This window comes from Hymenobacter sp. ISL-91 (genome assembly GCF_018613725.1).
Lineage (GTDB): Bacteria > Bacteroidota > Bacteroidia > Cytophagales > Hymenobacteraceae > Hymenobacter.
Genome location: NZ_JAGGPS010000040.1, coordinates 1 through 44,267, shown reverse-complemented (window position 1 = coordinate 44,267; position 44,267 = coordinate 1). Strand labels below are relative to the sequence as shown.

Annotated in this window: 38 protein-coding genes, 2 tRNA genes, 1 other RNA gene, 1 pseudogene and 1 riboswitch; of the genes and pseudogenes, 27 read left to right on the top strand and 15 right to left on the bottom strand. The window is 61.5% G+C overall.

Translation table 11 applies throughout. The features are described from left to right. Window positions 1-23 precede the first annotated feature (23 nt). On the top strand, window positions 24-410 hold the full coding sequence (locus J7E24_RS15650; protein WP_317195627.1) for a transposase: 387 nt from the start codon (window positions 24-26) through the stop codon (window positions 408-410). A 23-nt stretch (window positions 411-433) separates the two neighbouring features. On the opposite strand, the gene J7E24_RS15645 is transcribed toward J7E24_RS15650, so the two are convergent. Together J7E24_RS15645 and J7E24_RS15640 are read right to left on the bottom strand one after the other, a co-directional pair. Further along, window positions 434-2,152: a hypothetical protein gene (locus J7E24_RS15645; protein WP_215139064.1), complete on the bottom strand. Its 1,719-nt coding sequence runs from the start codon at window positions 2,150-2,152 to the stop codon at window positions 434-436. Between the two features lie 81 nt (window positions 2,153-2,233). Next, window positions 2,234-2,707, bottom strand: coding sequence for a hypothetical protein (locus J7E24_RS15640; protein WP_215139063.1), 474 nt, complete (start codon window positions 2,705-2,707; stop codon window positions 2,234-2,236). A gap of 234 nt (window positions 2,708-2,941) precedes the next feature. On the opposite strand from J7E24_RS15640, the gene J7E24_RS15635 reads away from it, so the two are divergent. The 3 genes from J7E24_RS15635 to J7E24_RS15625 all read left to right on the top strand — a co-directional run bounded on the left by J7E24_RS15635 (window position 2,942) and on the right by J7E24_RS15625 (window position 5,620). Continuing rightward, the gene (locus J7E24_RS15635; protein WP_215139062.1) at window positions 2,942-3,841 is read left to right on the top strand and encodes an alpha/beta fold hydrolase; all 900 of its coding nucleotides are present in this window, start codon (window positions 2,942-2,944) and stop codon (window positions 3,839-3,841) included. A gap of 189 nt (window positions 3,842-4,030) precedes the next feature. Continuing rightward, window positions 4,031-4,837, top strand: a complete 807-nt coding sequence (locus tag J7E24_RS17930) for a phosphatase PAP2 family protein (RefSeq protein WP_215139061.1) — start codon at window positions 4,031-4,033, stop codon at window positions 4,835-4,837. Between the two features lie 60 nt (window positions 4,838-4,897). After that, complete coding sequence (locus tag J7E24_RS15625; RefSeq protein ID WP_215139060.1) at window positions 4,898-5,620, top strand: phosphatase PAP2 family protein; 723 nt, start codon at window positions 4,898-4,900, stop codon at window positions 5,618-5,620. A gap of 23 nt (window positions 5,621-5,643) precedes the next feature. Here J7E24_RS15625 and J7E24_RS15620 read toward each other — a convergent pair whose 3' ends face one another. The 5 genes from J7E24_RS15620 to J7E24_RS15600 all read right to left on the bottom strand — a co-directional run bounded on the left by J7E24_RS15620 (window position 5,644) and on the right by J7E24_RS15600 (window position 11,078). Beyond that, window positions 5,644-6,600: an alpha/beta fold hydrolase gene (locus J7E24_RS15620; RefSeq protein ID WP_215139059.1), complete on the bottom strand. Its 957-nt coding sequence runs from the start codon at window positions 6,598-6,600 to the stop codon at window positions 5,644-5,646. Between the two features lie 108 nt (window positions 6,601-6,708). Beyond that, complete coding sequence (locus tag J7E24_RS15615) at window positions 6,709-8,181, bottom strand: flavin-containing monooxygenase (protein ID WP_215139058.1); 1,473 nt, start codon at window positions 8,179-8,181, stop codon at window positions 6,709-6,711. Between the two features lie 271 nt (window positions 8,182-8,452). After that, window positions 8,453-9,475, bottom strand: coding sequence for a J domain-containing protein (locus tag J7E24_RS15610; protein WP_215139057.1), 1,023 nt, complete (start codon window positions 9,473-9,475; stop codon window positions 8,453-8,455). 156 nt (window positions 9,476-9,631) lie between these two features. Further along, window positions 9,632-10,531 (bottom strand): histone deacetylase, encoded by a 900-nt coding sequence (locus J7E24_RS15605; RefSeq protein WP_215139056.1) that lies wholly within the window; start codon window positions 10,529-10,531, stop codon window positions 9,632-9,634. 25 nt (window positions 10,532-10,556) lie between these two features. Beyond that, a complete protein-coding gene (locus J7E24_RS15600) occupies window positions 10,557-11,078 on the bottom strand; it encodes an MOSC domain-containing protein (RefSeq protein ID WP_215139055.1) in 522 nt (173 codons plus the stop codon). 385 nt (window positions 11,079-11,463) lie between these two features. On the opposite strand from J7E24_RS15600, the gene J7E24_RS15595 reads away from it, so the two are divergent. Further along, complete coding sequence (locus J7E24_RS15595; protein WP_215139054.1) at window positions 11,464-12,090, top strand: Dps family protein; 627 nt, start codon at window positions 11,464-11,466, stop codon at window positions 12,088-12,090. Between the two features lie 147 nt (window positions 12,091-12,237). On the opposite strand, the gene J7E24_RS15590 is transcribed toward J7E24_RS15595, so the two are convergent. Then, window positions 12,238-12,744 carry a low affinity iron permease family protein gene (locus tag J7E24_RS15590; RefSeq protein WP_215139053.1) on the bottom strand — a complete coding sequence of 169 codons (507 nt, stop codon included), beginning with the start codon at window positions 12,742-12,744 and terminating at the stop codon, window positions 12,238-12,240. 246 nt (window positions 12,745-12,990) lie between these two features. On the opposite strand from J7E24_RS15590, the gene J7E24_RS15585 reads away from it, so the two are divergent. From J7E24_RS15585 to J7E24_RS15575, 3 genes are all read left to right on the top strand, one after another. Then, window positions 12,991-13,072, top strand: a tRNA-Leu gene (locus J7E24_RS15585). A 132-nt stretch (window positions 13,073-13,204) separates the two neighbouring features. Continuing rightward, window positions 13,205-15,127 carry a DUF4153 domain-containing protein gene (locus tag J7E24_RS15580; protein WP_215139052.1) on the top strand — a complete coding sequence of 641 codons (1,923 nt, stop codon included), beginning with the start codon at window positions 13,205-13,207 and terminating at the stop codon, window positions 15,125-15,127. A gap of 347 nt (window positions 15,128-15,474) precedes the next feature. Beyond that, entirely contained in the window at window positions 15,475-16,527 is a 1,053-nt protein-coding gene (locus tag J7E24_RS15575; protein ID WP_215139051.1) for a methyltransferase domain-containing protein, read from the top strand. A gap of 79 nt (window positions 16,528-16,606) precedes the next feature. Here the strand turns inward: J7E24_RS15575 and J7E24_RS15570 are convergent, their stop codons facing one another. From J7E24_RS15570 to guaA, 3 genes and pseudogenes are all read right to left on the bottom strand, one after another. Further along, on the bottom strand, window positions 16,607-19,750 hold the full coding sequence (locus J7E24_RS15570; protein ID WP_215139050.1) for a carboxypeptidase regulatory-like domain-containing protein: 3,144 nt from the start codon (window positions 19,748-19,750) through the stop codon (window positions 16,607-16,609). Window positions 19,751-19,908: 158 nt separating this feature from the next. Next, window positions 19,909-21,024 (bottom strand): annotated as a pseudogene (locus J7E24_RS17675) (anion permease). A 204-nt stretch (window positions 21,025-21,228) separates the two neighbouring features. After that, window positions 21,229-22,761, bottom strand: coding sequence for a glutamine-hydrolyzing GMP synthase (guaA, locus tag J7E24_RS15555; protein ID WP_215139048.1), 1,533 nt, complete (start codon window positions 22,759-22,761; stop codon window positions 21,229-21,231). Between the two features lie 248 nt (window positions 22,762-23,009). On the opposite strand from guaA, the gene ffs reads away from it, so the two are divergent. From ffs to J7E24_RS15530, 5 genes are all read left to right on the top strand, one after another. Beyond that, window positions 23,010-23,106, top strand: an RNA gene (ffs, locus tag J7E24_RS15550) — signal recognition particle sRNA small type. 237 nt (window positions 23,107-23,343) lie between these two features. Beyond that, window positions 23,344-24,000, top strand: coding sequence for a fructose-6-phosphate aldolase (gene fsa / locus J7E24_RS15545; protein ID WP_215139047.1), 657 nt, complete (start codon window positions 23,344-23,346; stop codon window positions 23,998-24,000). A gap of 101 nt (window positions 24,001-24,101) precedes the next feature. Beyond that, the gene (locus tag J7E24_RS15540) at window positions 24,102-24,305 is read left to right on the top strand and encodes a fructose-6-phosphate aldolase (protein WP_215139046.1); all 204 of its coding nucleotides are present in this window, start codon (window positions 24,102-24,104) and stop codon (window positions 24,303-24,305) included. A 42-nt stretch (window positions 24,306-24,347) separates the two neighbouring features. Further along, window positions 24,348-25,046: a cell division ATP-binding protein FtsE gene (locus J7E24_RS15535; RefSeq protein WP_215139045.1), complete on the top strand. Its 699-nt coding sequence runs from the start codon at window positions 24,348-24,350 to the stop codon at window positions 25,044-25,046. A gap of 122 nt (window positions 25,047-25,168) precedes the next feature. Beyond that, window positions 25,169-26,059, top strand: a complete 891-nt coding sequence (locus J7E24_RS15530; RefSeq protein ID WP_215139044.1) for a glycosyltransferase family 2 protein — start codon at window positions 25,169-25,171, stop codon at window positions 26,057-26,059. Window positions 26,060-26,171: 112 nt separating this feature from the next. Here the strand turns inward: J7E24_RS15530 and J7E24_RS15525 are convergent, their stop codons facing one another. After that, the gene (locus J7E24_RS15525) at window positions 26,172-27,053 is read right to left on the bottom strand and encodes a DUF6565 domain-containing protein (RefSeq protein WP_215139043.1); all 882 of its coding nucleotides are present in this window, start codon (window positions 27,051-27,053) and stop codon (window positions 26,172-26,174) included. Between the two features lie 181 nt (window positions 27,054-27,234). Between J7E24_RS15525 and J7E24_RS15520 the strand changes: the two genes are divergently transcribed. The 5 genes from J7E24_RS15520 (at window position 27,235) to J7E24_RS15500 (ending at window position 32,177) form a co-directional block, all read left to right on the top strand. Continuing rightward, window positions 27,235-28,407, top strand: a complete 1,173-nt coding sequence (locus J7E24_RS15520; protein WP_317195666.1) for a DegT/DnrJ/EryC1/StrS family aminotransferase — start codon at window positions 27,235-27,237, stop codon at window positions 28,405-28,407. Between the two features lie 608 nt (window positions 28,408-29,015). Then, the gene (locus tag J7E24_RS15515) at window positions 29,016-29,354 is read left to right on the top strand and encodes a hypothetical protein (RefSeq protein WP_215139041.1); all 339 of its coding nucleotides are present in this window, start codon (window positions 29,016-29,018) and stop codon (window positions 29,352-29,354) included. A 253-nt stretch (window positions 29,355-29,607) separates the two neighbouring features. Continuing rightward, entirely contained in the window at window positions 29,608-30,318 is a 711-nt protein-coding gene (locus J7E24_RS15510) for a sigma-70 family RNA polymerase sigma factor (RefSeq protein ID WP_215139040.1), read from the top strand. A 62-nt stretch (window positions 30,319-30,380) separates the two neighbouring features. Continuing rightward, window positions 30,381-31,412 (top strand): catalase family peroxidase, encoded by a 1,032-nt coding sequence (locus tag J7E24_RS15505; RefSeq protein WP_215139039.1) that lies wholly within the window; start codon window positions 30,381-30,383, stop codon window positions 31,410-31,412. A gap of 168 nt (window positions 31,413-31,580) precedes the next feature. Further along, entirely contained in the window at window positions 31,581-32,177 is a 597-nt protein-coding gene (locus tag J7E24_RS15500; protein ID WP_215139038.1) for a carboxymuconolactone decarboxylase family protein, read from the top strand. Window positions 32,178-32,207: 30 nt separating this feature from the next. Here the strand turns inward: J7E24_RS15500 and J7E24_RS15495 are convergent, their stop codons facing one another. Further along, complete coding sequence (locus J7E24_RS15495; RefSeq protein ID WP_215139037.1) at window positions 32,208-32,921, bottom strand: M48 family metallopeptidase; 714 nt, start codon at window positions 32,919-32,921, stop codon at window positions 32,208-32,210. A 131-nt stretch (window positions 32,922-33,052) separates the two neighbouring features. On the opposite strand from J7E24_RS15495, the gene J7E24_RS15490 reads away from it, so the two are divergent. The 4 genes from J7E24_RS15490 to J7E24_RS15475 all read left to right on the top strand — a co-directional run bounded on the left by J7E24_RS15490 (window position 33,053) and on the right by J7E24_RS15475 (window position 37,617). Further along, on the top strand, window positions 33,053-34,069 hold the full coding sequence (locus J7E24_RS15490; RefSeq protein ID WP_215139036.1) for a Gfo/Idh/MocA family protein: 1,017 nt from the start codon (window positions 33,053-33,055) through the stop codon (window positions 34,067-34,069). A gap of 5 nt (window positions 34,070-34,074) precedes the next feature. After that, complete coding sequence (locus J7E24_RS15485; RefSeq protein WP_215139035.1) at window positions 34,075-34,602, top strand: hypothetical protein; 528 nt, start codon at window positions 34,075-34,077, stop codon at window positions 34,600-34,602. Window positions 34,603-34,605: 3 nt separating this feature from the next. Beyond that, window positions 34,606-35,367, top strand: a complete 762-nt coding sequence (locus J7E24_RS15480) for an EcsC family protein (RefSeq protein WP_215139034.1) — start codon at window positions 34,606-34,608, stop codon at window positions 35,365-35,367. 234 nt (window positions 35,368-35,601) lie between these two features. Continuing rightward, a riboswitch (SAM riboswitch) is annotated at window positions 35,602-35,694 on the top strand. A gap of 456 nt (window positions 35,695-36,150) precedes the next feature. Next, window positions 36,151-37,617 (top strand): amino acid permease, encoded by a 1,467-nt coding sequence (locus J7E24_RS15475; protein WP_215139033.1) that lies wholly within the window; start codon window positions 36,151-36,153, stop codon window positions 37,615-37,617. A gap of 139 nt (window positions 37,618-37,756) precedes the next feature. Here the strand turns inward: J7E24_RS15475 and J7E24_RS15470 are convergent, their stop codons facing one another. After that, window positions 37,757-38,182 (bottom strand): DUF4890 domain-containing protein, encoded by a 426-nt coding sequence (locus J7E24_RS15470; protein ID WP_215139032.1) that lies wholly within the window; start codon window positions 38,180-38,182, stop codon window positions 37,757-37,759. 244 nt (window positions 38,183-38,426) lie between these two features. Then, the gene (locus tag J7E24_RS15465) at window positions 38,427-39,143 is read right to left on the bottom strand and encodes an SH3 domain-containing protein (protein ID WP_215139031.1); all 717 of its coding nucleotides are present in this window, start codon (window positions 39,141-39,143) and stop codon (window positions 38,427-38,429) included. A gap of 80 nt (window positions 39,144-39,223) precedes the next feature. On the opposite strand from J7E24_RS15465, the gene J7E24_RS15460 reads away from it, so the two are divergent. From J7E24_RS15460 to J7E24_RS15440, 5 genes are all read left to right on the top strand, one after another. Continuing rightward, window positions 39,224-39,299, top strand: a tRNA-Lys gene (locus J7E24_RS15460). A gap of 183 nt (window positions 39,300-39,482) precedes the next feature. After that, window positions 39,483-42,041 carry a type IA DNA topoisomerase gene (locus J7E24_RS15455; protein WP_215139030.1) on the top strand — a complete coding sequence of 853 codons (2,559 nt, stop codon included), beginning with the start codon at window positions 39,483-39,485 and terminating at the stop codon, window positions 42,039-42,041. A gap of 10 nt (window positions 42,042-42,051) precedes the next feature. Further along, a complete protein-coding gene (locus tag J7E24_RS15450) occupies window positions 42,052-42,990 on the top strand; it encodes a hypothetical protein (protein ID WP_215139029.1) in 939 nt (312 codons plus the stop codon). Between the two features lie 11 nt (window positions 42,991-43,001). Continuing rightward, a complete protein-coding gene (locus J7E24_RS15445) occupies window positions 43,002-43,235 on the top strand; it encodes a DUF2905 domain-containing protein (RefSeq protein ID WP_215139028.1) in 234 nt (77 codons plus the stop codon). A gap of 131 nt (window positions 43,236-43,366) precedes the next feature. Beyond that, window positions 43,367-44,267 (top strand): aldehyde dehydrogenase family protein (locus tag J7E24_RS15440; RefSeq protein ID WP_215139027.1); only part of this gene is annotated, 901 nt, incomplete at its 3' end.

Below are 44,267 nucleotides of genomic sequence, written 5' to 3'. Positions count from 1 at the left end.
TGCGCGGACGGGGCGGGCACTCGGTGCTGGGCTTCTGGCAGGCGCATGTGCCAGGCCAGCCCGTGCAAGCCTATCTGCGCGAAGGCAGCCTGACAGCCGACTTGTTTGTGCTGGCTGTCCACGACTTCTGTCAAACGCTCAGCGGTCCTACGGTGCTGGTGCTTGACAACGCCTCCATTCACAAAGCCCACGTGGTGCAGGCCTGCCACAAACAGTGGGCAGCGGCAGGCCTGAGCCTGTTGTTTTTGCCCCCTTACAGTCCCGAACTCAACCACATCGAATTGCTCTGGCACCGCTGCAAGCATTACTGGATAAGGCCACAAGACTATGCCACCGACCAAACACTGCTCCAACGACTCGAAGACGTCTTAACCAACGTCGGCAAACAATACACGATTACTTTTGCATGACTACTTAGCAGCCAGCTGGCAAACTAGGCCAGCACCTGCTCCAGGCGCTTGAGGAGCTCGGCCAGGCCGGCCTCGGCGTTTCCGCCGCCTAGGTGCACCCGTAGCGTGCGGCGGCCGTAGTCCTGCAGGGCCTGTAGGTCGCCGGCGGCCTGGGCGTTCTGGAACGTGCCGAAGGTGTAGGGGCGGCCGGGCAGCGGCAGGTCGTGGGGGTGGTCGGTGGTGAGCTGCAGGAACAGGCCGGTATCGGGGCCGCCCTTGTGATACTGGCCCGTGGAGTGCAGGAAACGCGGCCCGTAGCCGGCCGCCGTGGCCAGCTGCAGGCGCTGTTGCACAAGGGCACGCAACGCATCTACCTCGGTATTCAGGGCCGGCGTTTCCATCAGGTAGGCCTGCACGCAGAGGTAGTCGCCGGGCTTGGCCTGGCCGAAAAAGTCCTTCAGCACGGTTTCGGCGCTGCTGCCGCTGCTGCTGGCATAGTAGTCGAGGTTGTTTTCGGAGGCTAGCGGGGCGCTGGTCTGGGGTAGCTGGCCCTGTTGCTCCACCACTTCCATGAGGCGGTTGGTGGCAGTTTTGGCGGCCTGCACATTGGGCTGGTCGAAGGGGTTGATGCCCAGCACTGCACTGGCCACGGCCGTGGCCACTTCCCAGCGGAAAAACTCGGCCCCCAGATCCAGCGCATCGCGCAGCAAAATGGTGATGATGGGGTGGCCGGCGGCTTGCAAAGCGGCTACCTGTTGGCGGTTTTCCTCATCGGGCTGGCCTTCGTAGCCCACATACACAAACACCCGGTCGGAGCCGTACACGGCCGGCGCGCTGAGCGGGTCGCCGGCCAGCGGCAGGATGCCGGTGCCCTGCTTGCCGGTGCTTTCGGCCACGAGCTGCTCCAGCCACAGCCCAAAGTCTGAGAGGTTTTCGGGCACCACCAGCGTGAGCTTGTCGCGGCCCTGCTGGGCCAGTACGCCCAGGGCCGCGCCCAGCTCCAGGCCAGGGTTGTGCTCCGTCGGGCCTTGGGCTCCGCAGGCCCGCATCATGGTTTGGGCGCGCTCCAGCAGGGTTTTAATATCGATGCCGAGCAGGGCGGCGGGTACCAGACCGAAGTAGGAGAGGGCCGAGAAGCGGCCGCCCACATCAGCAAAGTTGAGGAAGATGCGGCGGTACTTTTGGGTCGTAGCCTGGGTTACAAACTGCGAGCCGGGGTCGGTGATGGCCACAAATTTCTCGCCGGCCTTGTCGCCCTTCAGTTCCTGCATCCGGGCGTAGAAGTAGTCGCCAAACGCCAGCGGCTCGGCCGTGGTGCCCGATTTGGAGGCGACTACAAACAGGGTTTCGGCCAGCGGCACGGCTGCTTCAATCTCGCGCACCGAGCCGGGGTTGGTGGTGTCGAGCACCGACAGCGGCAGGCCACCAGCCAGCTCCCCGAATGCCTGACGCAGCACAATGGGCGTCATCGAGCTGCCGCCCATGCCCATTACCACCACGTGGCGGAAGCCGGCCTGCTTCACTTCCTGCACAAACTGCTCGATTTCGGGCACGGCCGGCAGCATGTCGTCTACTACCCGCAGCCAGCCCATGAAACTACGGATGCTGTGCTGGCCCTCGGTGTCGGAAACCCACAAATCGGCCTGCTTCTGCCAGAAGCCGGTGGTGAAGTTCTGCGTTTGAAACTTGGCCAGCTGGGCATCGGCGGCAGACTGATAGGAGCCGAGCTGCAGGGTTTGGGAGGCAAGAGCGGAAGAAGACATCAGCAAAAAACTAAACGAGCACAAACAAAAGCGGCCAACCAACCGGCTGGCCGTGGAACGGGCAAAGATATGGAAGCCCGCTTACCCGACACACTGGCCGCGGGCCGCCCAGGCCGCGTCCCATTCCTGCTCCAACGCGCGCTGGGCAGCAGGGTCCTGAAAGCTGAGCAGCCAGTCGAGGGCGGCGTGCGGCATATGAAAAAACTGCACCTCGCAACTAATGAAGTGCCGTGCGGCGCGGTGCAGCATTTCAACGGTCATCTGGTTGTAGAGGCCGTTTTCGGGGATGATAATTGCGGTGTGCTGGACCGCCGGTACCGCCATCCGCGGCAGCCAGTGCGTGGCTATCCACAGTTGCTGGGCAATAGTGAGGTCGGGCAGGCCGTGCAGGTCGATAAGGCCCTCGGCCACGGTGTTTTGCTCGATCAGCTGCGCAACGGCCTGCATACTGCGCTGAAACGCGGCCATATCGGCTGAGGGCCGATGGAACTGCAGCCGTACCAGCGCTGCCTCCGGAATGTATTGCAGGCAGACATCGTGCAGGTGAAGTAGCATAGTACTGGTAAGGCAGGTGCAGGCCGCCGCGGCCGGTATAGGTGTAGGTGTGGGCAGATATGGGCCGAGTAACGGCAAGAAACAGGCAGTCGTTCCACGGCCGGCCACGATATAGAACCGCGCTGGCCCTTACCCCTTGATACGCAATGGCCTTCCTGGTTTGCGAGAAATCAGCACTTCCCTCACGAAATACGTACCTGCTCCTGCCCGGCAAAATGCCGGATATTTGTTCCCATGACGTTGCCCACAACCACAGTCCGGTCCGCCGAAGCCGCCGTTATTCCGGCGCAGCCCTTTGCCCTGGTGCTGCTACGCCTGAAGTTCCGGCTGCAGGCCGCCCTTTCCACCGAGTGGGCCTTCCGCTCGGCCTGGCGGCTGTTTACCACGCCCCGCCGCCTGCCCGAAAAAACCTGGGAAGCCGCCGTGCTGGCCGAGGCCCACCCCTTTACGGTAGCTGGCCCCACCGGCGCGCTGGCTGCCTACGAGTGGAACCCGTCCGGCGCGCGTACGGTGCTACTAGTGCACGGCTGGGAGCACCGGGCCAGCTTCTGGGGGGTGATGGTCCGGGCATTGGTGGCCGACGGCTACCGGGTGGTGGCCTTCGATGCGCCGGGCCACGGGGCCTCGGCGGGCCGCCGCCTGACGCTGCCGGCTTACGTGGGAGCCGTGCAGGCTGTGGCCGACAGGCTTGGCCCGTTGCACGCCGTGGTGGCCCACTCGCTGGGTGGGGCTACAGTGGTGGGCGGCCCGGTTCGTTTTAATACTGACACCACCGCCATGTTGCCGCGGCTGGTGCTGCTGGCCGTGCCCGCCAGTACGCCCGCCGTGGCCCGCCGCTTCGCCGACCTGCTGGGCCTGCCGCCGGCCGTAATGGCCCGCATGAGCCGATACATCCGCGAGCAGCACGGCCGCGATGCCGAAAGCTTTAGCCTGCTGCAGGCCGGGCCGGTTTTCCGGGTGGGGCAGGCCCTGCTGCTGCACGACGAGCACGACGAAAGTATCCCGTTTGCCGAGGCCCGGGAGCTGGCCGCTGCCTGGCCCGATCTGGAGTTTGAAGCTACCAGCGGCCTGGGCCACAACCGCATCATGCGCGAACCGGTTGTGTTGGCCCGCATCGTAACGTTTTTGCGTTAAGATGGTATACCCGTCAGGCAGAGGCCAGCCAGCATAGGAGGCGTCAGATCTTCCACCGAATGAGTGGCTATCCTTTCTACGTGGCAGAGCGTTTTGGAAAGTGCCCGAAGGCATAAACGGCTGTTGCGTTTTCGGATAGCCTTGGTAGCTTCCTCCGGTTTTAATCATCTACTTAACTGTTCTTATCCGGTGCTTAAGTCTTTGTTATTCCGTCTGGTACTGGCCCTCTCGCTGGGTGGTGCTACACTACCGGCCGTGGCCCAGGTGCCGCTGGCTACCCCCGCCGATACCACTGGCAACAAGTACCAGACGCCGGCCGGAGCCCCCAAAAAAGCCTGGTACAAGGGCAAGCTGGTGCGGGCCAGCCTAGTGCCGGCGCTGCTCATCACCTACGGGGCCATTACGGCGCAGGGCAACGCGGGCATCAACCGCGAGGCCCGTACGTTTGTCCGGCAGCAGTTCCGGCCGGTGAGTACCCGGTTCGATGACGCGCTGCTGTTTGCGCCGTACGCCGAGCTAGGGCTGGTGGCGCTGGCAGGAGTGGAGTCGCGCTCCGACCGCATCAATACCCTGCTGGTGATTGCCAAAGCCGAGGCCATTATGCTGGCCAGCGTGTTTGCGGTGAAAAATCTGAGCGGCGAAACCCGGCCCAACGGAGAAGACAACCTCTCGTTCCCGTCGGGGCACACGGCACAGGCATTTCTGGCCGCCAGCATCGTACACACCGAGTTTCGCGACAAAAGCCAGTGGTACGGCGTGGGCGCTTACACCATTGCCACCAGCGTAGCGGCTCTGCGCATGATCAACGACAAGCACTGGCAGAGCGACGTGGTGGCCGGCGCCGGCTTCGGTATTCTGTCGGCCCACCTGGCTTATCTCACGCACCGCAACCGCTGGGGCCGCCAGCCCCGACTGCTGCGCGAAACCAGCTTTGCGCCCACCTACGTGCCCGGGGGCGGCATGGGCCTGGGGCTGGTGTGGCGGCCCCGCCGGTAGCGTCCGGCTGGTTTATTACCATTATCAGGTAGGATTTCAGCCGCCACCTAATTCGGTTACATGAAACAGCTGCTGGCAGCACTTTACCGGTTTACCCGCGCGTTAATGGCCGTGCTTTACCAGGCCCTGCGCCGCCACGGCCACCTGGTAGGGGTGTTGTTGCTGGGCGTTGCCATACCGTGGCTGGTATTCGTGAACGTGGCCGAAGACATCTGGGAGAGTGGCGGTTTCGACGGCGACCAGCTCGTGCTGGAGTGGCTGCACGCCCGCCAGTCCCCCGGCCTCGACCAGCTGGCGCTGCTGTTGTCCCGCGCCGGCGGAACCAGCATCATGAGCGGTGTGAGCTTGACTATTGGGGCGCTGCTGCTGTGGCGGCGGCAGTGGTCGGCGGCCTGGTTTTTTGCATTGGCGGTAGGTGGGGCAATGGCGCTCAACATAACGGCCAAGCTGCTGTTTGGGCGGACTCGCCCGGCCCTCTGGGAGTCGATTGCGCCGGAAGAGTTCTACAGTTTTCCGAGTGGGCATGCCATGGGCTCGGCGGCCCTGGCCACCGCCGTGGCCTTTCTGGTATGGCGCACCTCCTGGCGCTGGCCAGCCGTGGCGCTGGGCACCCTGTTTGCGCTGGGTGTAGGTATCTCGCGCTTGTACTTAGGCGTGCACTTCCCGTCCGATGTGCTGGCGGGCTGGTTTTGCTCGGTGGGCTGGGTGGCCAGCCTGCACGTACTTTTCTCGCCTTATCCGATGCAGTTGCGGGAGTGGTGGCGGAAGCTGCGCGGGAAGTGAAGCCGGCCACGCAGGTGCTGTGTTCAGCCCTTTACTTCTTCCCCCACCACTTCGCCCCGAATAAAACGGGCTACCAACTCGGGCTGGGTGATGGGCAGCATGTGGCCGCCTTTTACCAGCTGCAGGGTGGCCCCGCCTACGCGCTCAACCAGTGCCAGGCCGTTGGTAGTCCAGTCGAGCACGGCATCGTGGCGGCCGTAGAGCACGCGCACGGGCAGCCGTAGCTCGGGCAGGCGGGCCGTGAGGGTGGGCAGGTAGGTGGGCAGGGCTTCCAGGTCGGCAATGGTGGCCAGAAACTGGGCAGGCTGCAGGCTGAGCATACCACCCGCTTTGGTAGCGTAGTCGGGGGGTGGGGTTTCGGGACCGAATAGGGCTTTCATCACCTGGGGGCTGCGGCGCATGGAAAGCGGCGTGGCTACCGTCCAGGCAACGAGCTGGCGCTGCCAGCGCGACGGAATCAGGAGCCGCTGAAACATGGGCGGCACCGTTTCGGGCAGCGCCGACAGCGGCGCAATCAACGCCAGCCCTGCCACGCGGCTGGGGTGGTTGAGGGCCAGGGCCAGCGCCACGGCCCCACCCAGCGAGTGGCCCACCACCAGCGGCCGGCCGAGGTCCAGCTTGTCAATCAGGGCTGCCAGCGTGTCGGCCTGGCTAAGCAAATCGGCGCTGGCGGGCCGCTGCGAATAGCCCGAGCCCGGCCTGTCTACTACCACCACCCGGTAATCGGCTGCCAGCTTTTCCACCACCTGATAGGTGAACTGGCCCATCTGGCCGCCCAGCCCATGCACCAGCAGCAGCACCGGCCCCGTGCCCTGTTCGCGCACGTGCAGCCGTCCGCCGGGCAACTCCACAAACGAGCCGCTGGGGGGCAGCGCCGCCCGCACCTTGCGGGCCGTCCGGTGCGTGAACAGCACCAGCCCGCCCAGCGTTGCGCCACCCAGGGCCAGAATCGAGTAGGCAGTAGTTTTGAGGTACTTCATGTGCTTTAATTTGAAACCGTTTATAAAGTCGAAAAGAACGTCATGCTGAGCTTGTCGAAGCATCTCTACCGCTTCGGCAAGCTCAGCATGACGTTCTTTCTTTAATCCCTACTTGCCCGGCATTCGCCCGGCCGGCCCCAGTTGTAGTGTGCCGTCGTTGATGCGGGTGTAGCGGATGTTGAGCAGGTCTTTAAGGTAGTTCTGATGAACAAACCAGGGGCGGCGGGAGCCCTGCCGGGGCAACTCGCCGCCCGCCCGCTGCACGTAGCCCGACGAGAAATCGAGCAGGGGCCGGGCCTGCAGGTTGGTGGGGCAGCGCGGTACAGCAATGGCCAGCTGGTGGCGGTCGAGGTAGCGCAGCAGGCGGCAGAAGTAATTGGCCGTCAGGTCTACTTTCAGCGTCCAGGAGGCGTTGGTGTAGCCGAAAGCCAGCAGCAGGTTGGGTACGCCGCTCAGCATCATGCCCCGGTAGCTAAGCGTTTCCGATGGCTGCACCGGCTGGCCGTCAATTGTGAGCCTGATGCCACCCAGTAGCTTGATTTTTAGCCCGGTGGCTAGCACCACCAAATCGGCGGGCAGCTCCCGGCCCGATTTCAGCAGCAGGCCGCCGGGCGTAAACCGCTCAATTTCGTCGGTAACTACCGCGGCCCGGCCCTTGCGGATGGCCCGGAACAAGTCGCCGTCGGGTACCAGACAAATGCGCTGGTCCCAGGGGTTGTAGCGCGGCGTAAAATGGGTGGCTACGTCGTAGTCGGGGCCGAGCTGGCGGGCCGCCAGGCGTACGAGCTGCCGCTTTACCAGCGCGGGCCGGCCCCGGGCAATGGCATACTGCACAATACCCAGCAGCACGTTTTTCCAGCGCGTAAGCTGGTGGGCCAGGCCGCCGGGCAGCCACCGCCGGAGCCGGTTGGCCAGCGAATCTTCGGAGGGCTGGCTGACCACAAACGAAGGCGAGCGTTGCAGCATGGTAACGTGGGCGGCCAGTTTGGCCATGGTAGGAACCAGCGTAACGGCCGTGGCCCCGCTGCCCAGTACCACCACCTGCTGGCCGTCGTAGCTCAGGTTTTCGGGCCAGAACTGGGGTTGCACGATGCGGCCCCGAAAGTCGGATTCGCCGGAAAACTCGGGCCGGTGGGCCTGCTCGTAATCGTAGTAGCCGCTGCAAGCATACAGAAACCGCGCCTTCAAGGTATGCTGCTGCCCGTTGTGTGCTACCGCCACCGTCCAGCAGGCCTCCGTACTCGACCAGTCCGCACGCAGCACCTTGTGGCCGAACCGAATGTGCCGGGTAATACCGCTTTCCTCGGCCGTTTCGCGCAAATACTCGAGGATGGCTGGCCCGTCGGCAATGGCCTTGGGGTTGGTCCAGGGCCTGAATGAGTAGCCCAGCGTGTGCATATCGGAGTCGGAGCGCACTCCTGGGTAGCGGAACAGGTCCCAGGTGCCGCCCAACGCCTGGCGGGCCTCTAAAATCTGGTAGGTTTTGCCGGGGCAGCGCCGCTGCAGCACGTGCGCCGCCCCAATGCCCGAGAGGCCGGCCCCCACTATCAGCACATCAAGCAGTTCGTTTTCTGGTGTCATAAGGGCTGTGTCAACTCTTGTTCTGCTTCTTGGCAAGCAGCCGGGTAAACAGGCCGGCCCATCGTCGTGTTCGGACAAGCAAACGCGCTGAGTCGGCTCTTTGCCAGGTGCTGCTCAGCCGGCATTGGATGGTCAGCCAGCACCTATACGGAAGCGGTGTGTAGCTTGGCTTAGCTAATCCGAGTCTAGTGGCACGTCGTAGGGGCGGGGCTTGTCCCCNNAAGCCCCGCCCCTACACTGTGCCGACATCCTTACCGTAGCAGCCTGGGGGCTATATTGTGTCGTGGCCTTCGGTGGCCAGTTCGCGTAGCAGCTGGCGCAGGCCGGCCGGCTCCGCTAGCAGCCGTAGCACCTGGGCCAGGTACTCGGCTTCTGCCTTCAGGTGACGCTTCAGCTGCCTGATTTCCTGCTCGCGCTTTTTGCCGGTGGTAGCGCTCAGGCCGTTCTCGCCGTACTGCAACCCCTGAATCTGCTGTTTCAGCTCGGTTTGCTGCTGCTGCAGGGCCTGGGTGTAGCGCGCCAGTAGCGTGTCGTCGGTCTGGTCGGGCGGGGCAGTTTCGGCCAGCAGCTGCAGCAGCGTGTACAGGTCGTTGGCTTCGTAGGCCTCCGTGATGCGCTGCATAAGTTGGGTGCGCTGCCCGTGGGTGCTTTCGTCGCGGCTTAGGTCGGGATGATGGGCGCGGGCCAGCTGGCGGTACAGCGTTTTGGTATTGGCCAGCAGCGCCTGCTCCTGGGTGCGTGCGGCCTGGGCGGCGGCTTCCTCGGTACGCTGCTGCTTGGTTTTGCGCCGGGCCCGGGCGGCTTCGGCAGCCTGCTCGTGCGGAGCCTTCCCGGCGGCCGCGGCTGGCGCCGGTTCGGCCACTTCCGGGGGCTGCTGCTCGTCGTCCTGCTCCGTATCAATCGGTCGGCGGCGCGGGGCGTATTTGCGTAGTATTTCGGTGGCATCTTCCCCAAACCGGTCCTGCAGGGTACGGGCATTGCCCAGCAGCAGGGCCGTAATCTGCTGCTGCTCCAAGCGACTGAAATAACCCAGCAGCAAGGCCTCTTCCAGGGGCACAAACAGCGCCTGCCGGGCCTGCACCACGGTTTCGGCAGCCGGCCCTACCTGCTGCCAGTAGCGGCGGCGCGCCTCGGCCTGCGCTGCCTGCAGCTCTCGTAGCCGCTGCCGCAAACCCTCTACCCGTGCCACGGCCTCGGCAAAAGCCTGCTGCGCGGGCGTGCCAGGGGCCGCCGCCGCCGGAATGGGCAGCGAGTTGGCCGCGGGCAAATCGGTGTAGGGGTTGTGCAGGTGCATTCGATGAACGAGTGACTCGATTGGTAGAAAGGGGCAAAGATACTGTCATTCTGAGTGGAGCGAAGGACCTTATCATGCCTGAATATTGGCATAAACTGTTGCAATATGGTAGGGTGCTTCGCTTCGCTCAGGATGATAATTCACCCAGCCGCCCCGCTACCCCCACAGCGCATACGCCGCCCGAAACGTGTGGCAGTGCGCGTCCACGATATCGGCCAGCCGCTCGGAGTAGCCGCCGCCCATGCTTACGGCCACCGGCAGTCGGTGCTGGTAGCAAAGGCCGAGCACGTACTCGTCGCGCTGGCGGCAGCCGGTGGGAGTGAGGGCCAGCTTGCCGAGCTTGTCGGTGGCCAGCACATCCACGCCGGCCAGATAAAACACAAAGTCGGGCTGCACTTCGGCCAGCAGCCGGGGCAGCGTGGCCGCCAGCGTCTGGAGGTACTCGGTGTCGGTGGTGCCTAGCTCCAGCGCTACGTCGAGGTCCGACTGCTCCTTGCGCAGCGGGTAGTTGGCCTCGGCGTGCATCGAAAACGTAAATACCCGCGGCTCATCCCGAAAAATGCTGGCCGTGCCGTCGCCCTGGTGCACATCAAGGTCCACGACCAGCACCTGCCGGGCCAGGCCGTGGTAGAGTAGGTGGGCGGCGGCAATGGCCACGTCGTTGAGCACGCAAAACCCCTCGCCCCGGTCGCGGAAGGCGTGATGAGTGCCCCCGGCCAGGCTCAGCGCCACGCCTTCCTGCAGCGCCCACTGCGCCGAAGCCAGCGTGCCAGCGGCGCTGCTCAGCGAGCGGCGCGTCAGCTCGGGGCTTTGCGGCAGGCCCAGGCGGCGCACTTCGGCCGCACTTAGCTGCTGGTCGCGCACCTTATGCCAGTAGTCGGGCGAGTGGACACGTAAAATATCCTCTTCGGAGCAGAAGCCCGGGTCGTAAAAATCAGCTTCGGCGGCAATGCCCTGCCACAGCAATTGCTCCCGGATGAGGCCGTACTTGGCAATCGGGAAGCGGTGGCCGATCGGCAGGGGCAGCGTGTAGCGGTCGGAGGTGGCAAGGTGCATAGAGAGTAGGTGGCTCCGGCCGCAGTTAGTCCTTGGGCAACACAGTCACCACGTCGCCGACGTGGAGGAGGCCGCCCTGCACAATGCGGGCCGTGAGGCCGCCGTGGCCGCGCATGGCGTTGTAGCCGCCGGGCCCGAACTCCTCTTCCATGCGCGAGCAGGGGTGGCACTCCCCCGTAATTTCCAGCACCACCTCGGCCCCGATACGAATCTGCCGGTTTTTCAGGGCCAGCAGGTTCAGGCCGCTCACCACCAGGTTGCGGCGCAGCCGGGCCGGGTCGAGCGGCTCGGGCAGACCCAAAAAGCCCGCCACGGCGGCCAGGTGCTCGTGCTGAATAAGCGTGATTTGCCGCTTGCCGCCGGGGCGGGGGCGGGCATGGTCGCCCAGCAGGTGGCGGTCGGTTTCCGCCTCGGCCTCAGCTACCACCCGCATGGCCTCGCGCCGAACCGGGCGCAGGCCAATCCACTCGATGCGGCCTTGTTGGGGCAGGGTGCCCAGCAGCCGGGCAATGGTCGATTTATCGTCGCCGAAGAAAGGAAATGGCATTTTATAAACGCAGAAATTGAAAACTCAGAACCACGGGCGGATTCACTTACTAACCCAATCTACAACCCTAAAAAATTCCAGCCCGCAAGCACCCTGGCTACCCCGTAGGCGGCCCCGGCGTTCAGCGAACCAACGCCGGCCTTTGATGCGCAAACGGCACCGTCAGCCCATCGGCCCGTCCAACAACCCTACCCTCTAACACTACCGAGCTGCTCAGGTGGCTTTCGGTGTGTGAGTGAATGGGCGGTTATGCCATACGCAAGAGCTGGAAAGTGCGTAAAACGTGTGCCGGATGCTTAACCTACGCGTACGTCCTACGTATGCTAAACCAACCGGACGGATTCGTACCGGCATTATCTTCTGATTTTTTCTGACCTCTCTACTTATGGCTAAGTCAAACGCCACCACCAAGGCAAAAGACGCTCAAACCAGCGGCTCTGCCTCCAGCATCCAGCCCATCCTCAACCAGCAGTTCGATGCCCCCAAGCCGCTGCAGAAATACGGTACCGTTTCGCAACGGCTGCCCATCGGCCTCGACGAAAAAACGCGTCAGCAGAGTGTAAACCAGCTCAACCAGCTGCTCGCCGATACCATGACGTTGCGCGACATGTACAAAAAACACCACTGGCAGGTAGTGGGCCCCACGTTTTACCAGCTGCACCTGCTCTACGACAAGCACTACGAGGAGCAAAGCACCATTGTTGATACCATTGCTGAGCGTATCCAGATTCTGGGTGGTGTTGCCATTGCTATGGCCCATGATGTAGCCGAACTGACCACCATTCCGCGTACGCCCCGCGACCGGGAAGAGGCCCCCATTCAGGTGTCGCGCCTGTTGGAAGCGCACCAGATTATTCTCAAAAACTGCCACGAATATGCCAAGCAGGCCGATGAAGCCGGCGACGATGGCACCAATGATGTGGTAGTAAGCGACGTAATGCGCGCCAACGAGTTGCAGGTGTGGTTTGTGTCGGAGCATGTAGTGGATACGCAACTGGTTCGTTCCGAATAGGAACTGCCTGCTTTATAAGTTAAAAAGGCTTCTTCCCTGTTATGGGAAGAAGCCTTTTTGCTTTCTATAACAGCCCTGCAGAACCTGCCAGAAAGCGCGTAAGCGTAAGTACAAACCGCGAAACAGCTTAAGTGCCTACGGCCTGACCTACCCGGTAGGCAGCGTAGGTAGTCCGCCCCGACGGTGGTGACGGCGGCGGCGCTTTTTCAGGTGGTTCTCTTCGGCTTCCTCTACCGAATGCGTCCGGCCGAGGTTGTGGTCCTGGCGAGCCTTCTCGGCCAGCAGGCAGAAGTAGTTGTGGAGCATGTGGATTTCCTCCTCCGAAAAATCCTGTGCGTTGATGAGGCGGTTGCTGGCTCCCTTGTGCGAAGCCAGCAGCTCGTTGAGCTTGAGATGGAGCACCAGCGAATCCTTGTTCTGGGCCCGCTGAATGAGAAATACCATCAGAAAAGTAACGATAGTAGTACCCGTGTTGATTACTAGCTGCCAGGTTTCGGAGTAATGAAACAGTGGCCCCGTGGTGGCCCAGGCCAGTATGATAAACAGTGCCAGGCAAAAAGCCGCCGTACTACCCGACCAGGTGGTTACCCGAGCGGCAAACCGGGCAAAAAAGCGCGTGGTGCCCGCCGGCGCTACAGAAGGTAGAGACTGCATACGACAAGGGTACAAAAGGCGACAAAAGCGGGAGGTAGTTAAATATAAGTCCATTAAATGAATGCGGAATGAAATTTTTACGCCTGACAATGAGCATTAAGCGGCGCTCCAACCCATTATCTGACGGAAAAACGTGCTCCGCGCTTGCACCCTGACTTTCGACCTCCTACTTTTGTCATCGATTCGCCGCCTCAGCGAGTCCGAAGGCTTCGGCTTTTGAACAAGAAAGAGTGCTTGCCAGCATCTGCGCACGTGGTGAAACTGGTAGACACGCCATCTTGAGGGGGTGGTGCCTTCGGGTGTGGGAGTTCGAATCTCCCCGCGCGCACTCTTGCAGGAAAATCCGCTTTGGCCTTGGCCGAAGCGGATTTTTTGTTTTTCGGCATAGTTCGTTCTCTGGTTCAGACAGAAAACATTGACTTTCTTGGCGTGGCAAACCACGCTTCTCCCGCCTTCTGCCATGCAACTGCCCTCCCTGCAACACCTAATGGCCGAAATGGCCCGGGTGGCCCGCCGCTTCCCGCTCACGCTACTGTGCTCCTTTGTGCTGGGCGGCGTGGGCTTTTATCTGATTTGGATAAGCGGCTTACGGCCCGAGCCAGAAGCTCATTGGGCATTGGGGGCGCTGACGGCCGCGGGGCTGGGGCTGCCGCTCATGCTGGCCCTGGCGGTAACAGCCGAGCGGTATAGCTGGCGGCCGGCCGTAAAGGCGGCGGCACAACTGGGGGCACTGGCGCTGCTGGGGCTCTGGTATGCGCTGGCCCCCGCCGAGCCCAACCTTGTTTGGGCGCTACGACTGGTGCTGCTGCTACTGGCGGCCCACCTGGCCGTAGCCGCCGGGCCCTACCTGGCCGAGCTGCGCGGCCCGGCCGACACGCCGGGCTTCTGGCGCTACAACCAAACCCTGTTTCTGCGCATTCTCACGGCGGCGTTGTACTCGGGGGTACTGTTTGCGGGCTGCGCGCTGGCCTTGCTGGCCATTGATAACCTGTTTGGGGTGAAGCTGGATGAACGCCTGTACGCCTGCCTGTTTGTGGCGCTGGCTACGGTGTTTAATACCTGGTTTTTCCTGGCTGGTGTGCCCACCGATTTTGCAGCCCTGGAGCAGCCGGCCTCTTACCCGAAAGGCCTGAAGGTGTTCACCCAGTTCGTGCTGCTGCCGCTGGTGGTGCTCTACTTCGTGATTCTGTATGCCTACTTGGGCCGCATTCTGCTCACCTGGACGCTGCCGCAGGGCTGGGTTTCGGTGCTGGTACTGGCGTTGGCGGTGGCCGGCATCTTCGCGTTGCTCCTGATTCATCCCATCCGGCAAGCGGCCGAAAACGCCTGGATCAGCACGTTTGCCCGCTGGTTCTACCGGGCGCTGTTTCCGCTGCTGGGGCTGCTGGCCGTGGCCATCGGCACCCGCATCAGCGAATACGGCGTTACCGAGGAGCGCTATTTCGTGCTGCTGCTGGCGGGCTGGCTGCTGGGTATGGCCGCGTACTTTCTGCTGCGCCGGGGCCAGGGCATCATCTGGATTCCGGCCTCGCTGGGGCTGCTGGCTTTGCTGGCTGCCGGTGGGCCCTGGGGCGCGTTTGCCGTGGCCGAGCGTAGCCAGCTCGCGCAGCTGCGCGAAATCAGCCAGGAGTACAAGCTGCTGCAAAACGGCAAGCTCGACGGCGCGGCCCGGCGGCAGCCGAAGCTGCCTTTCGCGGCGCGGCAGCGCCTGAGCTCCGTTTTCGAATTCTTTGCCGACCGCAACTCCCTGCCAGTGCTGCAGCCCCTGTTTGCGGCCTCGCTCACGCCGCCCGATTCGGTGCGCAGCCTTTCGCGGCAGCAGCAGCGCCTGCAGGCGAACAAATGGGAGGAGCGACCCTTCACGCTCACCGGCTACGACCGAATTTCGCGCTACATCACCGAGAAGGACGTGCGTGAGGCAGGCCAGCGGGTGAACTTCGGGACGGAACGAAAAGCGAGAACGAGCGAGGTATACGCCCTGGGCGGCGGCCGCTACTGGCTCAACGATATCAATGTGCACGACTATGACCGGGGCACTGCTACAGCCAACGTAGTGGCCTCGATTCCGTTGGCCGACAACGGCAGTTTCCGGGTACGGGCGCTTCGCTACGGGCAGCAACTGATAGTGGAAAGGTCGCAGGGTACGGGGCGCTGGCAGCAGCTGCTGGCGGTGTCGCCGGGGGGGCTGGCCGATTCGCTGGCCACCGTTTATGGCCGAAACCCCGCCGATTACCGCGTCAATCTGACCACGCAAGATCTCACGCTCCGCGCTGCCAGCCCCACCCTAAAGCTGCAACTTTACCTAACCGATTTAACCCGCGAGCAGCAGGGCGACACGGTACGCTACAACTACCAGGCCCGCGCGCTGCTGGAGGTGAGGTAAACCAATGCCGGGGCAGGGCGAAGAATAGGCCGCCCGATACACCAGATTTGTGTCTCTGCTTTTCCGGCCTTTTATTCATTGTCTGCTGGTCGGCAAGCTGATACCACTCTTGGTTTTTTAGGCGTTAGCTCCTGCTTCGGCACGCAGGCAGCACAGGAGTCGGCGCACGTAATCGGGCGGGCAATCCGCTGCCGCATAATGGTCGTAACTTTCGGTGGGCAGCGCGGCATTCGGTTTCGGCGGGCCGCGAGGGTTTGTTGAATCCGTGCGGCAGCGCCTGCCTGAAAACTATTCGTTCGTTCTCACGCTTACCAGCGCATTCTCCCTTCTATTCGAATTCTTCTCTCATGGAGCAACACATTCAGCAGCAAGTACAGGACTACTACGGCCGCGAGCTGACCACCAGCCAGGACCTGAAAACCAACGCCTGCTGCACCGACGACATTCCGACCGCCCACAAACGCATTCTGGCCACGCTGGAGTCGGAAGTGCTGGAGAAGTACTACGGCTGCGGCGTGTGCGTGCCTTCGGCCGTAGAAGGCCTCACGGTACTCGACCTGGGCTCGGGCTCGGGCCGCGACGTGTACTTGCTCTCGAAGCTGGTGGGCGAGCAGGGCCACGTAATTGGGGTCGATATGACGGAGGAGCAGCTGGCCGTAGCCAACCGCAACATTGCCGCTCATACCACCAAATTCGGCTACGCCAAGCCCAACGTGGAGTTCCGCCACGGCTACATCGAAGACCTGGCCGCCGCCGGCATCGAGGACAACAGCGTGGACCTGGTGGTGAGCAACTGCGTGCTGAACCTGAGCACCGACAAAGCCGCCACTTACCGCGAAATATTCCGGGTGCTGAAGCCCGGCGGCGAGTTGTTTATTGCCGACGTGTTTGCCGACCGCCGCATTCCCGAAAGCCTGCGCCAGGACCCCGTGCTGTACGGCGAGTGCCTGAGCGGCGCCCTGTACACCGAGGATTTCCGCCGCCTGCTGCGCGAGCTGGGCATCAACGACTACCGCCTCATGAGCCAGCGCCGTCTCACCATCGACAACGAGGAGATTGAGCAAAAGGTGGGCAACATCAAGTTCTACTCGCTCACGGTGCGGGCCTTTAAGCTGGCCCTGGAAGACCAGTGCGAGGATTACGGCCAGGTGGCTACCTACCTGGGCACCCTGCCCGACGAGCCCAACGGCTTCACCCTCGACGACCACCACCACTTTGAAACCGGCCGGCCCATGCTGGTGTGCGGCAACACCGCCGACATGCTGGCCCTCACTCGCTTCGGGGCGCACTTCCGCCTCGATGGGACCAAAGACCGGCATTTCGGCCTGTTCCCGTGCGGGCCCGCGGTCACTACGGCCAGTTCCTCTGCCGCCGACGATACTACCGGCAGCTGCTGCTAAGCAACCAGCCGTTACGTCAGAAAACGCCCCCGCACNNGTGCGGGGGCGTTTTCTGACGTGACGGCCTTGACCAGGATGCCTAGTTGAACGAATACCGCAGGCCCAGTTGGCCCTGCCAGCGCGAGCTGATGGGGTCGGTTTGCCAAGGGGTGCCAGTAGGTTCCTTGAACTGGTATACGGGCCGGTTATCCTCGATGCGCACGAAGTTGAGCAGCGCGTAGCCCGAGTTGTTGATGTTGGGCACGAAGTACTGCCGGCCCCAGTCGTTGCTGAGCAGATTGCCCAGGTTGAGCACGTCGAGCGTGATTTCGAGGCGCTGGGTGCCGGCCTGGGTGAGGGGCAGCTTGGCCGTGAGGCGCAGGTCGAGTTGCTGGACCCAGGGCGTGCGGGCCGCGTTGCGCTCGGCGTAGCGGCCGCGGCGGCTTGCCAGGTAAGGGCTGTTGTTGATGTAGGCGTCGAGCTGCTCGTACTGCTGCGCCGCCGATACCGGCGCGGCCCCCGTGATGGGCGCCAGCACTATATCCTCGCGGGTGCGGGGGATGAAGAGTAGGTCGTTTTTGGCCGAGCCGTCGCGGTTCACATCGCCCTCATACACAAACGAAAACGGACTGCCCGAGCGCGCAATGTATACCAGGCTGGCCCCCAGGTTCACCTTGCGCACGTTCAGGTTATAGTACACGTTGCCTATGAACTTGTGGCGCAAATCGAAGTTGGAATAGGCCAGGGCAGGGGAGTTGGCCACCAGCGACTGGTTCCACTCGTAGTTGGCCGCCGGCGACACGCGCACGCCGTTCACGATGTCTTTGCTCTGGCCGTAGCTGTAGCCGGCATAGGCCTCCAGGCGGTTCTGGATGCGCTTGCTGAGCGTAAACGTGGCGTTGTAGTTGTAGCCCCGGTTGGTGTTGCGCATCACAAACACGTTGGTAAACGCGGGGTCGATTTTAGCCGCGCTGCCGGTGTTGGTGAAGTAAGGCCGGTTGTCGGGGCCGGCGAAGGTAGATTTGGCGTCCTTGAAATTGATGGACTGAAACAGCATACCCGTCACCACTTTCGAGTACAGGCCCTCGGCCGTGAAGGTGAAATCATAGGGCAGCTTCACATCCACGGCCAGCGTGGATTTCCAGTCGCGGGGCAGCTTGAAATCGTTGTCAATCAGGTTGATTTCGGCAATGCCGGGCTGCACCGACTGCAACGACGACAGGTCGCCGGCAATGGGCAACGTGCCGGTAGGGCGGAAGTCGATGTTGTTGTAGCGGTTGCCCGAGATATAGTGTGCGTAGGCGTACCACACAAACGGAATGCGCCCCGTAAACAGCCCCGAGCCGCCCCGCACCTGCACCGTATTGGCCTCGTTGAGCTGGTAGTTGAAGCTGAAGCGAGGGTTGAATTGCGGCACGCCACCAAACTTGTTCTGGTACTGCGCAAACTCCGGATTGCGGGCCACGGCCGGGTTCACCGGCACCTTATCGGGGTGCAGCTGCATGTCGAGGCGCAGGCCCAGCTGCAGGCTCAAACGGTCGGTTGCGCGGTAGTCGTCCTGGGCGTAGGCGCTGAGTAGCAGCACCCGGTAATCGGCCGAAGGCTGGTTTTTGTTGAAGGCCGCGTCGTTGTTTTGGGTGTTGTACACGCCGCGCACCCGGTTGGGGCGGTTGGCCAGAAACGCATCTACCGAAGGGTACTGCCAGCGGCCGTTAAAGGCCGTCAGGAAGCGGTACTCAATGTTGTTCAGCTCGTTGGTAGTGCCGAAAGTGAGCGTGTGTTTGTCCTTGAAAACCGTCAGGTTGTCGGTGAGCTGGGTGGTGCTCACGCTGGAGCCGTAAATGGCCGCCTCACGATACGTACCTGCGTAGATGATGGTGGAGGCATTGTAGCTGATTTCGAGGTGCGGAAACAGCCGGTTCTGGTAGCTACGGTCTTCGTTCACGGTGTTGAAGCCGGCAATCAGCTGATTGGAAACCCGGCTGTTGAACGTGCTTTTCAGCTCGGCCACCAGGCTATTGGTGCGGCTGTTGTGCCGGAAGCCCTGGTTGCCGTAGTTGAGCACCGTAGGCGAGCGTTCGAGGTTATCGGCGAAGCCGGCCACGTAATTGTCGCGCAGCGTGAGGCGGTGCTTGTCGGAGATGTTGTAGTCGAAGCGCAGCAAAAACTTGTCGCTGTTGCGCCTGATGGAGGCGTTGCCAAACGTGCCGGGGTCGTAGCCGTACTCCGACTGCAAAAAGTTGCTCACCTGCCGGGCCACCTCCAGCGGCACGCCGGCGCCGGGCGTGCCGGGCGCAAACGATACCGGCTCTTCGCGGCGCTGCAACTCGTAGTTGCCGAAAAAAAACAGCTTGTTTTTGATGATGGGTCCGCCCAGGCTGGCCCCCGACTGGATGTCGTAGTACTTGTCGATGGGCGTGCGCAGGCCGTCCACACTCCGGCCCGTGAGCACCTGGTTGCGGCCGTACCCATACACGCTGCCCGCAAACCGGTTGGTACCGCTTTTAGTAACAGCGTTGATGTTGGCCCCCGTAAAGTTGCCCAGCGTGACATTGAAAGGAGAAACCACCACCGAAATTTCATCAATGGCATCAAGCGAAATGGGCTGGGTGCCGGCCAGCGCGCCGGGTGTGCCCGCGGCTACCGAGCCGGCCGCGCCGCCCGCCGGCTCCTGGAACCCCAGCACGTCGTTGGTGGCCATGCCATCAATGCTCAGGTTGTTGAAGCGGTAGTTGGAGCCGCCGAAGGAGTTTTTGTTGCCCTGCGGCATCAGCTTAGTCAGGTCGCCGAGGCTGCGGTTCACGGTGGGCGTGTTCTGGATGGCCGTTTGCCCCAGATGGTACGCCTGGCCATTTTTGTCGGTCGTGAACGGGTCGCTCTTGTTGGCCGTCACCTGCACGTCGGCCAGCTCGGTAGTGGTTTCGCGCAGCGTAAACGTCTGGCGGGCCACTTTGCCCAGGCTCAAGTACAGCTCCGTTTTGGTTTCGGTGGTGTACCCCACAAAGCTCACCTGCACCTGGTAGGGGCCGCCGGGCTTGAGGTTGGTGAGCAGGAACTTGCCGCTGGGGTCCGACTGCGTACCACTACGCGTACCGGTAGGCTGGTGCGTGAGCACCACCGTAGCGCCGGGAATAGCGCCCCCGCTTTGTCCCTCAACCTGGCCTTCAAAGGTGCTGGTCGTGAGCTGGGCAAACGTAAACAGCGGCAGAAAGCTGGCCACCAGCAGGAGTAGGAGTTGTTTCACGTAATGAGGGTAAGCAGGGGAGAAGGGGAATTAGATAAAGGCAGACCGTCATGCTGAGCTTGTCGAAGCATGTCTACCGCTTCGTTGAATTACTACCGCAACGAAGCGGTAGACATGCTTCGACAAGCTCAGCATGACGCTCACTCATCAGAGCAGCATCACTGGCCCAGCGTGTGAAAGGCGTAATAGAAGCCCGCGCTCAGCAGCGCGGCCACCGGCAGCGTGAGCAGCCATGACAACCCGATTTTGGCAATCTCGCGCGAGTTGGCCGTGCCGTTTACCAGCCCGATGCCATAAATGCTGCCCACCGACACATGGGTGGTAGACACCGGCAGGCCGAATTTGCTGGCTGCAATTACCAGCAGGCTCGTTATCAGGTTGGCTGTAAACCCCTGGCCGTGGTTGAGCTTCGATATCTTCTTGCTCATCGTATCGGCCACTTTGCGTGCGTTCAGCAAGCCACCAATGGCCATGACCACGGCCAGAATGAGCACATTCACGGGCATGGCGAAGAACTTGCACAGCAGCAGCAAACCCACCAGCTTGGGCGTGTCGTTGAGGCCGCGGGCAAAGCTCATGGCTGCGGCGCTGCCGTAGTGCAGGTTATTGATAAGGGGCTGAAAATTAAGGCCGATGAAGGTACCCTGGTAGCGGTTCTAGCACTCGGCCTGGGTGCCCGTGCCAGCTTGCAGCGTGGGCAGCGCCGTGAAAGCCGCCGTAGGCGCGGTGGCCACCGGCACCCAGGCATTGCCCACGCACACGCACGATGCCTCGGTGATGCCCGCCGCCCGGCGGCCCTGCCGAAACAGCACGTACACCAGACTGCCCAGCCCCACGGCCAGCACCGGCCCCAGAATAAGCGGCAGGAAAAAGCTGGCCCCCAACTTGGCAAAATTTACCGCTGTGCCCACTGCCACCAGCCCGGCGCCCACCAGCGCGCCCACCAGCCCGTGGGTGGTGGAAATGGGAAACCCGAACCGCGTGGCCAGCAGCACCGTAACGCCCGCCGCCAGCGCCACCGACAGCGTAAAATCAACCGACTGAATAATATCATCCGGCACCAGCCCTTTGCCCGAGAAATTTCTAATCAGCTCCTCGGCAAAAAAGTACGAGCAGATGGAGCCGGCAAACGTAGCCACCGTGGCCAAAATTAGGGCCGGTCGGTAGGCTAATGTGCCGCTGCCCCACAGCGTGGCCACACCCTTAAAGTTGTCGTTGGCTCCGTTGGAATACGTGAGCAGCAGAACCGCCAGAAACAGGAAAAGCAACAGCATGAGCAGCAGCAGTAAAAAGCCTAAACAAAAGCCCCACACCAGATACTAGTGAGGGGCTTGTGGGGCAATCTACGGCGGTATTCCGACCGTTGGTTTCACCGGGTCAGGAAATAATTTTCCTCAGGCAAGCAGGGCAGCAACAATTGAATAGCCGCGCCACTGAATCCCACATCCTCGGTTAAACCGAAGCTTAATTACGGCTTCTTATTCCCACTCAATCGTCGCCGGTGGCTTCGAGCTGATGTCGTAGACCACGCGGTTGATGCCGCGTACCTGGTTGATGATACGGTTGCTGACTTCGGCCAGGAAATCGTAGGGCAAGTGGGCCCAGTCGGCCGTCATACCATCAACGCTGGTTACGGCGCGCAGGGCCACTACCTGTTCGTAGGTGCGCTCATCACCCATTACGCCCACGCTCTGGATGGGCAGCAGCATTACGCCGGCCTGCCACACTTCATCGTAGAGGTTGTGTTCTTTCAGGCCGTTGATGAAGATGGCGTCGGCGCGCTGCAGCAAATCCACTTTGAGTGGCGTGATGTCACCTAGAATGCGGATGCCCAGGCCGGGACCGGGGAAGGGGTGGCGGTGCAGAATGTGGCTTGGCAGGCCCAGCGCCGCGCCTACCTCGCGCACTTCGTCCTTGAACAAGGCCCGCAGCGGCTCCACAATCTTCAGGTTCATCTTCTCGGGCAGGCCCCCCACGTTGTGGTGGCTCTTGATGGTTACGGCCGGCCCGTTCACCGAAACCGACTCGATTACATCAGGATAAATCGTGCCCTGGGCCAGCCAGCGGGCGCCCTGCACTTTCTGCGCCTCCTGGTCGAACACCTCAATGAATGTGCGGCCAATGGCCTTACGTTTCTGCTCGGGGTCGGTAAGCCCTTCGAGGGCCGCGTAAAACTCGGCGCTGGCATCCACGCCGCGCACGTTCAGGCCCAGGTCTTTGTAAGAGTGTAGTACGTCTTCGTACTCATCCTTGCGCAGCAGGCCGTTGTTCACGAAAATGCCGTGCAGCCGCGAGCCAATGGCTCGGTGCAGCAGCAAGGCCGCCACGCTCGAATCGACGCCGCCCGAAAGGCCCAGAATCACCTGGTCCTGCTCGCCAATGGTGGTTTGCAGCGTGGCCACCATGCTATCCACGAAGTGCTCGGGCGTCCAGTCCTGGGCGCAGCCGCACACATCCACCACGAAGTTGCGCATCAGGCGCTTGCCGTCCGTCGAGTGCGTTACTTCGGGGTGGAACTGGATGCCGTAGGTCTGCTGGCCTTCGATTTCGTAGGCCGCCACCGCCACATCGGGGGTGCCGGCAATGGCCAGAAAGCCCGTCGGCAGCTCCTTGATGGTGTCGCCGTGCGACATCCAGACCTGCGAGCCGGGCTCCAGGCCATGCAGTAGTGGGTGGTGCTGGTTGATGTGCGTCAGGCGGGCGCGGCCATACTCGCGGATGGTGGCTGGCAGCACTTCGCCGCCCTGCTGATGAGCCAGCAACTGCGCGCCGTAGCACACGCCAAGCACCGGCACCCGGCCCAGGTAGGCGCTCAGGTCGGGGTTAGGCGAGTCGGCGTCGCGCACCGAGCAGGGCGAGCCCGAAAGCACGACGCCCCGGATGTCCTCAGTGAGGTCCGGGGCGTGCGTAAACGGATGAATTTCGCAGTAAACATTCAGCTCCCTAATGCGCCGGGCAATTAGCTGGGTGTATTGCGAACCGAAATCGAGGATAAGAATTTGTTCAGGCATAGGCAAAAGTAGTGTCCCTGTTTGAAACCCGCCGCACCCGCCCATCCTTTTTTTCGGTGCCAGCCCCCGGCCGCAAGTAAGGTGTAGCGGGCATCGAACCTGTGAAAACAGCATTGCCGGACCTATAGTAACCCGGCAGGGACATTACGTCAACAAAAAAAGCCCCTGATTACCTTGCTCATAGCCGTCCAACCGGCAAAATTCGGCTAAAGCACGAAGAAATCAGCGAAACTGTGCCTACCTTTGCATCGGCGAGTCAGAACGACCAGCTCCTGCTGAATTCCCCCAGGACCGGAAGGTAGCAAGGGTAGGTGGTTGAGCGGTGCGATTTTGGCTCGCTTTTTTTTGGCCCAAGGATTAGCGCGGGTTTTAACGGATTTCCCGGTTTTTGTAGCCGGCCCGTTTCCGCCAGTTAATCATGCAACTGATAAATAGAAAAGGCGGCCCGTTTGGGCCGCCTTTTTGTTTTTGCGTACTTTGCGCCGCCGGTCGTTGCCGGCTTCCGGAAGCAGATCGGCCCGTTCAACGGCTCGTTCCCTAAATCCGTGAAATCTGATAAAATCAGTGCTAATCCGTGATCTGATGAAGTTTTTTCTCGATACCGCCAACCTCAAGGAAATTCAGGAAGCCGTAGAGTTGGGCGTGCTTGACGGCGTGACTACCAATCCCTCGCTAATGGCTAAAGAGGGCATCAAAGGCACTGATGCCGTGATGAGCCACTACAAGCAGATCTGCGAAATCGTGGACGGCGACGTGTCGGCCGAGGTAATTGCCACCGATTTTGAGGGCATGATCCGTGAGGGCGAGGCGCTGGCCGAGCTGCACCCCAACATTGTGGTGAAGGTGCCCATGATTAAGGAAGGCGTGAAAGCTATCCGTTACTTCTCCGATAAAGGCATCAAGACCAACTGCACGCTTATCTTCTCGGCCGGACAGGCTCTGCTGGCTGCCAAGGCTGGTGCTACGTACGTGTCGCCTTTCGTGGGCCGTCTCGATGATATCGGCCACGACGGCCTGCAGCTGGTGCAGCAGATTGTGGACATTTTCAGCAACTACGGCTACCCTACGCAGGTGCTGGCCGCCTCGGTGCGCCACGTACCGCACCTGTTGCAGTGCGCCGAGCTGGGTGCCGATGTGGTAACCTGCCCCCTGAGCGTCATTACGGGCCTGCTCAACCACCCGCTCACCGATAAGGGGCTGGCCACTTTCCTGGCCGACCATCAGAAGGCGAATAGCTAACGCTAATTATGAATTTTGAATTTTGGATTATGAATTGTGGACGGAGGCTGAAATACCTCAATTTAAAATTCATAATCCAAAATTCATAATTAAAAAAAGCCGTGTACATCATCAAAGTAAAGGGCAAGGCCAAAATTCCGGACTACATTCAACTGCGAGACCAGGAATTTGTGCTCATCGCCTACTTCCGGGCCGACAGGCCGCTGAAGGACCTGCACCGTTACGGCCTCGAAGGCAAGGAAACCGCGTTGGCCGGCGTTATCAGCGGCCTCGAATTTGGCCGGCTGCAGAAGCTGGATATTTAGGACATAGCTTTTTCAGGTAAAAACGCCCCATAATCCCACACTATGACCGTTATTGAGCTGCACGATGCCTACATTATGCAGGACGTAAATACGGTGCTGCAGAAAGTGACGTTTGCGCTGGAAAAGGGCGAGTTTGCTTATCTGGTAGGCCGGACGGGTTCGGGCAAAAGCTCGCTGCTGAAGACGCTGTACGCCGATTTGCCGCTGCCCGCCGGTACCGGCTCGGTGGTGGGCTTCGGGCTGCCCCGCAGCATGGGCAGCAGCGGCAGCGAGAAAGTACCTTACCTGCGGCGCAAGCTGGGTATCATCTTCCAGGATTTTCAGTTGCTCTTCGACCGTTCGGTGGCCGATAACCTGCTGTTCGTACTCAACGCTACCGGCTGGAAAGGCAAGGCTCGCAAGCAGCAGCGTATTTCTGAGGTGCTTATGCGGGTAGGGCTAGCCAGCGTGGCCGGCAAAATGCCCCACCAGCTGTCGGGCGGTGAACAGCAGCGGGTAGTAATTGCCCGGGCGCTGCTGAATGAGCCGTTGCTGCTGCTGGCCGACGAGCCCACCGGCAACCTCGACCCCGACGTGTCGGACAGCATCATGAAGCTGTTCGTGGAAATCAACAACGCCGGTACGGCCGTGCTTATGGCCACCCACAACTACCAGCTCATCGAGCAGTATCCCCACCGGGTGCTAAAGTGCGAGCAGGGCCAGCTGATTGACTCGGCCGTGACGCCCTTTGCCTTGAGCTAAACTCGCCTGACCCAAAAAAAGCGGGCTCTGCTGACAACCAATTGGCCTGCCTGCGCCTCTAGGGGTGGGCAGCCGTGCTGTCCGATTCCTCATCCCCAACTGCAAGCCCCTACCCGTCGCGCATGATTGGGCTCTCCGTGCTGATTCCGGTGTTCAACAACGATGTGCGGCCGCTGGTGCGCGCATTGCTGGCGCAGGCAGCCGATTGGCACGGCCCCGTTGAAATCCGCTGCCTCGACGATGGTTCGCAGGAGCCTTTTCGGGTGTTGAACCGCGAGCTGGCCGGGTTGCCTGGGGTAGTGTATAGTGAGCTGGAGCGCAACGTAGGCCGGGCCGCTATTCGCAACCAGCTGGCCACCACCGCCCGCTACGCCTGGCTGCTGCTGCTCGACAACGACAGCCGCCTGCCCGATGACCAGTTTCTGGCCCGCTACCGGGCCGGCCGCTACCTGGCTCCGGTATTGGTTGGCGGCACCATCTACCAGGCAAGCCCGCCCGCCGATGACGCTCTGCGCCTGCGCTGGCTGTATGGCTGCCGGCGTGAGGCCCGACCAGCTGCCGTGCGCCAGCGCGCCCCACATGGCCAGCTCACGCTCAACAACCTGCTTATTCAGGCCGGCGTTTTCCGGGAGTTAGGCCTCGATGAAAGCCTCACGCGCTACGGCCATGAGGACACGAAGTTTGGCTGGCTGCTACGCCGCTCCGGCATCGTGGTTCAGCACCTCGACAACCCAGTGCTGCACGAGGGCCTGGAAGCGGCCCCCGTATTCCTGCAAAAAAGCCATGATGCCGTGCGCAACCTGGTACAGCTGTACCAGGCCGAGGGCCTGGGGGCCGATACCCGCTTGCTGGGAGCCGCCCTGCGCCTGCAGCGCTGGGGCCTGAGCGAGGCCGTTCGCACCACGTTCAGCCTGCGCCAGAGCCAGGTGCAGCGCAACCTGCTCTCGGCCCGCCCCAGCCTGCGCCAGCTCGACGCCCTCAAGCTGTACTGGCTGCTGACGGAACTGCGCTAAGCAGCTGGCAATACCGGCCAGATAGCGCGCCGATCAAGGTAGAATACGCGAAAGCGCCGGCTCTTCCAGAGAAGAACCGGCACTTTCAGCGGTTTTACAGGCAGGCAGTTGGCTAGTCGTTGTCGGTGTTTTTTACTTCCGACTTCACTTCCTTGTAGGCACCTTTTACGGCACTGCCTACTTTGCTGCCCACATTAGCGGCACCCTGGCCAACGTCTTTACCGGCTTCCTTTACATCGGAAGCGGTGTTACTCGCGGCCCGGCCCACGGCCGAACGCTCGTCCTGGGTTTCGTTGGCTACCTCGTTGGCGGCGGCGCCGATGGCATCGGCGCCCTGTGCGGTGCGGGCTTCGGCCTTATCGAACGATTTGAAGGCGGCGTACTTCAACTTTTCTTTCTGAATCTCGGCCAGATCATTTACCGCAATGTCGCCTTTTACTTTGTCGTAGGCTTCGTCAAGCGCCCGCCATTCGGCGTTGATGTTGCGCCAGTCGTTGATGTCGTATCTGTCCTCGTTCTGCTTGATGTCCTTAACGAACGACTCGTACGTCTGGCGGGCGTTGGCAGCCGTCAGGCGGCTGGCCGGCGAACTGGGCTTATAATACTTGCCCAACTGCATGTCGCCCGCCGAACGGCTACTCCAGGAGGCCTCGCGCTTGTCGTAGGCGGTGGTGTAGCGGTTGCGTAGCTGCTCAATTTCCTGCCGGCGCGTGTCGTCATACTGGTCGGCATATTTGTCGACGGCCGCTACCCGGCTATCGAAATCGGCCTTCATCTGGGTCGTTTCGCGGTTGTAGTCGTCCTCGGTGGCATTGGCCGCGGCTTCGGCTCTGGATTCAGTATCCGAAACGAAGGTCTGGAAATCGTTGTAGGCCTGGTCTTTATCAGCGGCCATTTCGGTTTGCTGCGCGTTGTTGCAGCTGGTCTGCGTGAACAGGCCGCCCGTGAGCAGCAGGGCCGATAGCGCCGGAATGGTGAGGGTCTTGCGAAGCATAAGCGTGGGTTTAAGGAGGAAAGGGAGGTTGCCGGAGAGAGCAAAAGCGGCCGTAGCCTTTGGGGTCTAACGCAAACCTGCAACCTGCGGTTGCGGTGGTCGAGGGTGGCAGCAGGTGGGGTATAGCCCGATGTGGGGCGCTGTATATTTGCCGCTTCGGTTGCTTTTTTTCGATTTGTCCGTGTCTGTTTCCCCTTTGTCTGTCGGGCCACCTGCTCCTATTCAGCTGCTCGATTTACCGGCCCAGCACGCCCCGCTGCAGGCCGAGCTAAACGCTGCTGCCGCCGCCTGCCTGCACGAGGCCGCCTTTATTCAGGGGCCGGCCGTGGGGCAGTTTGCCGCCGAACTGAGCCAGTACCTGGGCGGCCCGCACGTGGTGCCCTGCGCCAACGGCACCGATGCCCTGCAACTGGCGCTGATGAGCTTGAAGCTGCCGGCCGGAGCCGAAGTGATTGTGCCCGCCTTCACCTACGTGGCCACCCTGGAAGCGGCCGTCGTGCTGGGCCTGCGCCCGGTACCGGCCGACGTACTGCCCGGCACCTTCAACCTCGACCCGGAGGCCGTAGCCGCTGCCCTCACGCCCCGCACCGGGGCTATTATAGCCGTGCACTTATTCGGGCAGTGCGCCGATTTGCAGGCCCTGCGCCAGCTGGCCGACCGGCACGGCGTGGCCCTTATCGAAGACAATGCCCAGGCCATCGGGGCTGCATTTCAGGCTGAAAACGGGCCCCGATGGATGGCTGGGACAGTAGGAGAGGTGGGCACTACCTCATTCTTCCCGAGCAAAAACCTGGGTGGCTTTGGTGACGGAGGCGCGCTGTTTACGCACGATGCCGGGCGCGCCGAATACCTGCGCCAATTGGCCAACCACGGGCAGACCCGCAAGTACCATCATCAGCATGTGGGCCTGAATTCGCGCCTCGATACGCTGCAGGCGGCCCTGCTGCGCGTGAAGCTGCCGCACCTGCTCGCCTGGACTGCCGCCCGCCAGCGCGTGGCCGCCCGCTACGACGCGCTGCTGACGGGCCTGCCGGGCGTTTCGGTGCCCGCCCGCGACCCGCGCAGCACCCACGTTTTCCATCAGTACACACTTACTGTGGCCGACGAGCCGGGCCGCCGCGACGCGCTGCAGGCGTATCTGGCGATGCGCGGTGTGCCTACGGCCGTGTACTACCCGCTGCCCAATCACCTGCAGCCCGCCTATGCGCCGCTGGGCTACCGGGCCGGGCAGTTTCCGGTGGCCGAGCGCCTGTGCCGCAGCGTGCTTTCGCTGCCCATCCACCCCACGCTTACCGATGAGCAGGTAGCCTACGTGGCGGCGCAGGTAGCGGCGGGGCTGGCCCGAGTGGAATAGCCGCCTGGCCCGGTAATTCCAATTTTCCCTCCTGATTCCTTGCCTGTGCGCGACGCCACCTCAATGGCTTTGCTGGGTAAGTACAGAGGCAGTATTAACTATGTTGCCTCAAGGAACTGGCAATCAGGTGGTCTTGAAACTACAAACACCAGTACCCGTACGACCTGGTGGAGACCAGTCTGAAAGCAGCGGGATACCCGGTTGGCTTGTCGCGCTGCATACCGGTTCGGTAGTGCCGGACCTTTACACCGTTCAAACGAACTGGAGCCAAAGTGCGCGCCCAAACACGACCTAAGCCTTCGCCAACAACCGATTCTAAAGGCCACGTTCCGTTCGAAAGTTAACCCTTTGCCTCTGGTTGTTTCGGTGGTCCCGTACTCTTTACGGGGTTATTATGATAGGGGGTATAACATCGGCCCGTCACGGAACACCCAGGCGGGTTCATTGGGCGTATCTACCTCATTTTATCATCTATAGGAAATTCTTATGCGGTCATTTGTTGCTGTTGTGGCTCTGGAGAAATGATACTTTTGCCTCCTACTGTAAGGTTTGGTTCTTGCCAGCACTCCAACAAGTATTCCACCATCAACTCCTAACTCCTATTGCCCATGTTGTACGCTAGCATTGCCTTATTCGTATTGGCTGCCACACTTGGCGCGACCATTCTGGTAACTTGGCTCAAAAAGAAGAATGCGCCCAAAGCTGTGGTATACAGCCACGGGCTGGCGGCCGTTTCGGGGTTATTGGTACTGGTGTACTACGCTTTTACCCACCCTGCAGCTTATCCCAAGCTCAGCATTATCCTGTTCATTGTAACGGCTTTGGGCGGAATTTATATGTTCCTGACCAGTGGCCCTGATAAGGCTAAGCCCACTGCTATAGCCGGCCTGCATGCGCTGCTGGCCGTGAGCAGCCTCATCACGCTGCTGGTGTACGTTTGGGGCTAGGCTGCTGGCGCTTACAAGGTTGCGTAGCAACTGGCGCGGCCTTTTTTAAGGGCCGACGCTCCGGCGCTCCGGCGCACGGCTCTGCTGCACCAGCCGTTTTTGCGCTGGCAGGTCGGGTGTATCCTACCTTCGGCCTGCTGCAATGGTGCCAGTTGGCGCCGGGGCCGGTTTTCGGTTAAGTGCTGCTACGCGGGGTTTGTATGCTACGAGTAGTGCTGCCAGCGCCAAAACACTGTCTCGAAACGATTCATCTATGCCTATAGAACCTGACTCTCCCGCCGTTTCCTCGCCCCGTTTGCCGCTGGCTGCTGCTGCGGATGACACCGTGCTCATTGCCCGCATTCTGGGTGGCGAGCAGACGTATTTCGAATTGCTGATCCGGCGCTACAACAGCGTGCTTTATAAAGTGGGCCGCTCCTACGGCTTTACCCACGACACCGTGCAGGACCTGATGCAGGATACCTACGTGGCCGCTTACCAGGCATTGGGCCAGTTTGAGGAACGGGCCAGCTTCAAAACCTGGCTGATACGAATCATGCTCAATAACTGCTACCACGGGCGCCGAGCAGCGGCCCGGCAGCCTCAACCTATGCCCGCCACCACCGATACTGCCGGCGCCTCCGGGCCCCCATCTGTTTCCGCTACCGACGGGCAGCAGGAAATTATCAATCGGGAGCTAGGAGCAGTGCTGGAGCAGTGCATCCAGACACTGCCGCCCAACTACCGGCTGGTGTTTGTGTTGCGCGAATTGGAGGGCCTCAGCAGCCAGGAAACGGCCAAAGCAGTGGGTACCACCGAAACCAATGTGAACGCGCGCCTGAGCCGGGCCAAATCCTTGTTGCGCCGAAAGCTGGAAAGCTGGTATCCGCAGGCATCGGTTTACGAGTTCAACCTTATTTACTGCGACGAGATGGTAGCCCGTGTATTCGGCCGTCTCAGCGCCCCACCCCGGGTGTCAGCCTGATGCCCCCGTAACGGTCCGGATGAGCCGGGCCGTTCTATCCATCACCCTTTCAATATTCGCTTATGAACAACGAAAATACCCCCGCTGGCAGCCCCCAGCCGGCCGCCGGCCTGACCCCCGCACTAGCCGCCGCCGCAAGTGCGCAGCAAGCCCTGGCCCAGGAGGGCAAGGCAGGCGTAACCTCGGACACCAAAATCAGCCCCACAGAAATGGTGGAGATGATGCACTCGACCTTCGGCAAGCACCACGCCCGGGCCGTGCATGCCAAGGGCATCATTCTCACTGGCCACTTTGTGGCTGCGCCCGAAGCGAAAAACCTGTCGCGGGCTGCGCACCTGCAGGGCGACAAGCTACCAGTTGTTGTGCGCTTTTCCGACTTCACGGGCATTCCCGACATTCCGGACACCGAGGACGACTCGAAGCCCCGGGGAATGGCCGTGAAGTTTCTGCTGCCCAACCATAAGGTGACCGACATCATTGCCCACAGCGTAAATGGCTTTCCGGTAGCAACTACCGACGAGTTTCGCGTGTTTCTGGCGGCCGTGGCGGCCAGTGGTCCTGAGGCCCCCAAGCCCACGCCGCTTGAGCAATACCTGGCTGCGCATCCGGCTGCCAAGGCATTCGTCGAAGCGAAAAAGCCGTTTTCGACCAGCTGGGCCACGCTGCCCTTCTTCGGGGTGAATTCTTTTAAGATGACCAACCAGGCCGGCGAGGAGCGGTTTATTCGCTATCAGTTGGTGCCAATGGCCGGCGAGCAAAACATGACCAGTGAGCAGGCGCAAGCGGCAGGAGCCAACTACCTGCAAATGGAAATCAAGCAGCGCGTGGCCCGCGAGCCGATTTCTTTTCAGCTTTATGCTCAGATGGCGGAGCCAAACGACGCTGTACAGGACCCCTCTATAACCTGGCCCGACTCGCGCCAGCGCATGCTGCTGGGTACCCTGACTATTGATACACTGGCGCAGAACACAGAGGCCGAAGACAAAGCGCTGTTCTTTAATCCCAACAACGTACTTGATGGTGTGAGCATTGCCGACCAGATGCTGCTGGATCGGGCGCGCTCTTACCCTATATCGGTGGGCCAGCGCCAGTAGGCGGGCATCTTTTTGCCGGCAGGTTCTCTGGGCTGGCAACTTGTATTGTTTGCTTGTCTGAACGCTTTCCGGCCGGCTGGTTGGCTGGGTTTTCGAGCCGCCGGTGCGTGCTAGCCTGAACACGAACTACAGGCCGCTTCTGACTTCCTTTCCTCAACTGCTTCGCCTATGGCTGCCCCGCTCGTAACCCCGCTTGTCCCCGATGCCAACCCCGAAGTAGCGGAGCTGGCAGCTTTCTTCAACGAAACCCTGGGATTCTGCCCCAACAGCGTGCTGACCATGCAGCACCGCCCGGCCATTGCTACGGCTTTCATTCAGCTCAATAAAGCCGTGATGGCCAACCAGGGCCGGGTAACCAGCGCCCTGAAACGCCTGGTTGGCTACGTAAGCAGCCAAGCCGCCGGGTGCCAGTACTGCCAAGCGCACACCATACTAGCCGCCGAACGCTACGGAGCCGAGCAGCAGCAGCTGGCCCACATCTGGGAGTACGCCACGCATCCGGCGTTTTCGGCCCCCGAGCGGGCGGCACTCGACTTTGCCGTGGCCGCCTCGGCCGTGCCCAACGCCGTAAACGAAGCCATTAGCACCAACCTGCACCAGCACTGGACAGAAGGCGAAATAGTGGAGCTGCTGGGCGTCATCAGCCTGTTCGGCTACCTCAACCGCTGGAACGACTCGATGGGCACTCATCTGGAGGAGGGCGCCGTGGCTGCCGGGCAGCAGCACCTTGCCGGCCGGGGCTGGAGCCGTGGCAAGCATGCCTGAGGCTGTGTTGGCAAGCGGTAGCAAGGCGGCTTAGTCGGCATCGGGTGCGGCGCCGGGGGCCAGCAGCACCCGGTTCAACTCGGCGCGGTGCATACGCCAATCGGGCATGAATTGGTCCATCAGGCCCCAGAAACGGGCATTGTGCAGGCGTTCGTGCAGGTGGGTCAGTTCGTGTACCAGCACGTATTCGAGGCAGGGCAGGGGCCGCTTGATAAGCTCCAGGTTGAGCCAGACGCGGCGGGCCCCGATGTTGCAGGTGCCCCAGCGGGTGCGCATCTGCTTGATGCCCCAGGCCGCCGCTGCCCGGCCCACCACCGGCTCCCAGCGGGCAAAAAGCGCGGGCAGCACCTGCTTCATTTGCTGCCGGTACCAAGCCGCCAGCACGGCTTCACGCTGGGCCACCGTGCTACCTTCGGGCACGGACAGGCGTATCTGGCGGGCCTCAGGTAGCAGCGCCACGCCCGCGCGGCCCGCGGCCGGCACTATCAGCAGCTCGTAGTACTGGCCCAGGTAAGGTACTGTTTCGCCCGATTCGTAGCGGCGCTGCGGGGCCGGCTCGCGGGCTGCAAACCGCTGCTGCTGCTGCTCAATCCAGCCCCGGCGGGCACGCACAAACTCCGCAATTACCGTAACAGGCGTTTGCAGCGGTACCGCTACCCGAATACGCCCCCCGGCGTACACCGTTAGGCGCAGGCTGCGCATGCGCTGGCGCACGAGGTCAATTTCAAGGCCGGCAATTTCCATATTTGAAAGCTTCAGGCCGCAAGCTACAAGCGGCAAGCTATAAGTGGGGGCTTATTGCCCGAAGCTTGTAGCTTGCGGCCTGAAGCTTGCGGCTCCTACAGAAGCTTGCGGCCTGAAGCTTGCAGCTCACTATGGAATCAGCCGTTCGTTTTGTTATCTGCGGGGTGGGCCACATTGGCCGCCGCCATGCCGCGCTGGTGGCCGCTCACCCCGAGGCCCAGCTGGTGGCGCTGGTCGATATCCGGCCCGAGCTGGCCCCGGTGCTGGCCGCCGACTTCCCCGGCGTCCCGTTCTTTGCCTCCCTCGACGACTACCTGAGCCAAGGCCCCGCCGCCGATGTGCTGACGGTGGCCACGCCCAACGGCCTGCACGCCCAACAGGCCGTTCGGGGCCTGCGGGCGGGCCTGCATGTGGTGGTCGAAAAACCGCTGGCCCTGCATAAGTCCGATGCCGAAGACATCGTGCACACGGCCCTGCAAACCGGCCGTTTCGTGTTTGGGGTGATGCAGAACCGCTACTCGCCGCCCGCCGCCTGGCTGAAGCAGGTGGTAGACGAGGGCCGGCTGGGCCGCGTGTTTCTGGTGCAGCTCAACTGCTTCTGGAACCGCGACGAGCGGTACTACACGCCCGGTAGCTGGCACGGCACCCGCGCCGCCGACGGCGGCACGCTCTTCACCCAGTTCAGCCACTTCGTGGATCTGCTCTACTGGGTGTTCGGCGACATCACCAACCTCGCGGCCCGCTTCCGCGACTTCACCCACGAGCACCTCACCGAATTCGAGGACTCGGGCCTGGTAACGTTTGACCTGGTGCGCGGCGGCAGCGGCACGCTCCAGTACAGCACCGCCGTCTGGGACCGGAACTTGGAAAGCTCCCTTACGGTGGTGGCCGAGCGCGGCAGCCTGCGCCTGGGCGGCCAGTACATGGATAAGGTGGAGTACTGCCACCTGCAGGACTACACGTTGCCCGCGCTGCCGCCCACCAACCCCGCTAACCAGTACGGCCCTTACCAGGGCTCGGCCGCCAACCACGTCCACGTCATCGATAACGTGGTAGAAACCATCCGGCAGCGCGGCGTGGCCACGACTAATGCGCTGGAAGGCTTGAAAGTGGTGGAGATGATTGAGCGGATTTACGCGCTGAAGTGAGCTATATGCAATACCTACAGCAAGTGGCAACGGTGAAAGTCAGAGGACAATCAGGATTAAGAGGTATCATATTGGCTATTGGGGAGAAATGGGAGCTACTGCGTAGCATTCCAGTGGACTATGTAGTTGACGGCATGCTGTTAATTAATCAGAAACACATAGTAAAAAAGACGCGCAGAGATGAGGATGAGTTTGTCGAGAAAATATTACGGCTCAAAATGGTGCCGTTCGAGAACACGCAGCAATTCGACCTTAATTCAACGCCAAATCTTTTCACTCAATTACAGCAACAAGAGAAATTAGTGCAGTTCACTCTCCACGATGATTCCGTGAATTTCATTGGTCAGATTACCCAAGTGAACCATAAATCTTTCCGATGTCAACTGATAAGTGTTAAAGCTGCATGGCTGCAGGAAGTCAATATAAAATACTCCTCAATAAGAACTATCGGTTTGGCAACCGATTACGTCCTCTCGTTGCAATTAGCGGTGGATAGTGAGGATAGTGCCCTTGATAGCTGTAACGGCACATAAAGCGTGATAGACCCCTACGACCAGCAAGCTCTGAACGACCTGCGCGACTGGCAGCAGCGGATGCGGCAGAAGCCCACGCTGCTCAACCGTTTCACGCGCCAGCTGCAGGCCCGACTCAATGCCATGCTGCCCGAAAAGCTGCACCGCGTCCTTACGGCCACCATCCAGAAAATGGTGGAAGGCGTGCTGTTCGGCTCGCAGCATACCACCCGCCAGCCGGTGCAGGTGGGCACGCTGGCCGAGCGCGAGGCGCAGGTGCGGGCCCGCATCCGCAGCTACCGCAACGCGGCGGCCGTGGAGGGCGGCGCCACCGGGGCCGCCGGCTTCCTGCTGGGCCTGGCCGATTTCCCGTTGCTGCTCGGCATCAAGCTCAAGCTGCTGTTTGATATTGCTGCGCTTTACGGCCACGATGTGCGCCAGCTGTCCGAGCGGCTCTATCTGCTGCACATTTTCCAACTGGCTTTCAGCAGCCAGCACACCCGCCGCGAAACCTACCGCCAGCTGGCCGAGTGGCCCGCCACGGGGGCCACAGCCACCGCTGAAACCTTCGATTGGCGCCAGTTTCAGCAGGAGTACCGCGACTACATCGACTTGGCCAAAATGGCCCAGCTGCTGCCCGTGGTGGGCGCGGCCGTGGGGGCCGTGGCCAACTACCGCCTGCTGGCCCAGCTCGGCGAAACGGCCATTATGGCCTACCGTCTGCGCTGGTTTGCCGAAGCGCCCGAACCGCCGTCGGATACTTCGCCCGCCTTGTTGCCCGAGTAACCGCAGCCGGCCAGAGAAGAAAATCAAAACACCCTGACGGTAGCTGTCAGGGTGTTTTTTTGCTGGGCATCGGCTTGAAAGACAGTGCGCTGCATGACGTTTTTTAAGCGTCGTTTATGATGGTTCCGAGCGGTTAATGGGTGCTGAAAAGATAGGACGAATGGGCAGCTGGTTGCCGGGGCAGCAATCCGGATTTACCTTTACCGCATCAATTCTTTCTTCCCCGAAGGATTGTTTTTATAAAGAGGCGCTGAGAGACAGGCTCGATGAAGCGTCGGCAACCATCCGCAACCGCGGGCACGGTGCCAAGTCCTGACCATATAAAAACAAGTTACCGTGGACGCCTCCTGCACCGCCCTGCTTTCTTCTGCCACCTTCCTCGTCGCGTCCGTCGTGCTCCGGCACCGGCCCGGCGGGCGTTGTTGGGGCTGTTGTTGCCGGAGCTAAGTACCGGTTGCGGGCCGTTTGGCCTGCCGGGTAAGCGCCCACCCGTTTCTCGCCGCGCCGTCGGCTCCTGCACTTCCTTCTTGCCAGAGTGCTTAAGCCGGCAGTCATAGCTGTTTCCCTGGTGGAGGCTGCTGAAGTTGGGCTGCTTGACTCCGTGGTTCTGTCCTGCTGCCCGCGCGCTGTGCCTGCCGGAGCGGTGAGCATCTGGGCGCTTCCCGGACTTGGCTGGCTGGCCGTCTGCCGGCCCTATTGAACAAGACAGCGGGCCACCACTGGTCCGATTTACTTTCACCCGAACAGGCACCGCGACCAGCGGCTACGGTTCTTCTTTTTTGTATGCTTAAGAAATCATTGGAACTGCTACGGCAGGAAGCGGCCGAAACGGGCAGCAACACCCTCAAACGAAGCCTCAACGGCTTCAATCTCATTGCTATCGGCGTTGGCGTAATTATCGGGGCCGGCCTGTTCTCGCTCACCGGCATTGCGGCCGCCAACAACGCCGGTCCGGCCATCACGCTCTCGTTTATCGTGGCGGCCGTGGGCTGCGCGTTTTCGGCCCTGTGCTACGCCGAGTTTGCCTCAATGGTACCCGTCTCGGGCTCAGCCTACACCTACGCCTACGCCACCATGGGCGAGCTGTTTGCCTGGATTATCGGCTGGGACTTAGTACTCGAATACTCGGTGGGCGCGGCGACGGTGGCCATCAGCTGGTCGCAGTACCTGCTCAATTTTCTGGGCAAATATGGTATCCACCTGCCCCCGCAGCTGGTCATGTCGCCGTTCGAAACGGCCACACTGGCCGGTGGGGCCGAGGTGCACGGGCTGGTGAACGTGCCGGCCATGCTCATCGTGCTGGCCATTACGCTCATCATCATCCGGGGTACGGCCGGCTCGGCGTGGTTCAATGCGCTGGTCGTTACCCTGAAGGTGGCCGTGGTGCTGGTATTCATCGGTCTGGGCTGGCAGTATATCGACCCCGCCAACTATCAGCCCTATATCCCGGCCAACACCGGCACGTTCGGCGAGTTTGGCTGGAGTGGGGTGTTGCGCGGGGCCGGCGTGGTGTTTTTCGTATTCATCGGCTTCGATATCGTGGCCACCATGGCCCAGGAAACCAAGAACCCGCAGCGCAACCTGCCCATCGGCATTCTTGGCTCGCTGGCGGTCTGCACCGTGCTGTTCGTGCTCTTCGGCTACGTAATGACAGGGCTGGCCAACTACACCGAGTTCAAAAACAGCGCCGCCCCGGTGGCCATTGCCATCGAAAAAACGCCCTACGCCTGGCTGTCGGGGGCCGTTATCCTGGCCATCATTATCGGCTACACCTCCGTTATTCTGGTGGATTTGCTGGGTCAGAGCCGGGTATTTTTCAGCATGGCCAAAGATGGGCTGCTGCCCCCGGTATTTGCCCGCATCAACGAGCGGTTTCGCACGCCTCTGCAGTCCAACCTGCTGCTGGGCCTGTTCATTGCCCTGTTCGCGGGGTTCGTGCCCATCTCGGTGGTCGGCGAAATGACGAGCATCGGCACGCTGCTGGCCTTCGTGATGGTGTGTGCGGGCGTGCTCATCATGCGCAAGCGCGAGCCCAACGCAGCTCGGCCTTTCCGCACGCCGTGGGTGCCGCTGGTGCCCATTCTGGGCATCCTTACCTGCGTAGTGATGATGTTGTCGCTGCCCTGGGAAACCTGGCTGCGGCTGGCCGCCTGGCTGGCTCTCGGGCTGGCCATCTACTACGGCTACGGCCGCAAGCACAGCAAGCTGGGCCAGCAGGCCCGGGCCGATGCCGCTCAGCAAGCACTGTAGCTCCAGCGCCCGCCGGTAGGCACTGCCATGCAGACGGTAGAGGGTGGCAGTAGGGGGTGGCGTAGGCACAACAGCCATGGGGTCCCGACGACTAGTCGTCGGGGCCCCATGGCTGTTGTAGTTGATAAGATGGGCTTGATTAGCCCTTGTTCTGGCGCTTGGCCTGGTGCCTGGCCTTTTTGTCAGCCTGCATCTGCGCGTACTTGGTGTACTGGTCGGCGCTCAGGATTTGCTTGAGCTGGGCGTCGTACTGCGCCCGCTGCCCCTTCATGGCCTGGTGCCGGGCTTTTCTATCGGCTTTGGCAACTGTGCCGGCCTGGCCCTTGTAGGCCTGCTGCTGCTGGATGCGGCCCAGGTGCAGTTGGCGTACCTGCTGGCTTTGGGCAGCCGAGAGGTTAAGGCTTTTGGTGAGTTTCTGCGCGGCGCGGTCGGCGCGTTGCTCAGGAGTCAGGTCTTGCTTCTGGCTTTTCTGGTATTGGCCACGGATAGTTTTTACCGGAGTAGTCTGGGCCGAAGCGGCAGCCGAAATCGAGAAGGCAGCAAGGAGGATGAGGAGCTTTTTCATGGCGTATGTAAGGGGAAAGTATTGTTTACAGAAAGGGTGTCCGGCAGCCAGCCAATCCGGCTGCGGGCTTCTGATAGAACAATTGCAACTCCGGTGCCACTTTGCGTCGGTGCAGGCCAAAAACGGCCTTTAAAAAATTTATATTTTCCTGTTAAACCTTTGATTCTGTTTTCTATCGACGATGTTAAATAATTGCCTGATAGATGTTTAAATTTTTTACGGGGCAGGCAATATACTGAACTTGCTACTCCACCAACAGCAGATTGCGGCGACGAATGTAAGCCTCCCGGTCCTGCCAGCGCACCCGGTACCACACGTCCTGCCGGCCTAGCACTTCAAACCGGTCGCCGGCGGCAGCGGTGGTTAGCCAGGCGGCGCCGGCGCTGGGGCCGGCCATAAGGGGGGCGCGGGCGCGGGCCACCAGCCCCACCCGGCCAGGGGCCAGCACGTTCAGCACCAATCCCACGCTCAGCAGATACGTGCCATAAACGGCCCACCAGGCCCGGTCGGCAGTACGGCGGCGCAGCAGCAGGGCCGCCCCACCTAGCACCGCCAGCACCAGCAGCCCCTGCAGCAGGCGGTAGTAATAGCGTTGCAGCGCGATAAACAGGTTTTGCCGCCAGGTGTCGGGGTAGCCCGTCAGGCGGTGCTCCTGGGCCAGGCTCACCATTTTCTGCCAGGTAGCGTAGCGCGGCTCCAGGCCCTGCGACACGCTCAGGTAGTATAGGGCAGCCGGGTAGTGGCCCAGCGCCTCCTGAGTGTAGGCCATGCGCAGCGCCTGCCGGCCCGACTGCAGGCCGTCGTGGTTGCGGGCCTGCCGGTACCAGGGGTAAGCCCGCGCCACCTGGCCGGCCTCGTACAGCGAATCGGCTTTCTGAAGCGCCGGACTAACATTTTGGGCCTGAATTGGTTGGGCGAAACTCAGCAGAAGCAGGAAAAAAAGGGGGGCTTTTTTGAGCAAAACAGTTGCACAGTTAAATCCAGGACTCTACTTTTGTGCCACAATCAGCCACAAGGGCCGGTTGTCAGTGCAAAGAAACTGATTCTGTAGCTCAGCTGGTAGAGCAATACACTTTTAATGTATGGGTCCTGGGTTCGAATCCCAGCGGGATCACCAAAACCCTTCCTACGCTTCGTAGGGAGGGTTTTTTCTTTTCAAGGATTTGGCAGCAAGTCCTGCCGGCCTAATAGCATCTACCCGGCCCGGCAGCACAACCGACCTTTTAGCGCGTTATATTTGTTGATTCCGCGCTGACGACCGAATCAGCGTAATCAGCGCCTAAAATCCGCAAAACCCGCGATGATTGTCTGCATTGCCGAAAAGCCCAGCGTAGCCCGCGAAATTGCCCATGTACTCGGTGCCGACCGCCGGATGGACGGCTACTACGAGGGCAACGGCTACCAGGTAACCTGGACGTTCGGCCACTTCTGCCAGCTGCGCGAGCCCGAGGATTACCGCCCCGAATGGAAGCGCTGGAGCATCCACGATTTGCCCATGGTGCCCGAGCAGTTCGGCATCAAGCTCATGCTGCGCGACGACGGCGTAGTGCGTCAGTTTGCGGTAATCAAGCGGCTGCTGGCCGCCGCCGACGAGGTAGTGAACTGCGGCGACGCGGGCCAGGAAGGGGAGGTGATTCAGCGCTGGGTGTTGATGGAGGCCAAGTACCGCAAGCCCACCAAGCGCCTCTGGATTTCCTCGCTCACCGAAGAAGCCATCCGCCAGGGTTTTCAAAACCTGCGCGAGGGCTCGGAGTTCGACTCGCTTTACCAGGCCGGCAAGAGCCGGGCGGTGGGCGACTGGCTGCTGGGGCTGAACGCCACCCGACTGTTCACGCTCAAGTACGCGCCCGGCCAGCGCCAGGTGCTCAGCATCGGACGGGTGCAAACCCCCACGCTGGCCCTGCTGGTCGACCGTTTTCACGAAATCCGGAACTTCAAACCCGAGCCCTACTGGGTGCTGCGGGCCGAGTACCGCAGCACCATGTTCAGCCACGTGGCCGTGGTGAAGGCAGGCAAGGACGACGACGAGCCCGACGAGAAAGCCCGCCTCAAGGCCCGCGGCTACTTCGTAACCCAGCAGGAGGCCGACGCCGCGCTGGCGCAGGTAACCGGCCAGCCCCTGACGGTGCGCGACGTCATCATCAAAAAAGGTCTGGAGAGCCCGCCCGCGCTGTTCGACCTGACCTCGTTGCAGGTGCAGTGCAACAACCAGCTGGGCCTGTCGGCCGAGGACACGCTCAAGACGGTGCAGGGCCTGTATGAGAAGAAAGTGGTGAGCTACCCCCGCGTGGACACCACGTTTCTGCCCGACGACCAGTACCCCAAAATTGCCGGTATTCTGCGCGGACTGGGCGGCTATGCGGCCCTCACGGCCCCGTTGCTGGCGGCCAAAATCCGCAAGAGCGCCAAGGTATTCAACAACAACAAAGTCACCGACCACCACGCCATCATCCCGACCGGGGCCAGCGCGAACGGCCTGGGCGGCAACGAGCAGCGGGTGTACGACATCATCGTGCGCCGCTTCCTGGCCGCCTTCTACCCCGATTGCGAAGTGTCGAACACGACCGTGACGGCCGACGTGGCGGGCCTCACGTTCCGGGTCCGGGGCCGGCAGATTCTCAGCCCCGGCTGGCGAGTTGTCTACGGCGACCCGGAGAAGCAGACGGTGGCCAACGAACGGCGCAGCAGTAGCAGCAGCGACGATGACGACGTGGTGGGCACCGTGCTGCCGGCCTTCGTGAAGGACGAATCCGGCCCGCACCAGCCCCGGCTCGATGCCAAGCAAACCCAGGCCCCGCGCGACTACACCGAGGCCATGCTGCTGCGGGGCATGGAAACGGCCGGCCGCAACGTGGACGACGACGAGCTGCGGCTGGCCATGAAGGAAAACGGCATCGGCCGCCCCTCTACCCGCGCCGCCATCATCGAAACCCTGTTCAAGCGCGGCTACATCATCCGCGACAAAAAGAAAATCGTGCCCACGCCCACCGGTGTCGAGCTGATTGGTCTGATCCGCAACCCTACCCTCAAATCGGCCGAGCTGACGGGGCAATGGGAGAAAAAGCTGCGCCAGATTGAAGGCGGCGAACTGGATCAGGAGCAGTTTCTGGGCGAGCTCAAGCAGCTGGTGCGCGAGATGGTGCAGGAGGTAAAGCAGGACGGCTCGGGCCGCGCCATCAGCACCACGGCCCCACCGGCCGGCTCGGGGCCGGCGAGCAAAGCGGGAGCCACGGCCGGCAAAACTGCGGCACCAGCCCCCAAAGCGGCAGCTACCCCAGCCATGCCCGGAGCACTTGGAACTTGCCCGGCCTGCGGCAGCGGCCATGTGCTGCGGGGCAAGTCGGCCTTTGGCTGCTCGCGCTGGAAGGAGGGCTGCCAGTTCCGGCTGCCGACCGAGTTTGAGGGCAAGAAAATCACCGACAAACAGGCCGGCGACCTGCTCAAAAAGGGCCGCACCCAGGTGATGAAGGGCTTTCTGGACGACGACGGCAACAAGTTTGACGCGGCCGTTATGCTCACGCCCGCCCGCACCCTGGAGCTGGTCCGCGCCGCCGAAAGCAAGCCCACCACCGCCACCGACCCCGGCCAGATACCCTGCCCGGTGTGCCGGCTGGGCCAGATGCTGCGCGGCAGTAGCGCCTGGGGCTGCTCCCGCTTCCGCGAGGACTGCCAGTTCCGGGTGCCCTTCGCCTGGGGCGGCAAAACCCTCACCGACACCCAGATGAACCAGTTGCTGCGCAAGGGTAAAACCGGCGTCATCCGCGGCTTCGTGTCCGGCAAAACCGGCAACCGCTACGAAGCCGTGCTGCAAATCGGGGCCGAGGGGCGCATTGAACCGGTGTTTGATAATAAACGATAATCCCTATGTCATGCTGAAAGCCTATAGCATATTTATACTCTTGCTGTTATCAAGCTTGGCTGCTGCTGCTCAAACGCAGGGCAAGCTAGCCAAGCTGACCTCGGATGCCGCAGTGCAGCAGATGGTACGGTCATTAGATGATTACTACAAGAATTTCGTCGTGAATTCCCGGCTTCGATTTGAAGACAAGCGAGTACAACGGCTATATCAGCAGGAAAAGATTAAAGCCTGGGAAAAGGCAGATGTTGATGGCAACGGCCTGACAGACCTGCTCATCACAGGCACTCATTATGATGAGGAAAGCAAGGTTATCTGTGTGCTTGATATGGGCGATAGTCTGGTGCTGGAAGATTTTGGCCGCCAGTTCTACCGGTACTGCCCGGTAGCACGCATCATATATCAAGGTGAACAGCCGCTGATTTCCTATGCTGATTACGACAAACCTTTCCTGGTGATAGAGCCGCTGGATGAGAGTGAACGGCAGAATTTTTTGCTAACGTATCGTTTTGGAGGCCTTGTTGAGTATAATCCAGCTCCTACAAGCACCCGGCTGGATAGCCTGTTTTACACATCCCACTTTGCGTATCATGATGTTGAGGAAGTAGAAATACGAATGGATTCTCAGGATACTATTGCCTACCACTCCTGTGAATATCCGGTGCTGGATGAATCCGAAAAAAAGTGTGAAGACCTAACCGCCAAACTCACCAACAACGCCCAGCAGCAATTATTAGAGCTATTAAACTATTTGCAACCGGACAAGCTAAGCCGTGAGTATCGCATTGGTTACAATCATGTGCCTTATATTTCTTTGCGTGTAGTGTACGCAGACGGACGTCGCTTGCAAGTTGAAGATAAAGGGGGAATAGGCTCATTCGGTCTGACTCGTTTGTATACACTACTGGAGTCGTCACGCAAGACGCAGAATTGGGTGCCAGCTAAAAAATAAGTCCACTTCCTATGTCTCCCCAACTCGGTAAAACCCTTTTCCTGCTCGGCCTGGGCCTGATGGTGCTGGGGGCGCTGCTGTGGCTGGGTGGCGGCTCGGGGTGGTTTAGCTGGTTTGGGCGGCTGCCGGGCGATGTGCGGGTGGAGCGGCCGGGCTTCCGGCTGTACGTGCCGTGGGTGTCGCTGCTGCTCATCAGCGCCGTGCTGAGTTTGCTGCTGGCGCTGTGGCGGCGGCTGGGCGGGTAAGAAAATCGGGGCGGCGCATCGGTAAGTGTTTGCGTAAACAGAGCCGGGCAAGCTGCCCGAAGCGCGTGCCTTGACGCCCCGCTGCCAGGGTCTGTTCGATGGCCCTATCCAACCTAACGCCTGCCGCTATTATGCCCAAAATCGTTTCTCCCCAGGTCGAACTCGACTACCTGGTGGCCCTCACCAAAGCCGCCGCCCCCGAAATCTTCGCCCCCGATGGCACCGGCTACCTCAACCTGCTCGAAGGCCGCTGGCAGGAGCCGGGCCAGCCCCGCGACTTCGTCTCGCCCATTGATGGCCGCGTTATCGGCCGCCTGCCGATGCTCGATGCGGCCACCGCCCTGCGTGCCGTGCGCGCCGCCAAAGCCGAAGCCGCCGCCTGGGCCGCCACCGACCTGGACGAGCGCAAGCGCCGGGTGCAGGACTGCCTGAGCCAGCTGCTGCCCCACACCGAGCTGGTGGGCAAGCTGCTGATGTGGGAAATCGGCAAAACCTATAAGCTGGGCTTCACCGACATCGACCGCGCCATCGACGGGGTGCAGTGGTACGTGGACAACATCGAGGACATGCTCGGCAAGCGCACCCCGCTGGGCCTGGTCAGCAACATTGCTTCCTGGAACTACCCCATGTCGGTGCTGCTGCACGCGGTGCTGGTGCAGGCGCTGTGCGGCAACGCCGTGATTGCCAAAACGCCCACCGCCGGCGGCTTTATCTCCCTGAGCCTGACCTTTGCCGTGGCCCGCCGCTGCGGCCTGCCGGTGACGCTGGTGAGCGGCTCGGGCGGTGAGCTGAGCGACGTACTAGTGAAGAACGCGGCCGTGGACTGCCTCAGCTTCGTGGGCGGGCGCTACAACGGCCGCAACATCGCCGACGCGCTGGCCCAGCACGACAAGCGCTACATGCTGGAAATGGAAGGCGTGAACACCTACGGCATCTGGGACTACTCCGACTGGGACGCTATGGCCCAGCAACTCAAGAAAGGCTACGACTACGGCAAGCAGCGCTGCACGGCCTACGTGCGCTTCGTGGTGG

Excerpts from the sequence above, each read along its gene's own strand:
- J7E24_RS15645 (WP_215139064.1), bottom strand. The coding sequence starts at position 2,152 with ATGTCTTCTTCCGCTCTTGCCTCCCAAACCCTGCAGCTCGGCTCCTAT.
- J7E24_RS15640 (WP_215139063.1), bottom strand. The coding sequence starts at position 2,707 with ATGCTACTTCACCTGCACGATGTCTGCCTGCAATACATTCCGGAGGCA.
- J7E24_RS15635 (WP_215139062.1), top strand. The coding sequence starts at position 2,942 with ATGACGTTGCCCACAACCACAGTCCGGTCCGCCGAAGCCGCCGTTATT.
- J7E24_RS15625 (WP_215139060.1), top strand. The coding sequence starts at position 4,898 with ATGAAACAGCTGCTGGCAGCACTTTACCGGTTTACCCGCGCGTTAATG.
- J7E24_RS15620 (WP_215139059.1), bottom strand. The coding sequence starts at position 6,600 with ATGAAGTACCTCAAAACTACTGCCTACTCGATTCTGGCCCTGGGTGGC.
- J7E24_RS15615 (WP_215139058.1), bottom strand. The coding sequence starts at position 8,181 with ATGACACCAGAAAACGAACTGCTTGATGTGCTGATAGTGGGGGCCGGC.
- J7E24_RS15610 (WP_215139057.1), bottom strand. The coding sequence starts at position 9,475 with ATGCACCTGCACAACCCCTACACCGATTTGCCCGCGGCCAACTCGCTG.
- J7E24_RS15605 (WP_215139056.1), bottom strand. The coding sequence starts at position 10,531 with ATGCACCTTGCCACCTCCGACCGCTACACGCTGCCCCTGCCGATCGGC.
- J7E24_RS15600 (WP_215139055.1), bottom strand. The coding sequence starts at position 11,078 with ATGCCATTTCCTTTCTTCGGCGACGATAAATCGACCATTGCCCGGCTG.
- J7E24_RS15595 (WP_215139054.1), top strand. The coding sequence starts at position 11,464 with ATGGCTAAGTCAAACGCCACCACCAAGGCAAAAGACGCTCAAACCAGC.
- J7E24_RS15590 (WP_215139053.1), bottom strand. The coding sequence starts at position 12,744 with ATGCAGTCTCTACCTTCTGTAGCGCCGGCGGGCACCACGCGCTTTTTT.
- J7E24_RS15580 (WP_215139052.1), top strand. The coding sequence starts at position 13,205 with ATGCAACTGCCCTCCCTGCAACACCTAATGGCCGAAATGGCCCGGGTG.
- J7E24_RS15575 (WP_215139051.1), top strand. The coding sequence starts at position 15,475 with ATGGAGCAACACATTCAGCAGCAAGTACAGGACTACTACGGCCGCGAG.
- guaA (WP_215139048.1), bottom strand. The coding sequence starts at position 22,761 with ATGCCTGAACAAATTCTTATCCTCGATTTCGGTTCGCAATACACCCAG.
- fsa (WP_215139047.1), top strand. The coding sequence starts at position 23,344 with ATGAAGTTTTTTCTCGATACCGCCAACCTCAAGGAAATTCAGGAAGCC.
- J7E24_RS15535 (WP_215139045.1), top strand. The coding sequence starts at position 24,348 with ATGACCGTTATTGAGCTGCACGATGCCTACATTATGCAGGACGTAAAT.
- J7E24_RS15530 (WP_215139044.1), top strand. The coding sequence starts at position 25,169 with ATGATTGGGCTCTCCGTGCTGATTCCGGTGTTCAACAACGATGTGCGG.
- J7E24_RS15525 (WP_215139043.1), bottom strand. The coding sequence starts at position 27,053 with ATGCTTCGCAAGACCCTCACCATTCCGGCGCTATCGGCCCTGCTGCTC.
- J7E24_RS15515 (WP_215139041.1), top strand. The coding sequence starts at position 29,016 with ATGTTGTACGCTAGCATTGCCTTATTCGTATTGGCTGCCACACTTGGC.
- J7E24_RS15510 (WP_215139040.1), top strand. The coding sequence starts at position 29,608 with ATGCCTATAGAACCTGACTCTCCCGCCGTTTCCTCGCCCCGTTTGCCG.
- J7E24_RS15505 (WP_215139039.1), top strand. The coding sequence starts at position 30,381 with ATGAACAACGAAAATACCCCCGCTGGCAGCCCCCAGCCGGCCGCCGGC.
- J7E24_RS15500 (WP_215139038.1), top strand. The coding sequence starts at position 31,581 with ATGGCTGCCCCGCTCGTAACCCCGCTTGTCCCCGATGCCAACCCCGAA.
- J7E24_RS15495 (WP_215139037.1), bottom strand. The coding sequence starts at position 32,921 with ATGGAAATTGCCGGCCTTGAAATTGACCTCGTGCGCCAGCGCATGCGC.
- J7E24_RS15490 (WP_215139036.1), top strand. The coding sequence starts at position 33,053 with ATGGAATCAGCCGTTCGTTTTGTTATCTGCGGGGTGGGCCACATTGGC.
- J7E24_RS15485 (WP_215139035.1), top strand. The coding sequence starts at position 34,075 with ATGCAATACCTACAGCAAGTGGCAACGGTGAAAGTCAGAGGACAATCA.
- J7E24_RS15475 (WP_215139033.1), top strand. The coding sequence starts at position 36,151 with ATGCTTAAGAAATCATTGGAACTGCTACGGCAGGAAGCGGCCGAAACG.
- J7E24_RS15470 (WP_215139032.1), bottom strand. The coding sequence starts at position 38,182 with ATGAAAAAGCTCCTCATCCTCCTTGCTGCCTTCTCGATTTCGGCTGCC.
- J7E24_RS15455 (WP_215139030.1), top strand. The coding sequence starts at position 39,483 with ATGATTGTCTGCATTGCCGAAAAGCCCAGCGTAGCCCGCGAAATTGCC.
- J7E24_RS15450 (WP_215139029.1), top strand. The coding sequence starts at position 42,052 with ATGCTGAAAGCCTATAGCATATTTATACTCTTGCTGTTATCAAGCTTG.
- J7E24_RS15445 (WP_215139028.1), top strand. The coding sequence starts at position 43,002 with ATGTCTCCCCAACTCGGTAAAACCCTTTTCCTGCTCGGCCTGGGCCTG.